The following is a 52,824-nucleotide window of genomic DNA, read 5'->3' as shown; positions in this document are numbered from 1 at the left end:
AAAGCTCCGGTGGTCGAAGAGGTCGCCGAACCGCAGCCCGAGGTCGAGGCCGAGACGCCGGCGCCCGCGAAGCCGGCCCCGACCGGTGGCGGGCTCGCGATGAAGGGCCCGGCCAAGGCACCCGGTGGCGGCGGACTCGGCATGAAGGGCGCCGCCAAGGCACCCGGCGCCAAGGCGGAGTCCCCTGCCGGCGAAGCCGAATCGACTCCCGAGGCACCGGCCGCACCGGTCAAGGGCCTCGCGATGAAAGGCCCCGGCAAGAAGCCCGGCGGGCTCGGCATGAAGGGCGCCGCCAAGGCTCCCGGAGCCAAGGCGACTCCTGCCCCGGCCGCTGAATCCGCTCCCGCGGCAGAGTCCGCGGCCGAGGCACCGGCACCCAAGCCGGTCAAGGGCTTGGGGATGAAGGGCGCGGCTAAGGCTCCCGGCGCCAAAGCGCCTGGCGCGAAGGCCCCGGCAGCGCCCGCCGAGAGCAGCGCTGCCCCGGAAACCGCGGCCGCCGAAACGGTTTCGGAACCCACGGAGACCAAGCCGTCGATTCCGGCCAAGGGATTGGCCATGAAGTCCGGGTTCAAGCGTCCTGTGGCGAAGGCACCGGGCGGCTCCGCACCGGCGGCTCCGGCCGAGCCCGCACCGGCCGAGGAGCCTGTCGCGGATGCCACCCCGGCAGCGGACTCGACTGCGGCAGAGTCGGTTTCGGAGCCGGATCAGCCCGCGAACGGCAACGGTGCCACCGAAGCGACTCCCCCGGCAGCCAAGCCAGGCGGTCTCGGCTTCAAGTCCGGCGCGAAGGCTCCTGGCCGCAAGGGCTGAATCAGATAGTTATCCAGCTCGACCCGGATCCGCGCGATGGATCCGGGTCGAGCTGTTTTCCGACACCACGATCGCATTGATCGAGTAACCACCACCCTCGATGACCTGATTACCGATCATGATGGTGTTGCGCACAATCCATCATTCTGTTGACGCGCCGGCGGATTCCGCCGGGCGCCAACTCGCTTTCCACATTCAGCAAAATTCTCGGCCGACGAGTGGGGAGGCACTGGGGACTGCCTTGCGCATAGCGCAATAGCCACCAGTTCCCTTACGCCACTGCCGATCCCGGCTACGAATAGCCGAAAAGCGCGACACGCCCGCCGTGCGGATACCTCGACGTCTTGCCCCGGTTCCAGTCAGCGCCCTATCGTTTTTGGCACATTAAGAGCTCGAAATGTTTTCTCTGACATGACGTTTGATTACTGATCAGTATGCCGGCCTCTGCTGCTCAGGCTATTAGGAGCGCAATGATCAACAAACGAAAGCTGACGGTACTCGGGGCGGCCGTAGGGATTGCCCCTTTCCTGGCGATTCTGTTCCCGGCCGGTCTGGCGAACGCGCACGGTTACGTTTCCTCGCCGCCGAGCAGGCAGGCGCAATGTGCGGCAGGCACGGTGTCCTGCGGCCCGATCAAGTACGAGCCGCAAAGCGTCGAGGGGCCCAAGGGCTTACGCACCTGCAATGGCAATCTTTCCCAATTCGCCGATCTCAACGACGACAGCAAGCCGTGGAAAGTGTCGACGGTCGGCCAGTCCGCCACCTTCACCTGGACGAACACCGCCCGGCACAGCACTTCCAATTGGGAGTACTACATCGGCAACACTCGAGTCGGTCTCGTACCGGGCAATAACCAGCAGCCCGGCCAAACAGTCACGCACACGGTGAATTTCGGCAATATCAGCGGCCGCCAGAAACTCCTGGCCATCTGGAACATCGCCGATACCGCCAACGCCTTCTACGCCTGCGTCGACCTGAACATCGGCGGCACACCCCCCACCACCACCCCCACACCGACCACCACCCCACCCACCACAACAACAGCACCCCCGACAACCACAACGCCGCCCACCACCACCCCACCCGGCTCCCGCCCCTGGACCGCGGGCACCAGCTACGCGGCAGGCAACGAGGTGACCTACGACGGCTCCCGCTACCTCTGCCGCCAATCCCACACCGCAGCCCCAGGCTGGGAACCCCCGAACACCCCCGCCCTGTGGCAAAAGATCTGAGCCACCCCCACGTCCCGGACCTCGACCCATCGTCGAGGCCCGGGACGTGGGAACTAGGGCCGGGTCAGGGCGGCGTAGCGGGTCAGGTGGTGGTCGCTGGTGCCGAATTCTTGGTCGATGGCGGTGAGGCGTTTGAAGTAGTGGCCGATGGCCAGTTCTTCGGTCATGCCCATGGCGCCGTGTAGTTGGACGGCGTTCTGGCCGATGAAGCGGGCGGCGCGGGTGATGGTGACCTTGGCGGCGGAGACGGCGCGGGCTCGGGTCGAGGCGTCGGCTTCCAGGGAGTAGATAGCGAGGTAGACGGCGGCGATGGCTTGTTCGAGTTCCATGTACATGTCGACCATGCGGTGTTGCAGAACTTGGAAGCTGCCAATGGGCTGGCCGAATTGCTTGCGCTGCTTGACGTATTCGAGGGTGTCGGCGAGCACCTTGCGCATGCAGCCGACGGCCTCGGCGGCGACGGCGGCGATCGCCTCGTCGACGGTGGGTTCGATGGCGACCCAGGCGGTTCCTTCGACGCCGAGCAGCGCGTCGGCGGGCACGGCGAAGCCGATGAAGACGATGTCGCTGGCAACGCGGTCATCGATGGTCCGATAGGAGTGCACCTCGACGCCGGCAGGCGGGCTGTCCGCGTCGAAGTCGGTGCAGAACAAAGAGATACCGTGTTCGTCACGGCGGCCGCCTGCGGTGCGTGCGGTGATCAACAGGTGGGTCGCCAGTGGCGCGCTGGTCACGACGGTCTTGGTGCCGTCGAGGAGCCACGAATCACCTTCGCGCCGTGCGGTAGTCGACACATCGTGCAGCGTCTGGCCCGAAGTCGGTTCCAGCGCGGCGAAAGCGGTGCGCACCTCGCCGGACACGATCTGCCGCAACAGCGCATCGGCCCGCTCACCACCGGACCTGTTCAGCAGTCCGGCACCGATGACGACGGTGTCTACGAACGGCTCGACCACGAGTGCCCGCCCGAGTTCCTCGGCGATCACCATCAATTCGATCGGCCCACCGCCCATCCCGTCGACCCGCTCGGGCAGGGTCGCACCGAGAATGCCCAGTTCGTCGGCGAATCCGCGCCAGACCGCGGGCTGCCAGCCCGCACCGACCTTCGCCGCGGTGCGGCTCTTCGCCAATTCGTATCGGGCGCCGAGGAATCCGGCGATCGCGGTGCGGAGCAGTACCTGCTCGTCGGTAAGGGTGAAGTCCATCAGAGCCCCAATGCTGCTTTGGCGAGGATGTTTCGCTGAATCTCGTTGCTGCCCGCGTAGATCGAGCCCGCACGGTCGTTGAAGTAGCGCAGCGGCGCGACGGCTTGCCACGCCGCACCACTGCGGTAGTCGTCGGCCGGCGGGGTGAACTCCGCTATCGGCCCACCCGGTTTCGCGGCATGCGGCTGATACACGCGCCCGCGTGGACCGGCGGCCACCAAGGCGAGTTCGGTCAGCTTCTGACTCAGCTCGGTAGCCAAAATCTTCAGCATCGACGAAGCCGGTCCCGGGTTCTGCCCCTGCGACATCGCTGAAATCGTGCGGTACTCCAGGATTTCGAGCACCTCGGTGCGAATCCGCGCCTCCGCGAGCCGCGCCGCGAATCCCGGATCGTCGATCAGCGCATTGCCGTCCGGCCCAGGCTGTTGCGCCGCATCGGCGGCGATCTCCTGCGCCATCGCCTGCAGGTACGGGGCCATCGCGCCGCCGCGCTCGTGCACGAGCAGGTACTTCGCGACGGTCCACCCGTCATCGATCTGCCCGAGCACGTTGCTCTTCGGCACTCGGACGTTGTCGAAGAAGACCTGGTTCTGCACCTGCTCACCCGAGGTCATCACCAACGGCCGAATCTCGATGCCCGGTATGTTCATATCGATCAGCAGGAACGTGATGCCCTGCTGCTTCTTCCCGGCTCGCGACGTGCGCACCAGACAGAAGATCCAATTCGCCTCGGTCGCATGGGTTGTCCAGATCTTGCTGCCGGTGCACACCAGGTCGTCGCCGTCCTCGACGGCCGCCATCGTCAGCGACGCCAGATCGGATCCGGCCTCCGGCTCCGAATACCCTTGGCAGAAGAAGACTTCCCCGGTCAGGATCCGCGGCAGATAGAACGCCCGCTGCTCCGCCGTCCCATACGCGATGATCGCGTGCGCCACCATCTTGATCCCCATCGGGGACAACGCGGGCGCCCCCGCCAGCGTGGACTCCCGATTGAAAATGTAGTGCTGCGTCAAACTCCAGTCGCACCCGCCGAACTCCACCGGCCAAGCAGGCGCAGCCCACCCCCGCTCATGCAGAATCCGCTGCCACGCCATGCTCGCCTCGTGGTCCGGATACACACTCGTGGCCAGCCGCCCCGCCCGCCGCAACTCCGGCGTCAGCTTCGCCTCGAGAAACTCCCGCACCTCATCCCGAAACGCCAAATCCAACGCTGACCAGTCGTAATCCATCTGCCCTCCCAGAGGGTGCGCACCATTGCTCGCCGTCGACCTGCGGGCCGAAACGCGCCGAGAACCTATGTATCGCTCGCCACTGTAGCAAACTGATGTCGCCCGCCAGCACTTACGGTGACAATGGACGTACGATCGTTTCTTAAAACACGCTGAACTGCATATATTTACAGATATAGTCTCTTGAGGGACTATATCTGCATGGCCGACATGACTGCCGCCGAAGCCGCCGAAGCACTTGGCGTGACCCCCCGCCAAGTAGCGCGGTTGACAGCGGAGGGCCGAATCCAGAGCGCGCGACGAGTCGGACGAACGCTGGTGCTCGACGCCGAGTCGGTGCGCCGGTTGGCCCAGCAGCGGCGGCGCCGCGGGCGGCCGTGGACTGAACGCATCGCTTGGGCGACGCTGATGATCCTTTCGGGCTCAGATGTCGCCTGGATCACCCCGCCCGAGCGTGTACGCCTCACGCATCGCCTTCGTAAGGCGGAAGCCGACGACCTTGCCTATCTCACGAGTCAACGCGCACAGGTCCAGCGATTCCGCTGTCACCCATCCGCACTCGATGAACTCTCCTCGCACATCGTGCGATCAGGAACGTCCGCCCTCACCGAGGCCGACCTGCGACGGCTAGGTTTGACCAGAGCCGCGGACCGACTCGACGGCTACATTCCGTCCGATGCACTCGGTCCCATCATCGATGGTTTCGGCCTGTCCGCAGATCTGACAGGCAACGTCATACTTCGAACGGTCGCCACCGAGGACGCGTTTGCCGACGGACAGACTCCACGCGCGGCCATCGCTCTGGACTTGGCCGAATCGTTGGATACACGAGACCACGCGGCAGGGCTGCGAGACCTGACAACTCTTCTCGGAGATTTGAGCCATCGTGAGCGATAGACACGACCGCACGCTGTGGCAAATTCCCACTACCGCAGGCGGTTGGGGACCGCCATGGCCTCAGGTCGCCGAACTAGTCACCGTGCTGCCCGGAGATCAATGGACGTTGATCGACAGAACGTCGAGATACGCCGTCTAGGTGGGAGCCGGTAGGTGGCGGCTAGCAGGGGTTGCGCTCGCCGATCTTGACCACGGAAAGCACCGCGTCTCCCTCACCGATCGGCACTCCAGGCGCCGGAGTTTGCGCGACAACAATCCAATTCGCATCCAGCACCTGCATGCGTCCCTTCCCGGTCGCATCGGTCGACCTCGAATACCAAACTCCCCCTTCCTGGATCTTGTTCTGCGCGGCCTGCAGGTTCATGCACACCACGTTCGGCATCAATGCCTGCGCGGTCGGCGCCCGTTGAACGGGCGCTGGCGGCGGCGTCGGAACCTCCTGCCGGACCGTCGTTTTAGGGATAACAGGTGATGTGACAGCGGCGGAACTCACCGGCGCCGCAACCGATGTGGTTGCGGAGGCAATCACCGCCTTACCTCTGTCGGTCTCCGCCCCGCAGCCGCTGACGGCGACCATAACCAATCCACAGATGCCCGCGATCAACATTCCCGGCGTCGATGTCCGCCTATTCCGCGTGCCCGGGCACTCTTGCGGCGGCCTTTGCGAATTCGAATGGTGCGGTCGATACGACGTCATGTCGTTCCCTGCTCCCGTAGTGAGTGAGGGGTCAACCGTACTTCCGAACACGCACGCACCGTGTCGGTCGATCACTGGACAAGACCATGTAACTGACGTGCCCCCAGGGCGTCGTCAGCACCCCTCGAAGGCGGCTTTGAGGTAGCCCGCGGATTGATAGACATAGTCGTACGCCCACCGGGCGACGGACAGTCGCGGTTTGGGGTCGACGAAGAGAAGTTCACCGTCCCAGCACTTTTCGAGGATGTAGCGGGCTCGGGAGATGTGCGGGGTGAAGGTGACGACGATGACGCGGTGCCAGCCTGCGGCGCGGGCCATGCGGGCGAGTTCGCGACCTTCGCCCCTGGTGGTGCGGGGCGAGGGGTCGAAACACAGCACCTCGAAGCTGTAGCCGCCGTGACAGATTCGGTTGATCATGGCGCTGTGTTCGTAGGGGTCGGAGAAAAGGACGCGCGGAGCCAGACCATCGTGAGCCATGTGCAGGGCCAATTGTTCACGGCCGTCGTGGGCTCCGCCGAGTACGAGGATGGCGTCGGCGGGCACCGGGGTGTCGGTGCGCGGGCGGACGTAGACGGGCCACAGCGACGACACGGCCACGGCGACGACAGCGACCAGAATCAGCCAGGTCCAGGCCCATCGGCGACGTCGCATCCGACCGATGCTAGCCGGATCCGCGCAGGTCAGGGCATCCAGCCCGATATATGTCGCCACATGTACACCTACCGTTGCCGCGACCCTTGCCTCGGTGACGCGGTGCGGCCACCGGCAGGGCTTATCAATCGATCATGCGATGCACAGTCTTCGGAACCGGGTACCTCGGGGCCACGCACGCAGCGTGCATGGCCGAACTCGGACATGACGTCATCGGGGTGGATGTCGACCCAGGCAAGGTCGCGAAGCTGTCCGATGGTGTGGTGCCGTTCTACGAACCGGGCCTGGAGGACGTGCTGCGGCGCAACCTCGACGCAGGCAGGCTGCGATTCACCACCTCCTATGCCGAAGCGGCGGCCCACGCCGACGTGCATTTCCTCGGCGTCGGCACGCCGCAGAAGAAGGGCGAGTACGCCGCGGACCTGAAATACGTGCACGCCGTGGTCGATACGCTGGCACCGATGCTGGAGCGGCCGTCGGTGATCATCGGCAAGTCGACGGTGCCGGTCGGCACGGCCTCGGCGCTCGGCGTCAGGGCCCGCGCGCTCACCTCGACCGACGTCGAAGTGGCCTGGAACCCGGAGTTCCTGCGCGAGGGCTTCGCGGTGAAGGACACGCTGCGCCCGGATCGTCTTGTGCTCGGGGTGGATCGGGAACGCTCCGGCGCGGGCTGGGTGCAGGACATGGTGCGCGAGATCTACGCGGACCTGATCGCCGCCGAGGTGCCGTTCCTGCTGACCGATTTGGCCACCGCGGAATTGGTCAAAGTTTCGGCGAATGCCTTTCTGGCAACAAAGATTTCGTTTATCAACGCGGTATCGGAGGTCTGCGAGGCGACCGGCGCGGACGTAACGATGCTTGCCGACGCGCTCGGCTACGACGCCCGCATCGGCCGCCGATTCCTCAATGCCGGACTGGGTTTCGGCGGCGGCTGTCTGCCGAAGGATATTCGGGCCTTCATGGCGCGCTCCGGTGAACTCGGCGCCGATCACGCGGTGGCATTCCTGCGTGAGGTCGACAACATCAACATGCGCCGCCGCACCAAGGTGGTGGACATGGCGGCGCGCGCCTGCGGCGGTTCGCTGCTCGGCGCGAATGTCGCGGTGCTCGGCGCGGCGTTCAAACCGGAATCCGACGATGTTCGCGATTCGCCCGCGCTGAATGTGGCCGGAATGATCCAACTGCACGGCGCCGTGGTCACCGTGTATGACCCTAAGGCGCTGGAGAATTCACGCCGAGTGTTCCCGACGCTGAACTACGCGACCTCGGTGGCGGAGGCCTGTGAGCGAGCCGACGTTGTGTTGGTGCTCACCGAATGGGACGAGTTCACGGCGCTGCGACCGGAGGATCTGAATCGGGTAGTTCGGACAAAGTCGATCATCGACGGGCGGAATTGTCTCAATCGTGCCAACTGGCGAGCGGCCGGATGGGTGTACGCGGGACTCGGCACACCGTAGAGTTGCGTCGCGAAGGCAGGGTCTATGGCCGGACGAATAGTCCTGCCGTATGCACAGGCGCTCGTCGACGGTATGGTCCGGGGAGCGGGCCTTCGCGCTGGCTCGCATGTCGTGAAGTGTGAACGAGATGGGCAGCTGATGAGTTCGGTATTGGGAGTTTCGGTGGGGGCCGGCGCTGTCCGTATGGCGCGTCCGCACACCGCGAACCCCCACGGGCACGTCGAGGCGCACTCGTTCGATCTGCAAACCATTCCGGTCGGCGAGCAGACGGTCGAGGAATTGGCCGCCGAGGCGATCGGCGTCACGCTCGAGACCACACCGGACATCACCGCTACCGCCATCGCCTACCGCAGCGAGCAGCACGCGCGCGCGGTCCGCGCGGCCATGGCGCGCCAGCAGCTCACCAATTACGAGCTCGTCCCCGAGGTCGTCGCCTCGCTCGAATTCGCCCAATCCACCGGCGACATCCGGGGCATCTCCTCGCTGGTCGTCTACGACCTCGGCAGCTCAGGGCTCACCGTGAGCGTGGTCGACACCCAGTCGCGCGAGGTGCGCTACAGCGAGCGCACCAGCGATATCAGCGGCGACTATCTCGACTCGCTCATCCGCGAACAGCAGATCGCCTCCGGCCGGATCGCGCATCCGCCGGACGCCGCCGGTCTGGCCACGCTGGACGGGCTCTGTCGCGAGGCCAAGGAACAACTGTCCACGAACACCGCGGTCGCGCTGCCCAGCGAGCAGGGGCTGGTGTTACTGGCGCAGGAGAACTTCGAGTCGCTGATCATGCTGGCGATCGAATCGTCGGCGCGGATGGCGCGCGACGTGATCACCCGCTCCGATCGTCCGGTGCACGGCGTGCTCGCCATCGGCGGTTGCGCCCGGATTCCGCTGGTGGCCAGGGTGCTCGAACGCTGGATGGGCGTTCCGGTGATCGTGCCGGAGAGCCCGGAGACGGTGGTCGCCCGCGGTGCCGCATTGCTGGCCAGGCCGGTGCTGCCGGAGCCCGTGGTGGTCCCCGCCGCGGCGGCCCTGGATCCTGAGCTGTCCCCGGCGTGGTTATCGGCCCCGCCCAAGCGCCGCAAGCGCGAGATCAGCGGCGCGGTGCTCACCGTCAGCGCGCTCGCGGTGGTGGCCGCGATCGGCCTCGGCCTCGGCTACGGCCCGCAAGTGCTGCAACGTGATTCACACAGCGAGGGCTCGCCCTCCGCGCCGACCACCACCTCACCGCGTACCACCAACCTCGCGCCGCAGATCGCGGTCGCGCCCGCCACCCCGACCGAGTCGGCCGCGGAATCGGTCGCCGCGCCCCCGCCGCGCCGCCAGACCACCACCGAACCACCACCCCCGGCCCCCGGCCCGAACACCATCGTCGTGCCCGGCTTGCCACCCATCGTGGTCCCCACCATCCCCCCCGAAGTCTTCCCCTTCCCCCCACCGCGCTGACCCGCCAACAGCCACACTCTTTCCCGGGATCCGCACTCGCTCTGCGGCCCTAGAGCGGGGCGGACCCCGAGAGTGGGTGCGGCTGTTCGGCGGGCGAAATCAGTTGCGCGCGTGACGGGGTCGGCGTGGGGGCTCGGTGTGGTCGCGCCTGCCGAAGGGTTTGGCGAGTACGACCGCGATGGCCGTGGTCAGCGGGACCGAGAGCGCTAGCGCGATGCCACCGACGGATGAACGCGCGATCTCGATGGCCACCGCGTCGCCGGTCAGCACGTCGCGAATCGATCGGCCCGCGACGCTGAACAACATCAGCAAGGGCAGCGCGCCGCCGGCGTAGGCGAGCACCAAGGTGTAGACGGTACTGGCGATGTGGTCGCGCCCGACTCGCATGGCCGCCGTGAAAACCTCACGGCGGGTGGCCGACTCGTCGATCGCCGCCAGCTCGAACGCGGCCGACGCCTGCGTGATGGTGACGTCGTTGAGCACGCCGAGCGAGCCGATGATGAATCCGGCGAGCAGCAGGCCGGTGATGCTGACGTGCTCGATATAGGTGGCGACGTTGGTGTTCTGTTCCTCGGAGAGCCCGGTGAGATGCGTCATCTCGATGGCAGCCCAGGACAGCCCCGCCGCGACGAGCATCGAGGTCAGCGTGCCGAGCAGCGCCGAGCTGGTGCGCAGGTTCACCCCGTGCGCGAGATACAGCACGGCATACAGGATCAGCGCGCCGGCGACCAAGGCGACCGGGATCGCGGGTTTGCCGTCCAACAGCGCGGGCAGCAGGAACATCACCAGCACCGCGAACGCGAACACCAGCCCGATCAGCGCGCGCAGTCCGCGCCAGCGCGCCACCACCACGACCACCACCACGAACACCGCGACGATCAGCAGCAGCGGCATGCCGCGCGAGTAATCCTCGAACGAATACATCGGGGTGCCGCTCGGATCGGCCTGGCGCACCACCCGGATCTTGTCGCCGGCGTGCAGGTCGGGTTGTCCTGGGCCAGGCGGGAGTTCGAACAGCGTCTTGTTGCCCTTGTGCGGTCCGGACTCGATGTCGACCAGGCTGCGCTGACAGGTGTAGGGGCTGTTGCGCGGCACGTCCGGCTTCTCCACGAACACCTTGCCGTTCGACGCGCTGCCGCACGGTCCGACGTCCTGCATGACCACCGTGCCCGCCTCGGTCTGCACCGCGCCGCCGCCCGCGTTCTGCATCGGCAGCGGAATGTCGATGTGCTGATTGCTCGGCCATAGCAGGACGGCGCCGAGTAGCACGGCGGCGCCGATGACGGTGAGCAACCCGACGACGACGCGGGCGGCGTTGTCACCGATCGCGATCGGACCGGAGTGGTCGTGGTGATGGTGATGCTCGGTCATGACTGCGCGGGGCTCCTACCCTGTCCTTGGTATGAGCTGGGTTGTCCCAGCGGGCAGGAACGGCTGTTCAGCCGGAGTCGGCTGCCCGCAGCCGAGCTTAAAGGATTTCATTTTCAAAAGCGGCGCGGCGACCGGGAAAGATCGGGCCGAAGTCGGCGCGATGGCCGGGAGGGGGTTCGGAGGGGGCGGCGGAGAGCAGGGGGATGTCTCCGCCGCCCACAGGTCGGCGGCCCAGGGGGTAGGCGGCCGAACCCGAGACCGGGTTAACCCAGGGGGGTAGGCAACCCGGTCGGGCACTCGAAAGTGCCAAGTCCTACTGTACACAAAAGTACTTCTAATGCGCTAGCCAGTCTCCAAACTTCGCATATATCCGTACATTCGGTCTGTTTATGAGCTAGAAGCGGGGCGACTCGGCGGCCCGGATCCGGCCGCGCAACCTACTGGCGATAGCTCGACAGAAAGTTGCCGAACCGCTCGATGGCCACCGCGAGGTCCCTGGCCCACGGCAGCGTGACGATCCGCAGGTGATCATGCTCGGGCCAGTTGAAGCCGGTGCCCTGCACCATCAGGATCTTCTCCTGCAGCAGCAGATCCAGGATCAGCTTCGAATCGTCATGAATCTCATGGACATTCGGGTCCAGCCTGGGGAACGCGTAGAGCGCGCCTTTGGGCTTCACGCAGGACACGCCGGGAATCATGTTCAGCCGCTCCCACGCGACGTCACGCTGCTCAAGCAGTCGCCCGCCGGGCAGGATCAGATCCTCGATGCTCTGATGACCGCCGAGCGCGACCTGAATCGCGTGCTGCGCAGGCACATTCGGGCACAGCCTGGACGAGGCGAGCAGATCGATGCCCTCCAGCAGCCCGGCTGCGTGCTCCTTCGGGCCGGTGATGGCGAGCCACCCCGCGCGGTAGCCAGCGACCCGATACGCCTTGGACAGGCCATTGAAGGTGAGGCACAGCAGATCTGGCGCAACCGAGGCCAGCGAAATGTGCTTGGCATCGTCGTAGAGGATCTTGTCGTAGATCTCGTCGGCGAGCAGCAGCAGCTGATGCTTGCGCGCTATATCGGCAAGTTGCTGAAGAATTTCCGCAGAATATACGGCGCCGGTCGGATTATTCGGATTGATCACCAAAAGAGCCTTCGTCTTATCGGTGATCTTCGATTCGATATCGGCGATGTCGGGCTGCCAGCCGCTGGACTCGTCACACAGATAGTGCACCGGCGTGCCGCCGGCCAGACTGGTCATCGCGGTCCACAGCGGGTAGTCCGGCGCGGGGATCAGCACCTCGTCGCCGTTGTCGAGCAGCGCCTGCATGGTGATGGTGATCAGCTCGGAGACGCCGTTGCCCAGATAGACGCTGTCCACGTCCAGTTCCGGGAAGCCCGGCACCAGCTCGTAGCGGGTGACGATCGCGCGCCGGGCGGACAGGATGCCCTTGGATTCGGAGTAGCCCTGGGCATATGGCAGCGCCGCGATGATGTCGCGCATGATCACATCGGGGGCCTCGAACCCGAACGGGGCCGGGTTGCCGATATTGAGCTTGAGGATCCGATGACCCTCGGCCTCCAGCCGTGCCGCCTGCGCGTGTACGGGTCCACGAATCTCGTAGACGACGTTCTGCAGCTTCGTGGACTGCTCCAGAACACGCGGCGGGCGATGCGGTAGATGACTTGGGCTCACCCGTCCTATGGTGCCATCTGTCGCAACCGGATAAAGCCCCGCTTGTGCGCGTCCGCCGTCGAATCCGGCAATGTGATGTGGACCTCAGGACGCGGGGTTGCCAGGCGGTATCCCTTTCGCTGCCGTCGCGCCGCAGAATTCCTCGATGCGCTCGTCCAGGAAGCGCGCCTCGACCGCGTCCCGGAAGTCCGGGCCCGCGATCCGCCTGCGCACCCCGGTCAGCCGCTCCTCCAGCTGCGCGATGCGCTTGTCCTCGGCGAGCCCGAGCACCGGCCGCAACGCCTCGGCGGCACCGTCGAGGCTGCCGTTGATCAGGTGCGCGGCGGCGCAGTCGACCCGGGCCAGCGACTCGGCGCCATAGGAACGCTGCTCCGACGGCCCGCTCGCGTACAACTCGATGGCCCGCTGGGTGGCGGCCAGCGCGGGCTCGGCCTGGCCGAGATGGATATAGGTCGCGCCCGCGTAGTACTGGGCCTTCGCGTCGTTGAACCCGAACACGCCGCCCACGTCGTCGTGCAGCGTGTCGGTCTCGGGCACCTCACGCGCGTCGTCGGCGGCCCGGATGCAGCGGTCGGTGTCGGACGGGCTGCCGAGCCGCGACCAGATCCGCGCCTCGATATTGAACAGCCGCACCTTCGCCGTCGCCGACTCCGCGTACTGATGCCCGCTCTGCGCGAGCAGCACGCCGCGCCGCGGCCGCTCCGCTTTGTACTCGATGAGCGCGTGCATGCCGCGGATCCAGGCGCGTAACCCGTTGTGCCCGCACAGTTCGGCATAGGCCCACGACGCTCTGGCCTGTTCGCCCGCCGCGTCGAAATAGCCGAGATCGGTACTCGCGTTGGCCAGCAGACCCGACAGGGTGCCGGCCAGCAGGTACAGGTGGCTGGTGTCGACAGGTCGCTGATGGCCCTCTAGCAGTCGATATACCCGGCGCCGCACCCGCAACATCTCGACCATCATCGGCACCGGAGGAACACGCACATAGTCGTTCGCGATGCGTGTGACATCGGCATCGAGCTGTTCCAAGGTGGTCGCACCCACATTCGTGCTCTCCGCCTGGCCGGCGTGCTCGCTGGCCTCATGGGCAGCCGCCATGATCAGATCCCTCTCCGAAATCGCTGCTAACGCATCGCCTCTCATCGCACCGGCGTCTATGAGAGCCAAAAGGTCCGCGTCGCTCGAATATTGGACGCGCGCCGAGTCATCGGCGGGCGCGTCGATTCCAGGCGGGGTCGGTCGGTCGGCCATCGATTGATCGATCATTGCCGCAAACCGTGCCCGCACAACGTCGTCCGACCTGGCCAGGGAGGTATCGAGAGCGGCTTGATTGATCGGACGTGGATGGACCCGGACGCCGCCGGCCTCCCACTTCGACACCAGGCGTTCGTGTACCCCGAGGTGGGCCGCGAACTGCCGGATGCTCATGCGCTTGGCATCGCGAAGGGCACGGGCCTCTTTACCTGACCATTGCCGGACCACGATGTCATCCCTTCCGAACGAACTCTTTCCCAGGGTACGAGGGGTTTGTGAGCACGGCCACATACGAAACAGAGCTGGTATCAGAAGAATCCGAAACGCCGGCTGGTGACAGAGGCAGCGGAAGGGCAGCAGAAGGCGGGCGTGCGGGCAATACCGCATCTGGGGCGTGACCGGGACCCTTGAGAGCGGGAGGCAAGGAGTTCGCCGTGAATGTGGAGAAACTCAGGACTGTTGACGATTGGGTGGCGTTCTATCGGCACGAGTTCGGACTACCGGTGACCGAGCGTGGCGGCTTCGTCATGCTGCCGATCACCGGCCGCGTTTGCGTTGTCCACTTGCCTACCGCTCGTGCCGAAAAGGTGCGTGCCGCACTGGATCAGCAGGGGACCAGGGGGCCCATGCTGGCCAGGCAGATCCGGTGGAGCTTTCTCGCCGAACCGGACAGCAGGCCGGGAACGCAGGTATTGGAGGTGCTCAATCGTCTCGATATCGGCATACCTGCCATCGGCAGTGCCGTGATGTTGCCGACCGGCCTCGGACGGTGGACCCGGGAAGGGTGCTTCTGGGTATCCCCGCCGAGACGCGGCGACACGCTGCCACCGCTATCCGTCATCATCACGACGGCGCTGGCGGTGGGAGCGGGCGGCGGGGACTGATCACGCGCCGCGATCGGTTCCCGTTGCCGCCCGGCGCCGGACCGGGCCGAGTCCGCCCCTTTTTTGGCAGTCGACGGGGCGGACTCGGACCGGGCTTTCGGTGGCACGAGACATGACCACGCAATCACGGCGCCTGCAGGCCGAACGCCGCGCAGGCACCGAGGCGAAGCTGATCGACGCGACGATTCAGTGCGTCGTCGAGATCGGTTACCACCGCATGTCGGTGCGGGAGATCTGTCAGCGCGCCGGGGTGTCGCACGGTGGGCTGTTCGGTCGATTCGACACGTTGTTCGACCTGATCGCGGCGGCCGCCGTGGAGGCGGGGCGACGGTTGGCTACCCAGTTCGTGGCCGAGGTCGCCGAACTGCCGGACCGTGCCGACCTCGGCGCGATACTCGAGGTCTTGCGCGACAGTGCGCGGCGGCCGACGAACGCGGTGTGGATCGAACTGAACGTCGCGGCGCGCACCGATCCCGCGCTGGCCGCGCACATGGCCGTCGCTCGCGCCGAATACCGTGCCACCATCGTGGAACACACCGTCACCCTGCCGGTGGCGGCCGGGGTTCCGGCCGAGGCCTTGCGCACGGTGGGAACGATCGCGCTGCAATACTTCGACGCCAGCGCCATCACCGATGCCGCGTTCCCGACGCCCGATCAGGACAGCGCCCAGTTGGCGGCGTTCGCCACCATGGTGCGGGCCTACCTCGACTCGGTCCGGACCGAGTGAGCGGCCTTTACTGTGGGTACATGGTCAGTGATCGGCTGAGCGACCTACGCGGGACATATCAGGTGCACGCGCACCAGATCGTGCCCGCGTCGGCTACCGCCTTCGCGGGCCTCGACGTGGTGCGCTGCTTCGGCTTCGATGTGGTACAGCCTAATCCGGTGCGGCGCAGGAAGATTCCGGGCGGCACCGTCAAGATCGTGTTCGCGCTGGAGGGGACCTTCGAGGGACGCAGTCTCGACCCCACCGCCCTGGTGATCGGTTTGCACGATCGGGCGGGGACCGCAGGGCATGCCGGGCGGATGCGCAGTGTTCAGGTGCAACTCGATCCGTTGACCGCGCGCCGCTTGCTCGGCGTACCGATGGACGAATTACGCAATGGCGCGGTCGAACTCGCCGAGTTCCATGGCCGGTCGGTGTCGCGATTGGCCGAACGCCTCGCCGAAACACCCACCTGGCCCGAACGATTCGACCTGGTGGCCGACTACTTCCGCGCGCGGTCCACCGAGCTGGACGAAGACCGCGCGATCACGCATGCGGTCCGGGAATTGCGGCGATCGAAGGGAATCCGGCCCGTCGCCACCCTCGCCGCGGAAAGCGGTTGGAGCCCAAGGCATTTCCGACGACGATTCGCCCAGCAGGTCGGACTGCCACCGAAGGACTACGGTTCGCTGCTCCGCTTCTCGGCCGCACTCACCGCGTTGACGAGCGACCCCCGGTACGACATGAGCCGTCTCGCCGCCGATTTCGGCTACTACGACCAATCCCACCTCATCCGGGACTTCCAGCGCTTCGCGGGATCACCGCCGGGGCGCCTGCTCGGCTGAGCATGTCCTATTCGTCCAATACCGCGGCGAATGGCGGTACGTAGCGTTCCACGGACCTCGACCGCGAAGGAACGTCCATGATGTCCGCTGCACCGATTACCGTGCGGGTGGCCGCCCTCGGCATCGCCATTCACGCCATCAACCATGTTCTCGTCCTGGTGTTCTCGCCGTTCAGCTGGAACGTCGGCACCGTATTCCATCTCATCCACGCGCCGCTCTACGCCGCCCTGGTGTGGCCGGTATTGCTCGGCAAGAACTGGGCGCGGATCCTCATCACCTTTTTGCTCGGTGGTCAGTTCCTTGGGCGGTTCGTCGTGTGGGTGCTGTTTCCCAGTGCGGGCGCGCATCTGGCGCTGATCGGCGGTTGGGCCCTATCGGTGGCGGTGCTCACGCTGCTGTGGGTGCCGGGATCGACTCGTCGGTACTATCGGCGGACGCGCACGCACCCGGCGCCTGAGTCGGCGTCGGTCGCGAAAGTGACCGAGTGACAGTCACTTCCGCCAGCTTTCCGCGCTATCGCGATTTCGCGGCGTCCAGCGCGTCGGTGGGCAGCGGGAAGTTCAGGTAGGACTTCGAGGGCGTCGGCCCGCGCTGCCCCTGATACTTCGAGCCGGTGGCGGCGCTGCCGTACGGATGCTCGGCCGGGCTGGTCAGCCGGAGCAGGCACAGCTGACCGATCTTCATGCCGGGCCACAGGGTGATCGGCAGATTGGCCACGTTCGAGAGCTCGAGGGTGATGTGGCCACTGAAGCCGGGATCGATGAAGCCCGCGGTCGAGTGCGTCAACAGGCCCAGCCTGCCGAGGCTCGACTTGCCCTCCAGCCGACCCGCCAGATCGTCCGGCAACGTGCACACCTCGAGGGTGGAGCCGAGCACGAACTCGCCGGGGTGCAGCACGAACGGCTCGCCCGCGGCGGGCTCGACCAGGCTGGTCAGCTCGTCCTGGCGTTGCGCCGGATCGATGTGGGTGTAGCGGGAGTTGTCGAACACCCGGAACATCCCGTCCAACCGCACGTCGATACTCGACGGCTGGATCAGGCTCTCCAGGAGCGGCTCGACGCCGAGACGCCCAGCGGCGATCTCCGCACGGATGTCACGATCGGAAAGCAGCACGCCGAGCAGCGTAGCGCCTGCTCGTCCGTGCTCGGCAGTCGCACAGCGCCAGGCGGCCTCGCGCATGCGCGCTCGCAAGCGCTCCAGCCGGTCGTGGGTGGCTTTCGCCGCGCGGCGACACAGCGAGGCCGATATTCTCGCATTCGTTCGGGCGCTGCGGCCCGCCACCGAAGGGATGTGCGCATGACCGAGGCTTCGTTGTTCGACCTGACCGGGCACGTGTCCGTCGTCACCGGCGGAAATTCCGGCATCGGCCTCGGATTCGCCCGCGGACTCGCCCGGGCCGGTGCCGACGTGTGCGTCGTCGGGCGCAACGCCGAACGCAATGCCGACGCCGCCGACATCCTGCGCGCCTACGGCGGTCGGGTGCTGGCGCTGTCCTGCGACGTCGCGGACGAACAGCAGGTGATCGACACCATCGCCAGGACCGCCGGCGAGCTCGGCCGCATCGATTCGTGCTTCGTCAACGCCGGTGTGCCTGCCGGTATCTCGACGTTCCTGGAGACCGATCTGGCCGAGTTCCGCCGGGTCACCTCGATCAATCTCGACGCCGCGTTCGTCACGCTGCGCGAGGCCGCGAAGGTGATGGTGGCCCAGGGCGATGGCGGCAGCCTGGTCGGAACCGCCAGCCTCGCTGCCCGCCAAGGTGTTCCGCGCGGACAGTCCTACGCGGCCAGCAAGGCCGGGCTGATCGCGATCATGAACTCCATCGCGGTCGAGCTCGGCAAGCACGGCATCCGCGCCAATTCCGTGCTGCCCGGGTGGGTCGAAACACCCATGACCGACGGTGTTTTCGCGTGGGATCGGTTCCGCGACCGGGTGCAGCCGCGTATCCCCGCCAAGCGCTGGGGGCGGCCGACCGATTTCGAGGCGGTCGCGGTGTATCTGGCGAGCTCCGCCAGCTCGTATCACACCGGCGACACCCTGCTCATCGATGGCGGCTACAGCATGTTCTGATCGCTCCTCAGCCAATCCTCAGCGTCGGGATGGGATCGTGGGATGGTGACCACGAATCCCTTACCGGGCCGGAGCTGGAACCTGGTCCGCGCACTCGCCGTGTCAGCGGCGATCTTGGCCGTTGTCGTCGTCGGATTGACGAGCAACGTGCTCGGAAAGAACGGGCTCACCGCAATCGACTCCCCGGTCTCGGACTGGGCCATCGCGCACCGCAACGGCACGCTGACACCCCTCGCGAAAACAGCCAGCAACCTTGGTGGCACCGTCGCGATGACCATCCTGGCCACGCTGGCCGTAGTCGCCTTCGGCATGCGCGGCTACCGGCGGGAGGCCGCATTGATCGCCGCCACCGGCCTCGGCGCCTGGGCGCTGGTGGACGGTGGCAAAAACCTCATCGCCAGGCCACGCCCGCCCATCCACGATCACCTCGTCGTCAAAACCAACTACGCCTATCCCTCCGGCCACAGCCTCGGCTCGATCGCCGTGATCGGCATCCTCGCGGTCCTGCTGATCCCCCGCATCCATCGCCCGATCACCCGCTGGATCGCGGCCATCGCCGCCACCCTGTTCGTTGCCGCTGTTGGCCTTTCGCGCATCTACCTCGGCGTCCACTGGCCCACCGATGTGCTCGGTGGCTGGTCGCTCGGCGCGCTCTGGGTGATCGTGTGTTTCGGGGCTTATCGATACTTCGACCAACGACGGGACCTCGCGGTAGCGCGTGAATAACGTTCGCGTCGGCTGGATCTCGCGGCCCACCGGATGCCTGCGGCGGCTCGAACTGTTGGATACCGGGCTTGTCGAATAATGTCTTGGCGTCGAGGGGTTTCGTACATCGACGTGCCCCAGCTGGTCTGGTTGAGGAGGCGTTCCCGTGGTGGACGGATTGGTCGAGCGTGGGTTCGAGGCGGTTCGCGACGCGTTCGCGCAGGCGCAGGCCAGTGACGAGGGGGCCGCGCAGCTGTGCGTCTATCGAGATGGCCGGGTTGTCGTCGATCTGTGGGCCGGGCAGGACCCGGAATCCGGTATGGCGTGGGACGGGGAATCGCTGTCGGTGCTGATGTCGGTGTCGAAAGGGGTGACCGCGACCTGTGTGCACATGCTGGTCGAACGGGGACAACTCGAGCTGTCGGCGCCGGTCCGCGAGTACTGGCCGGAGTTCGCGGCGGGCGGCAAAGCCGACATCACCGTCGCCGAACTGCTCGCACACCGAGCGGGGCTGCCCGGCTTCGACCCGGCCGCAGGCATCGGGGCGCAGGAGCTGACGGACTGGTCGCTGTGCACCTCCACCCTCGCGTCGATGACTCCCCTGTGGCAGCCGGGAACCGCGTTCTACTACCACTCGATCACCTGGGGATATCTGGCCGGCGAGCTGATCAGGCGGGTCACCGGTAAGAGCGTCGGCGACTTCCTGGCCGCCGAAATCGCCGGACCGCTCGGGTTGAGCCTGTGGATCGGGCTGCCGGAAAACGAGGAGCACCGCGTCGTTCCGCAGTTCAGCCGCAAGGAGCAGCCGACGGCCGCACAAGTGGCGGCGGTACTTGGCAACATGGGGATCGATGGCGACGCACCGTTGATCAAGACGCTCCTCGCCACCGTGGAAACCCGTGAAGCTGGGATCGCGCTGCTCAATACCCGCGAGGGACACGCGGCCGAAGTACCCGCGGGCAATGCGATCGGCAATGCCCGCTCGCTGGCACGGATGTACGCCGCGACAATCGGCGAGGTCGACGGCATCCGCCTGCTGTCCCCCGCCACTGTGGACCAAGCACGTCAACCGCAAACCGACCAACTGCGCGGCCCAGCCCCCTTGGACATCCTCCCCGTGACCCACCGCTTCGCCAACGGCTACGAGATCCCCGGCCCCGCTCATGCCATGCTCGGCGAAGGATCGTTCGGCCACAACGGCACCGGCGGCCGAATCAGCTTCGCCCACCCCGAATCCGGCCTCGCCGTCGGCTACACCTGCACCAACATGATCTGGGACGCGGTAGCAGGCCCCGACCCCCGCTGGTTGCCCTGGATCGCGGAGCTCGAGAAGACCCTCGACTAACTCACATCCTCATGCACGCGTCATGGCGTGCGATGAAATCACATCCCAGGTGAAACTGCCCTCATCCAGGTCAACGTCGACCGCCAGGAAGTGGAGGGTGTCGACGATCAGTGCGGCGGGGGTTCGGATGGTCGACAGCGATTGTTCGAGGGGAGCGGAGTCGCGGTCGGCGGTGCCGTAGCCGAGCGATACGTGTGGCATCGGCGGCGGGGCAGGCAGCGCGCGTTCCGCTCCGAAGACCTGTGTGGCCGCATCGCGGGTCGCGGTGTAGAGCTGTTTCCACTGCGCGTCCTCGGGGGCGGCTACGCCGACGCCGTAGTCGTGCAGCCATGGTCCCTGCATCGGGATCGCGAACGCGGCAGTGCTCGCGGCGACGGCCGCCAGCGCAGCCGCGTACCGATCGAGCGCCTCGTCGTCAACCTCTTTGCGCCACCATGGAATTCGAGTGACGGTCGCGTGCTGCCAGCGCGGTTGCACAGCGGCACAACCCTCGAACCCCGCGACGGCATCCACCGCGGGCTGTACCGACGCGATGAACTCGGCGTCCGGGAGCACGTAGACGTGCAGCGAACCGTGCAGCCGCGGCCAGTCGAGGTGTGGTGAATCGAAGAAGTTCCGCACGCGCTGATCCTATGGGCACGGACGACGTGACCGCATCAATCGATCATCACGAGGGCAGCCGACAGGCGGTTCGCCGGTGCGGGTGGCCGCCTCAGTAAGGACCGGCCGGTGGATTTGTTATGGCAGCGAACCCAGCTCGCGCGCAATGCAATCCGCCGCGACGTGATCGCCTCGGGTGCGTAGTTGGGTAATTCGTTCGCGGACGGCATCGACGCCGTACGTCGCAACGATCTCGTTGATGCCGTGCCGCGACACCGAATAGACGGCGCTACCCGCGATCTGCTCCCGCGACGCGTGCTGCCCTAGATGCTGGTACATACCGAGAACCTCCCATTACAGCCGAAAGCTTCATCCACACAACAGAATTGGCTTCCGGCGCGGGAGTCGCTCACCAGCCGGGTACTAACGACAGCTTAACACCCGGCAATCGCGGCGAACGCGTCGAAATAGGATGCTTGCCGAACTAGGCTGCCCGGTCATGGACCTACCGAGACTGTGGGTTGGCATCGACCTCATCAGCACCCGGCTGCACAGCGAGATCGTTGTTCATTCGGCCGGCGGTCAGCGGGTGGGTCGCCGGCTCCGCCGCGTCGCGCGCAAGCTCGGATACGACCACAGCGGGGAAGCCTTGTTTCGCGGTGTCGTCGCGGACGTCATGAACGGACCTCAGCTCGACCATGCACGCGCCGAAGCCGGGATCGAATGCCGGACACACTGGATCACCGCCGCCGACGGCACCGCGGTCGCACTGCTCGTGTGGCTGGCACCGCCGCCGGTGACACCGCGCCCGGTATACAACAGCTGGATTATGGACCTCCGCAGGCTCGCCACCGCTCCCGACGGCGACGACCTGGAGCTCTACGGCGTCAAACGCACCGTGGGCGAGTACAAACCGATCATGGGGGTGTTCCGCAACTTGAACCCCGACGACGCACCCGCATGGACCGCCTTGATTCACAACGCGGGACACCAGCGTGAGGGCGTCACCATCGACGCGGCGTGGTCGATCCGACCGGACAACAACTGGGTGCACTTCTGGTCGTCGACAACGAATCTCGGCGCACCGCAGCCGGGACGCGCCGTCTACGGGCTCACCGTGCAACTGCCCCATCGTGATCTCGACACCCGGCTCGGCACCCTCGTCCGGTACACCGACGCCAGCCTGATCATGGTCGACGTGCGTACCCGCTGCGTCGTGGCCGGCTCCGGAGATCTCGCCGACGCGCTCCTCACCGACGAACCACGCCTGGCGCGCGTACTCACCCAGATCGACCTGGACCGCCTTGTCGTAGCGCCCGCCAATGGCGTTGTCGAGCAGACGATTTCGATCGAAGGTTCACTGTTTCAGGCCGCGCTGTTCGCGATGCCCGCCGGTTCTCTTCGGCCCGGCTCGCTGTTCGCGATCCTGCTCAGCCCGGCGTCGGACCGGGCACGATGACCCGTCAGTGCGCTTCGGCAGTGTCCGCCTCCGGCGCGCGACGCGGGCCGCGCGCCGTCCACACCGCGGCCGAGCCACGCGTGCCGACCTGCACCGACTCGAACGCGCGCTCGAGCGCGGCAACCAGTCCCGGCAGGTCATCTGCTTCGTTGTGGAAGACGCCGGTACGCAGGAACCGGCGCATCGTGGCACGGCTCAGCGCCGTATGCGGGACACCGCCGGCCAGGACGGTCGCTCCGAAGAACACGCCGTCATCGGCCATGACATCGGCAATGTGACCGAAAGCCTTGCCTTTGCTGTCCAACCCGCCCGGCACGCAATGCATAACCCAGGTTGCCGAGACGGACCTGAACCGGCGGCGGTCGACCGGCAACGGCTGCAACACGCTCCCGACCCGGGCCACCGGGTCGATACCGCGTCGGCGCAACCGCCTGCTCGTCTCATCGAGCGAATGCGGATTCAAATCGACCAGGGTGACCGTTGGCTGGGCCGTCGGATAGGTGGTGTGACACAAATGCCACCCGGTACCGGTGCCGATGTCCAGGTGATCGCCGGACATGTTGGCGTCGTACAGGGCCAGCGTGTCGCGGATGGGGCAGCGCCAAATGAAACGACAGTTGAACCAGACCCAAAGGTCATAGATGGCCAGGACTTTCGATGAGTACAGCGCCGCCCCGGCGCGCTCAGCCTGACTGATACCAGCCGTTGCATCCATTCCAGACTCCCTTGCCTACCAGGCAGGGCACTCCGAAAACGGATACCCACCAAGGCATCTGCACCCCGGTCGGGAATCGCTCACCGACCCGCTATCTGCCGACAACCCTACCGCTTCGGCCGTCATCCCGTCTGCGAGTGGATCTTCGGCGTCGATAGCGCCGCTTCCGAGATCGGAGTGAAAAATCGCGCTATAGTATTGGCGGACAACCGATTTAGTCTCCTCGGGAGAGACGAGGTCAGCATCGTGTCAGGAGACAGCCACGAGGGACGGGCGGTCAGCGCGAAAGCGCTCGCACTCCATCACGTCTCGATCAACGTGAGCGACCTCGATCGCGCCCTGCGCTTCTATGTCGACGTGCTGGGCCTGACCCAGCGCACCGACCGCCCCCACGACCTCGGGATCGAGGGTGCCTGGCTGGATGTCGGCGACCGGCAGCTGCACCTCATCGTGCAACCCGACATCCCGCCCGCATTGGGCCAGCATTTCGCCCTTCTCGTCGACCAGCTCGACATCGCGGTGCCCGCGTTGCGATCGCAGGGACTGACTGTGTCCGATCCCGCTCAGATAGGTCAGGGCCGCCAGTCGTTCATGTCCGATCCCGACGGGAACGTCGTCGAGCTGCACCAAGCGTCTCGGACAGGAGCGTAACGACCGTCACCGCCACCCGCCGCGAAGCCTCGTTCAGGCAGGTCAGAGACATCTACCTGGACTTTTCCCGCCCGCTGACGGACTCTGCTAAAGTCTCGGAAGCACCTTTACCGGTCTGCCGATGTAGTTCAATGGTAGAACTTCTGCTTCCCAAGCAGACAGCGCGGGTTCGATTCCCGTCATCGGCTCTCAGTAGCGAAAGCCCTGGCCAGCCACCTGGTGCAGGGCTTTTTCTTTGCCATGATCGCAGTACCGCAGGGGGAGCCGGGGTGGCTCGGTGGAGGGATGTGCGGGTGGGCGGGGTGCGGCGACTATCTGGGGATGTTGTTTCGTCGCACTGTTTTGGTTGTGGGGTTGGCCGCCGGGGTGTTGGTCGGATGCTCGTCTGAGGGCGCGCCGAATGGCTCGATGAGTTGGCGGCCCTGCCCGGAGAAGGCCGAGTTCGATTGTGGCACAGTCACTGTGCCGGTCGATTGGGGTCGACCGGAAGGCGAGAAGATCGAGGTCGCGGTGGTGCGGGATCGGGCTGACGAGCCTTCGAAGAAGGTGGGGACGGTGGTTTCATTGCCTGGCGGGCCGGGGTCGTCGGGGGTGGATGACATCATCAAGGGGGGAAAGTTCTCCGCGGAGCTGCGGGAGCGGTTCGATATCGTCAGCCTTGATCCGCGCGGGGTGAAGCGGAGTCATCCGGTGCGGTGTGATGCTGGGCTGGTGACGCGGCGGCCGAACCTGGTGCCGGATCTGGGTGGGCGGATCGACGAAGTGCAGTCGTATGCAAAGGATCTCGCGGCGAGCTGCCGGGAGTACACCGGGACGCTGATGGATCATCTCGATGCGGCGAGCGTCGCGCGGGATGTCGAGGCCGTGCGGGTGGCGCTCGGCGTGGACCAGATCAGTACCTACAGCAGGTCTTATGGGACGATGCCCGCGCAGGCGTACGCGGAGCTGTTCCCGAAACGCTTGCGCGCCATGCTGTTGGACAGCGTGGACGATCACAGCCTGGATGGCCGGGCCTTCCTGGCCAGCGAAGCACGGGCGGGCAAGGACACTGTCAACGAGTTCGCGGCGTGGTGTGCGCGGGAGGCGCAATGCGCGGTGCACGGCACGGATCTCGACCGGCTCTTCGGCGACTTGTATGCCAAGGCCGCACGCGGCGAGCTGCGCGACCTCGCCGACGCGACCGAGCCGATCGGACCGTTCGACCTGAACGCGCAGATCGTGCAACGGCTCTTCCGACCCGAATGGTCGCGACTGGCAACGGATCTGCGGACATGGGCCGACCAGCCCGCCGACAGCCCGCTGTCGCCCGCCGCCCCGCGGCGACAGGGCACACCGGCACCGATGCCGGAGATCATTGTCTGCTCCGACTGGCGTTTCGACATCACGGGCCAGGATCAGTGGACGCGACTGTGGCGCGAACAGAACGACAACTCCGCACCGCTGCGCGCCCACTTCGCTTGGGGCGCGGGCGCTATGTGCTCGGGCTGGCCGATCGCACCGCAGAACCCGGCGCACCGCCCACAGATCGTGGACGGGCCACCGGTGCTCATCATGAACTCACTGCACGACCCGGCGACACCGCACGAGTGGGCACTGGGCGTCGCGAAGAACACGCCCCGCGCCACCCTGCTGACCTACCAGGGCTGGGGGCATGGTGTCTACGACCGGTCCGCCTGCACGACCACCGCCGCCGACCAGTACCTGATCAACCTCACCGTCCCCCAAAGCAGCTGCCCGGCAGCCTGATTGGTTAGTCGACGGCCAACCGCCACAGGGAGGTGACTTCCGCGGCACGGGCGACATGCAGCGGGTCGGTGGCGTCCTGCGCGCGCGGGTGGCGCGGGGCGGTGTCGGCTTTATCGATGACGCGCAGCCCAGCCGAGTCGACGAGGGCTAGCAGGTCGTCACGGGTGCGCAGGCCGAGGTGTTCGGCAAGGTCGGACAAGATGAGCCAGCCCTCGCCATCGGGCTCGAGGTGGTCGGCGAGACCGGCGAGGAAGCCACGGAGCATGGCACTGTCCCGGTCGTACACGCCGTGCTCGATCGCGGAGGTCGGGCGGGCAGGCAGCCACGGCGGGTTGCAGACGATGAGGTCGGCGCGACCCTCCGGAAAGAGGGCCGGTCCGACGATATCGACGGACGTGGTGAGGTCGAGCCGCTCGATGTTCTCGCGGGCGCAGGCCAGGGCGCGCGGGCTGTCGTCGGTGCCGACGAGGTGGCCGACACCGCGACGGGCCAGCACCGCGGCCAGCACTCCGGTGCCGGTGCCGAGGTCGAAGGCGGTGCGGTGCGCGGTCGGCAGCGGCGTGCGCGCGACCAGATCGACGTATTCGCCGCGAATCGGGGAGAAAACGCCGTAGTGCGGGTAAATGCTGGCGTCCAGCGACGCTATCCGCACGCCCTTCTCCCGCCACTGGGCCGCACCGAGCACGCCGAGCAGCTCGGTCAAAGCGATGAGCATGGGCCCGCGCGACGGCCCGTACACGTCGGCACAGGCCTTGCGCACATCGGGCGCGCGGCGCAACGCGAGCGCGTGATCGTCCTCGAGCTGGACGAGCAGCTTGCCGAGCACCCGCGCGCGATGGTTGCGCGCCCTGCGCTGCAGCCGGAACGACTCGGCCGGACTATCGCCTGGTCCAGGGGCTTTCCGGTCGACGCGGCGGCTCATCGCCTGCAGCAACTGGCGGGCATTGTGATAATCGCCGCGCCACAGCAGTGCGGTGCCCTCGCAGGCCAGGCGGTACGCCGTCTCGGCGGTCATCCGGTCGTCGGCCACCACGATCCGGGTCGGCGCGGGTGTCGCGCTCTCGGAATGCCAGGGCGCGGATCGGACGGTATCGGCTTCGGTCCAGGTCATCGTGGACATCGGTCACCGAGAACCATGCCCACTGTCATGACCGACCCTTCCGAATAGACGCATCGCAGTTTCCCACACGGGCCGCAGAACGCCACGACCAGGGCTGATCGGGTCACTCGAGCCCGCTGGTCTGCTCACGATCGGTCAACTGGCGATCGTGCTGCGCTCCTCGTGCAATCGACGGAATCGACTGCCATGGAAGACCAGTGGATCGACGTCGGTGCGCGTGGCGATGCGGTGGATCCGCAGAATGACCACCGCGTGGTCACCCGCGGGCACGTGCGCCTCCGGCACGCCCTCGATCCAGGCGGAAGCGCCGTCGATGAAGACCGCTTCACCGGTGCCACGGTGCAGTGTTTGCCCGCGGAACCGGTCGCCGTTGCGCGCGCCGAGCGTGCGGGCGGCTTCTTGCTGATCGGTGCCGAGCAGGCTCAGGCCGAGATGGCCGGCGGCGGCGAGTTTGGGCCAGGTCGCGGAGGAATTCTGCACGCAGAACGACACCAACGGCGGATCCAGTGAAACCGGCACGAAGGTGCTCACCGCGAGCCCGTGTGGGGTGCCGTCGATTTCGGCGCACACCGCGACCACACCGCTGGGAAAATTGGCGAAGGCGCTGCGCAGCCCGCCGCCGTCCGCGGGAAACTCGAAGAGCTCATGCATGATTGGTCACCGCCGCGGTATCGACCAGCGCCTGCACGACGGAACGCCAGCGGACGCTGTATCTGTCGATCGCGCCGTCGTCGTGGAAAGTCCGGTCCGACAGATACAGGCCGGGCAGCGCCGTGGTGGCACCGAGCTCGACGAGCACCGGCTTGAGCAACAGATCGGGTGCCAGCGCGTGCACGGGACCAGCACCGAGCATCACCGGAACACCGAGGACGCCCGCGAGACCTGTCCCGCCGTCGAACTGTTCGAGGAACAGCTTCAGCAGCCCGGTATAGGTGGCCTTGAAGGTGGGGCTCGCGAAAACGACGAGCTCGGACTCGGATACGGTGCGCACCGCCGCCGCCACGGCCGGATCACCCCAGCCGAGCAGGGCGGCACCGAAATCGACCAGGTCGATCACGGTGGGCTCCACCTCGGGACGCAGCCCCTTCGCGACCAGCGTGGCCGCCGCCAAAGTGCGGGAGGCGGGCTTCGGATTGCCTACTACGACCGTCACTGTCACTTTTGTATCCTTTTCGATCACATGCTGTTTCGACCGGACGACCGGTCAGATCACCCCGTGCAGCGGTGGCGCGGTGCCGTGCAACAGCGCACGGCCGAGGTGCTGGTACTTCCATCGGATCGGGTCGTGCAGGGTATGCGTGCGCGCGTTGCGCCAGAAGTGATGAAGATTGAGATCGGCTGCGGCACTGCGTGTTCCACCCACCTCGAACAGCGCACTCGACACCTCGTTGGCCGCGCGATCGGCAAGCACCTTCGCGGTGGCTACCGCCAGCGATGCCCGACCGGCGGCATTGTCTTGTTCGCTATCAACTGTGCCACGCGAGGCGAATCCGGCAAGCCCCCCGACGGGGGGTTCCGAAGTACCCTGCCGTCGTGCTCCGGTGGCCGCGTCGACGGCGACGCCCGCCGCGGCGAGGGTTGCCTCGGCCGCGGTGACCGTGACGGACAGTTCGCCGAAACGTTGAATCAACAGCGGGTCGTCGATGGCGTTCGAGACACCGGACTCGAACCACGGGCGGCTCGTGGTGCGCACGAATTCCGTCGCGGCGGCCAGTGCGCCGCGCGCGATCCCGGCATCGATGGCCACATGCAGCAGTTGCGCGAACGCGCCGTAGCCGGTGGGTGCCTGCACGGCGGCGGAGCGACGGATCAGCTGGTCCCGCTCGACCAGCACGTCCTCGAAGGTGACGGTGCCGCTGCCGGTGGTGCGCTGGCCGACGCCGTTCCAGTCATCGATGATCCGCACACCCGAGGTATCGACGGGTAGGTAGGCGATGTACTCCCCAGGCTCCAGACCGGTGTGCCCCGCGGGGTCGTCGAGCCTGGTCAGCACGGCCAGCAGATTCGCGAACAGCGAACCGGTGCAATAGAACTTGCGCCCGTCGATGCGGAATCGCGGCCCGGCGGGCCGGAGGGTGGTGGAGATGTCGGCGATGGTGGCGCCGCCGCGCTCGGACTGGGCGTTGGCGATCCGCGCACCGTCGAGCACCTGCGCGAAGTAGCGCTGCCGCTGGCCCGCGGTGCCTGCCAGCCGCACCAGATTCACGTACACGAAGTGGCTGTGCGGTATCTGCGCGATATTCGGATCGGCGGCCGCGAGGGTGCGCACCACCTCGGCCACGGCGCTCGGCGGCAGGTCGGCTCCGCCGTACTCGGCGGGCACGGTGCTGGCGAGCAGCCCGCTGGCCGCGAGCCGCTCCACCTCCTGATGCGGCAGGATCCGGCCGCGATCCCGCGCGGCCGCCCCCTGGGCGAAATCGGCCGCGAGCTGTTCGGCGACCGAAAAGGCATGCGCGGCCGACGTTATTCGGTCGGCCGCTACCTCGGCGGCGAGAGCGACGGCCCCGGATTGTGACCACTCAGGGGACCGGGAGCGCCGCCCATCGGACACCGTCATCAGCCGACCGCCGCGACCGGCCGTCGCGCGGCTTCCAGTTCCCGAACCAGCGGAAGCACTTTCGCGCCGAAGTATTCGATCTCCTCCTGAAAGTGCAGGAAACCACCCAGGATCAGGTCCACGCCGAGGTCGCGGTAGGCGACGATGCGCTCGGCCACCTGCTCCGGCGTGCCGATCAGTTGGGTGCGGAAACCGTCGTTGTACTGCACCAGATCCTCGAACGACGAGTCGGCCCACATGCCCCTGCGGTCCTTGGTGGACGCACCGGCCTGCTGCACCGCGTCCCGAAATCCTTCCACCGCAGGCTTGTTCGCCTTCTCGATGATCTCGCGCAGGGTGTCGCGCGCCTCCTTCTCGGTGTCGCGGGCGATGATGAAGCCGTTCAGGCCGAACTTCACCTCGCGACTGTTGGCCCTGGCGACCTCGCGCAGGTCGTCGAGTTGTTCGGTGACGCCGTCGAAGTCCTTGCCGTTGGAGAAGTACCAGTCGGCGTAGCGGCCACCATTGCGACGCGCCGCGGTCGAGTTACCGCCTTGGAACAGTTCGGGATTCGGGCGCTCGGGAGTGTTCAGTGGCTTCGGCTTGAGCGTGAAGTCACGGATCCGGTAGAAGTCGCCGCCGTAGTTCACCTCGTCCTCGGTCCAGATCTTGCGGATCACCTCGAGGAATTCGGCACTGCGCCGGTACCTTTCGTCGTGCTCCAGCCACGGCTCGCCCAGCGCGGTGAATTCGCCAGCGAACCAACCGGATACGACGTTGATGGCGAAGCGGCCGTTCGAGAGGTGATCGGCGGTGGCGCCGAACTTCGCCAGCACCGCCGGGTGCCAGAGGCCAGGGTGAATGGCCGCGATCACCTTCAGCCGTTCGGTCGCGCCGAGCAGCGCGAGACTGAAGGAGGTCGACTCGTGCTGGAACTCGGCGCCGTACGACGCGGTGTAGCGAACCTGCGACAACGCGTACTCGAAGCCGTTGTTCTCGGCGGTCTGCGCCAGTTTCTTGTTGTACTCGAAATCCCAGCCGGTGCGCTGTTCGATCTCGCTGGTGACCAATCCCCCGCTGACATTGGGCACCCAGTAGGCGAAGGTGATCTCATCGGCGATCTGCTCCGTGGTCATAGCGTTGCTCCATGGGGTCGGGGGTAGCCGTCGATCTCCTCCCACTCCAGCACCGCGATCCGAGCGGCACGAGGGTTTGAATCTGTGCGATCGGATCGCGGTGCGGGCGGTGTTGGGGTCTCAGGCGTTGGTGAGGGTGTTCGCGAAGGTCGATCGAACGAACTTTCCGGCGGGCGCGAAGCGACCGAGCAGCGCCTCCGCGTCTTCGCCGGTGACACGGGTAATGAAGGCGTTGGCCGCCGCCACCGAGTCGACCGCGAGGAACGGCTGCGGGTGGTGCAGCAGGCCGACCAGGGCGGCGGCGAACTTCGGGTCGACGCTCGCCGCGGCGAAGAGCGTATTGCCGATGTCGGCCAACTCCGGATCGCCGAGGAACAGCCGGGTGACCTTGCTGGCGGCATCGCCACGCACCGCGAGGAAGCCCGCGTACTGCTCGTCGAACCAGGCCTTGTCGAACGCACCGTCGTGCACCGCGGCGGCCGCGACGAGCCGCTGGGCCTGGATGAGCCCGCTCTGCGCGCCCTGGCCCGCGATCGGGTCGTACGCGGCGGAGGTGTCACCGAGCGAGGCCACCACGTGCCCGCCCGCGGTGTGCCCGACGGCGGACCGGACCACCGGCCGCACCGCGCCCTTCAACCAGGAATGCGGGTCATCGGCGATCACCTCGGTGGCCAGCACCTCGGGCAGATCCCAATCGATGAAGTCCCGGTACAGATCCTGCACGATCCGGTGCGCGGACTCGGCGGAATCCGCTGCGGCGAACCGGGTTTCCCATTCGCTGCCCGGCCGGGCCCAGCCGAGGAAGGCCCAGCTCGGGCCCGCGTCCTTGTGCAGGTAAGGCCCCCACCATGCCTCACCCTGCTCGGCAAGGATGGAGAAGCCGCTGTGTCCGCCACCCGCCGGGCTGCGGTGCGCGAAAACGTCCTTGTCGTAACCGATTCCGGTCACCGTGACGGTGAGCAGCGAGCGCTGCGGTGCGTCATAGGGGGTGCGCGTCTGATCGATCGCGAACAGGTCGGACAGTCCGCCGCGGCCGGTGGCGACCAGCGTGAGGGCGTTGGCCGCGGCGATCGTGTCGAGGGTTTCCGGGGTCACCTGCTCGACGATGAAACGGCCGCCGCGTTCCTGGAAGGCGGTCAGTCGTTCGTCGGCCTTCAGGCGGGTGTCGACGGCGACGCCGACGTAACCGTCGAAATGGCCGTCGAATTGGATCAATTCGGCGCGATCCGGTCCGGCGATGCGGACGCTGAGTCCGGTGTGCCGCGGTGCCCGCGCGGTGTAGGTGTCCAGTCCGAGCGCGGACTCGGCCTGCTGGGTGATGCCGAATTCGAGCGCGGTGCCGGTGGCGGGAACGTCGTCGCGCAGCGCACGCTGATCGCGGTCGCTGTAGAGCGTGACGTCGAATCCGGCGTCGAGTAAGCCGAGTGCCGCAGTGACGCCGGTTTGGCCGGCACCGATTACCGCGGCCGAACGGGTGGAACGGGGAACGGAATTCTGCGTTGTCATGCTCGGATCATCCGGGGTGTGACACGGCCCTCGTGAGTGTTGCGATCAGCGAGAATCAATGAGCAGACGGGAGTTTTCGCTGGCGTACCATTCGGGCCATGTCGTTCACCGTTGCCGAGCTGACCGGAGACCGGGCCGAGCAGTACCAGCAGCTCGCCGCGCAGGCGCAGGCGCTGGTGGCGGGCGAGCCGGACCGCGTCGCCAACGCCGCCAATCTCGCGTCGCTGGTATTCCACGCGCTGCCCGAACTGAATTGGGTCGGGTTCTATTTCTACGACGGAAACGAGCTCGTCGTCGGACCCTTCCAAGGCAAGCCCGCGTGCGTCCGCATCCCTATCGGGAAGGGTGTGTGCGGCACGGCGGCACAGACCGGGGAAACTCAGCTGGTGCCCGATGTGCACGCGTTTCCCGGCCATATCGCGTGCGACGCCGAAACACGCTCCGAGGTCGTTATTCCGTTGGTGCACAATGGCGCGCTCATCGGGGTGTTCGATCTCGATAGCCCGAAACCGGACCGATTCGATGAAATCGACAAGGACGGGCTGGAATCCATCGCCAAGGCTTTCCTCGATGCCCTCCGGGCTTAACGGCCGGTCTACGGCGCGGCGATGACGGCTCCTGGACGCGAGACCTCGTCGGGTAGCGCGGTGGAGCCGGGTGCGCCCACGCGGTAACGCGCACCGCGATGCTCGTCGGGTAACCGATCGCCTGCCTCGAACAGTTTGTCGCGTAGCGTGCCGGGGACGTAGTCGGTGGCGTAGGCGCCGCGTTCGGTCAGGGCCGGAACAACGTGCTGCACAACGTCTTCGAACGAACCCGGGGTGATCGCGTAGGCCAGGTTTAGGCCGTCGAGATCGGTGTCGGCGACCCATTCCTGGAGCAGGTCCGCGACGGTGGCACCGGATCCGACGAACACCGGACCCATGCCGCCGATACCCGCCCAGCGGCCGATGTCGCGCACCGTCCACTCGCGGCCGTCGTCGTCGAACTCCTGGAAGGCGGCGACGGCGGACTGGATGGCATTGCTCTGCACCTGCCCGATCGGATCGTCCAGGTCATAACCGGACAGGTCGATGCCCATCCAGCCGGACATGAAGACGAGGCCGCCCTCGATGCTGGCGTAGGACAGGTACTCCTCATGTTTCCGCTGTGCCGCCTCGTCGGTGGCGTCGGTGATGATGGTCGCCAGCGCGTAGATCCGGGCCGAGTACGGATCGCGACCCGCGTCCCGCAGCGCCGCGCGGATTCGGGAAACGGTCTGGGCGAGCAGCCGTTTCGATGGTGCGGCAATGAAGATGGCCTCGGCATTCTCCGCGGCGAAGCGAACGCCGCGGGTCGAGGCGCCCGCCTGGTAGATGACCGGCGTGCGCTGCGGTGACGGCTCCGAGAGGTGGATGCCGGGCACCGTGAAGTGCTTACCCTGGTGGCCGATGTGGTGCACCTTCGTCGGGTCGACGTAGACGCCCGACGCGGCGTCGCGGACCACCGCGTCGTCCTCCCACGAGCCTTCCCACAGCTTGTACAGGACCTCCAAGTATTCGTCTGCCTGGTTGTAGCGCTCGTCGTGGTCGAGCTGGTCGTCGGCGCCGAAGTTCCGTGCCGCCGAAGGTAAGTAGCCGGTGACGACGTTCCAGCCGATGCGGCCATTGGTCAGGTGGTCGAGGGTGGAGAGCCTGCGCGCGAACGGGAAGGGATGCTCGAACCCGGTGCCGGTGGTGATGCCGAACCCGAGGTGCTCGGTGACCGCGGCCATCGCCGAGACCAGCAGCAGCGGATCGGCGACCGGGATCTGCGCGCCCTGCCGCAGTGCGGCGACATCGGTACCGCCGTAGACGTCGTAGGTGCCGAGCACGTCGGCGATGAAGATACCGTCGAATCGCCCCTGCTCCAATAGTTTTGCCAGGTCGGTCCAGTAGCTGAGTTCCTTGTACCGGTGCGACTGATCGTCCGGATGCCGCCACAGTCCCGGCGATTGGTGGGCGACGCAGTTCATGTCGAAGGCGTTGAAGCGAATTCGGCGGGTCATTGCGCCACCTCCGTCGCGGGCTTGCGTTCGCCCGCGCTCCAGGCGAACGGCAGGTCGGCACCGTTGAGCAGGTGATCGCCGATCGCCCTTGCCTTTTGGACGGCCGGGTTGTGTACCGAGATGGTGCGTGCGTTGCGCCAGTGCCGGTCCAGCCGTTGGCGTTCCGAAACCACCGACGCGCCACCGACTTCGAAGAGCAGCGTGGTGGCGGGCAATACCAGATCGATCACCGCGAGCTGCGCCTGTGCGGCGGCAAGTTCGGCTGCCACCAAAGACTTTTCGTCGTTGGCGCCACCGGCGAGTACCTCATCGAGGACATCGGCGACGGCGAGCACGGTAGACCTGGCGGCGAACGCGGCCGCCGACAGGCGCCCGATCACCTGCTGCACCAGCGGATCCTGCCGCGGCACGCCCGCCGTGGAATGCGAGTAGCTGCGCGTGCGTCCCGCCACCCACTCCCGTGCGTCCAGCTCGGCGCGCTGTGCGATGCCGGCGAGCACGGAGAGCTGGACCAATTGGAGATACGAGGTCGCGTAGGTCGGGCCGGGTGCGCCGTAGCCGGGGCCGAGGATTCGCTCGTCGGACACTACGACGTCGGTGAATTCCGTGGTGCCGCTGGCGGTCAGCCGCTGCCCGAAGCCGTCCCAGTCGTCGTGCTGGCGCACGCCTTCGGCATTCGCGTCGACGAGCACGCCAACGCGCTCACCGTCGCGATCGGCCGCGACGAGGATGTAGTCGGCGTACAGGGAGCCGGTGCTGTAGTACTTCACACCGTTGAGCAGCCAGCGGTCGCCGTGCTCGGCCAGCCGCGTCCGGTAGCGGTCGACCGCACCCACCCCCGGTTCGGTGATCGCATTGCCGACCAGCGTGCTCGTCGCCGTCCGCAGCCACTGCTCGCGACTCGGCCCCGGCTCGGCAAGCAGCTGGTCCTCGACGAACGAGAAGTGCACGCGCAGCGCCTGCGGCAGGTTCGACTCGGCCGCCGCCAGCTCGATCAGCAGCCGGAACAGCTGCCGCACCGAGACGCCGTAGCCGCCGAACTCGACCGGCACCCGCAGCGCGCCGAACTTCGCCTCGCGCAGCCATCCCACCTCCTCGAACGGCAGGCGACGATCGACTTCCCGCGCCACCGCCCCCTGCGCGATGCGCTCGAAGATCGGTCCGAAGACCGCATCCAGTTCGGAATCTGTGGCGGATTTGGCCTCGAGGGATGTCATCACCCCACGATGGCGCAGCACCGTGCTCGGCTCACGGGTTGCGCGCACCGCGATCGAAATGGTGGCCCGGTGCAGCAGGTGGCCGACGGCGCCCGCCGGATCACGACCGAGGATCGCCCCTGTCGTAGCCCGGCGCGGTCAGTGCGGGGCGGTGATGCATTCGGTGGCGATGCGGGCGCTCGCGGTGCGGGCCTTCTCCGCGTCGTCCTTGCTCATGCCGAGGGTTTCCTGGTCGGCGGCCTTGGAGTCGTACTCGTTACTCACCATCACGCGCAGGCCGTCCTGCGAGATGCCCTGGTCGACAAAGAGTTTCGCGGCGCAGTCGGCGAGTTGCTGGCTCTTGAGACCCTTGTCCTGCAGGGACTTGGCGAGGTCCGCCTGCGTCACGGTCGGCGCTGCCGCCGCTTTGTCGTTGCCGCATGCCGCGAGCACCGGCAGCGCGATGAGCGCCGCGGCGATCAGGGAGATCCGCACCTGAATCCCTATCTGTCGAATGGAACACCGTCGAATGGACGCTGTGGGACGTCGGCCACGATGGTACCGATCAGGTCGGAAACCTTCGCGCGGTCCGCACGGAGCGCTTGCGAGTCGCGAATGCGCGAGGCCGCGTTTTCACAAATCCATCGCGGCGCGCAGCGCGGTATCCAGGCGTTCCAGCGTCTCGGTTTCCATGTCATCGACGCGTTCCGCGAGCCACCCCCGGAAGATGCGGCCGATATTCCCGGCGTGCACCCAGCCGTAACGTTCCACCGGCACCGCGAGGATGTCCTGCGGATCGTCCTCGACCACCTCGGCGGCGATCAACCACGGCCTCGGCGACTCGTTGATGCCGTCACTGCTGATGAGCACGACTGTGCGGCGTCGCGGCGAACCATGCGGGTTGTAGATCCACAGTTCACCCCGCCGCACGCATCGCCTCCTCGGCGGCAGCCATCTCGGCCGCATCCGCGGCGGCCTGAGCCGTCACGTCCGGTGCCGGACCACACCCGGTGCGCACGGCTTCCCGCCGAGCGGCCTTCGATATCCATGCCGACGGCGACATGCCCGCGCGGGCCGCGGCCTGCTCGGCGAAGGACCAGGCGGCCTCGTCCAGCGAAAGGGTGACCTTACGCGTTGCCATACCATTTACCGTACCGCCTCTCCGGGTATTCAGGCCAGATTCAGGTGCCGCGGTGGCAACGTTGGCGGCCGCCGGTGCTGCGACTCGAGCGTTAGCCCGTCCCCGGCGAGTTACCCATGTGCTGGCGAAATCAGCCGGTTCGTCAGCACAAAGACCCACGCAATGGCACAACTGATGGCTGGTGACTGCTGTTACTGTGATCGCGGTGAACGCGGCGACCGAACACAGCGGCACACCGGTAACTCACCGGGTACCGGCCAGCTCGATCACCACAGCACCGCCGGTCGCCAACGCCGCTCTCGCGGCACCCGAGTCTGGCCTGAATACGCGGAGAGGCGGACAAGCGTGACTACGTTGAACCATCATCGGGTCGGCTCGGGTGAACCGCTGGTGCTGGTGCACGGCATCGGCAGCCGGTGGCAGGTGTGGGAGCCGATCATCGACACCCTCGCCAAGTCCTATGAGGTGATCGCCGTCGACCTCCCCGGCTTCGGCGATTCGGCGCCGCTGGCCGAAACGACCGTCGACACACTCACCGATGCGCTCGCCGAATTCCTTGCCGCACAAGGGATCGATCGGCCACACCTGGTGGGCAACTCGATGGGCGGGTTGATCACGCTGAATCTCGGCGCCCGCGGGCTGGCCCGTTCGGTCACCGCGTTCTCGCCGATCGCGTTCTGGGACAACGCTGGTCGCGTCTGGTGTCAGCAGTCGCTCGGCAAGTCGCGGATGCTCGCGCGCCAACTGAAACCGGCGCTGCCGACGATCCTCGGCACCGCCGCGGGCCGAACGCTGTTTCTGAGCCTGGTCTTCGGTAAGGCATGGGCCGTCAGCACGCAGGTGGCGGTGGATACCGCGAACGGTGCGGCCGACGCACCGGGATTCGAGCCCGCCCTCGCCTCGTTCGACAACGCGAAGTTGCCCGAAATCGGCGGCCTGGCCGACATTCCCGTCACCATCGCCTGGGGCAACCGCGACATCCTGCTGACCTACCGCACGCAGAGCCGCCGTGCCCGAGCGGAACTACCGGACGCCGAACACCGCACCCTGCACGGCAGCGGGCACACGCCGTTCTACGACGACCCGGCCGCGTGCGCGCAAGCGGTGCTGGACACCGTCGGCAGAAACAGCAAGTAGGTCATCGCTCCTGACGCGGCTCGGTCAGCGTGTCCGGATGCGCCGTACCCAGCAGGATGCGTACCGCATTCCGCCAGCGGTGCTGGATGATTCGGTTCCGATCCACCTCGCCGGTCAGTAGCACCCGCAGGGCGAGACCGGTCATGATCTCGATGGTGAACTCGGTGATCGTCGGCACCCGAGGGTCATCCGGGAACTCCGCGCGGAAGACGTCCCGAATGCTGGTGTGCATCAACTCGAACAGCCGATGCTCCAGCGGCAGGAACGCCGCAAGCAGTTCCGGATCGGTGCGCGCACCAACCCACATTTCCAGCGCGGCCCAGAACGACGGGCCGCTGAGCATCCGCATGGTCAATTCGACGGCGGCCTCCAGCCGATCCGCCGCCGCCGGAAGTTCCGCGAATTCCCTTGTCAGCTGGTCGAATCGGCGGGCGGCGAGATGCTCGACCGCGCCGGCGAGCAGATCCGCCTTGGTCGGAAAGTGATGCTGCAGCGTGCCACGCGGTACCCCGGCCCGCTTCTGCACCTCGAGCGTGGTGGTACCCGCGTAGCCGACCTCGATCAGGCTCTCCACCGCCGCATCCAGCAGCCGCGTGCGCATGCGCGCTCGGCGCTGCGCCTGCGTCTCCCTGACCCGTTCCCCGGCGGAAGTCAGCGTCCCCGCCATTGGGGTTCGCGCTTCTGGGCGAACGCGAGCGCGCCCTCGGCAGCATCCTTGGAAAATAAAGCGGGCAAAGCGATTTCGCCCTGTTTGGCGAACGCCTCGGTCACCGTCCAGTCCGGCGACTCGTCGATGATCCGCTTGCTCGCGGCGACCGCGAGCGGCGCGGCGGCGGCGATCGCGGCGGCCAGTTCCAGAGCCACCTCCAGTGCGGCGCCGGGCTCGGTGATCCGATTGACCAGGCCCAGTTGGAAGAGCCGTTCGGCGCCGATCCGTCCGCCGGTGAGCGCGAGCTCGGCGGCGATGCTGCGCGGCAGGCGCTGGGTCAGGCGCAGCACGCCGCCGCCTGCGGCAACCAGGCCGCGCGTCACTTCCGGGATGCCGAACTGGACGTTGTTCGCGGCGACGATGAGGTCGCCGGACAACGCCAGCTCGAAGCCACCGGCCAGCGCGAAACCCTCGACCGCCGAAATCATCGGCTTCACCGGAGGTTTCGCGGCGATGCCGAGCGGCCCGCGCCGCTGCGTCATCGGCATCTCACCCTTTGACGCGGCGACGAGATCCATGCCCGCACTGAAGGTTCCGCCCGCGCCGGTGAGTACGAGCACCCTGGCGGTGTCGTCGGCCTCGAACTCGTCGATGGCGGTCTCGATGGCCTGCGCGGTCGCGAGGTTGATGGCGTTGCGGGCCCCGGGGCGATTGACGGTCAGCACGGTAATGGCGTCGCGCCGTTCGACCAGGATCAAGTCGTTCATCGGACAGTCCTCTCGGAGACCAGGGTGAGCTTGTCTGCGGCGGTGATATCGGCGCCGGCGCCGAGCGGGTCGCCGTCATCGAACGCCGCGACCGTCTCGGCGTCGGACGCCCGGATCAGTATGCGGGCACCGTTCGGCGTCAGCGCGCTGACCACGACGGCTTCGGGTTCGTCGGCGTGGTCGGGCGCGGGGCCTTTGCGATAGGCAACGGTGTACGACTCGACGGTGGCCGGTCCGGTGTAGCCGGGCGCGGCGTCGCGACGGGCGACGGGCACCGCCGCCTCGATCGAATGAAACAGCTGCGCAGGGGGTTCGGCCGAGTACACGCCGACGCCGTGCTTGGTGATGTACCAGCCGAGCGCAGTGGCGAGACCGTAAGCACCGGGTTCCTCGCGCAACAAACCGACCAATGTCGCGATCGAATGGGTGCTGTAGTTATTGCCGGGACCGCCACCGAAGGTGAGCCCGCCGGTGACCGACAACGGCCGGGCCGGATCGTCGATCGGCAACCCGAGCGCCGCGGCCGCCACCTGCACGGCGACCGGGAAGCAGGAGTACAGGTCGATGTGCGCCACCTCGTCGATGCCGATGCCGGCGGCGCCGAGGGCGGCCTGTCCGGCGGCCGCGATGGCGGGTGAGGCGGCCAGGTCCGCGCGTTCGGAAACGAACCACTCGTCGGTCGCGGTGGCACCGCCGTGCGGGAACACCCACCGGTCGCGCGGCACCCCGGCCGCGGTGGCGGCGGCCGCGCTGCACACGATCAGCCCGGCACCTTGATTCACCGAAAGATTCGCGATGAGCAGCTTGGGATACGGCGTAGACACCATCCGATTCGCGGGTGTCGGCGTGGTCAGATCGGCAGCGGTGTGCGCTGTGGGCTGCCACGCATAGGGATTGCCCGCCGCCGCGGCGGACAGCCGCGACCACAGTCCGCCGATCCGCGCGCGGTGCTCGCCCTCGCTCAGCCCGAGCCGACCACGCAGCGCGGTTTCCATCAGCGCGTAGAAGTACACCGGACCCCACAGCCCGGCCGCGGTTTCCATGTCGGAGTTGGGCGCGCGATCCGAGCCGATGAGTTCGGTCGGTCGCGCATCGTCGGGCTGCTCGGGCCACTGCAGGGTGGCACCGGTGCGGGTGGCGGTGTTCCACGCGGCCACCGCCTCGGCGCCGGTGATCAAGGCGATGTCGGACTGCCCGTCGGCGATTGCCTGGGCGACCGTGTTGAGCAGGCGTTGCGGCGCGTCGCCACCGAAACGCACCGACTGCGTCGTGCGCTTCGGGGACGCGCCGAGCTCGGCCGCGACCAGTGCACCGAGATCCGGATACGGCCTGCTCACCGGTGCCGCGGCCGCGATCAGGTCGGCGGCGCGCAGCAGCCGATCGCCGGTGCCGCTGTCGGCGCCCGCGCGGCGCAGGGATTCGGCGGCGAGTTCGACCGGGCCCGGCAGCCCCGACTCGCCGCTGCGGTGCACCACCTGCCCGGCACCGACCAGCACCGGCGTCCGTGGATCCATTCCCGCTGGCAGCATTGTTCCTCCGATGATCTTGCGGGGCGTCGACGCGCGCTAGGGCCGAGTCGACGCGGATACCGTCAGCATTGACGGTAACTCGGGTTCGATTAGAACAGAGACCGCACGACCGGGCAATGGTCACCTGCCGCCGAACTGACTCACGGGTAAGATCCGGGCATGGGCACCAACATCGCGCTGCGGTTCGACGGCGACCGCGCCTACGTCACCCTCGATCGGCCGGACAAGCACAACGGCCTCACCATCGACATGCTCGGCGACCTGATCGCCACCGCGCACACCATCGCGGGTCGCGACGACGTGCGCGCGGTCATCCTGTCCGGCAACGGACCGAGCTTCAGCAGTGGCCTGGACATCGCCAAGGCGACCGGCGACCCGCTGTCCATCGTGCGCAGCTTCGTTCCGCTGCCGTGGCGCGGCACCAACAGATTCCAGGAAGCGTGCTGGGCGTGGCGAAGGCTGCGGGTTCCGGTGATCGCCGCGGTGCACGGCCGCTGCTACGGCGGTGGGCTACAGCTCGCCCTGGCCGCCGACTTCCGCTTCGCCACACCGGACTCCGAATTCTCGGTGATGGAGGCCAAGCACGGCCTGGTGCCCGACATGACCGGCGCGGCCACCCTGTCCCGGCTGATCGGCGTCGACAAGGCGCTGCTGCTCGCGATGACCGCCGACACGGTCGACGCCGCCTACGCCGAGCGCATCGGCCTGGTCACCGAGGTCACCGCGGATCCGCTCGCGGCAGCGGAGAAGCTGGCCGACCGCATCGCGACCCGCTCGCCGCATGCCGTCGCCGGTGTCAAACGACTGTTCGACAAGGCGTGGGAGGCCTCGACACGCCGCACCTTCGCAGTGGAACGCGCGACGCAGCTGCCGCTGATCATTCGGCTGGCCACGACCCGGGGTAGGCCCACCAAGAGCTAGCGGTCGCCGCGCCCTTTTGCGCGACGCACCACATCTTCGACTACGGCACTGCTAGCATTTCCTAGAGATTTGCCAGCCAGTCGAATTGTGGTGCGTTGCACACCGCGAGTGGTCTGTGTCTTGCGGTAGTCCGTGCTTCGCGCTGCTCTCGGCGAGGAGACGGAGGGCGCACGGACTTTGACCAAGACGGCAGCCATCTTGCTTTCAGCGTTGACGGGCGCTTCGGCATTGTTTATCACTGCGAGTACCCCCGCCATCGCGGACCCGAACACCATCAATCCGATTCCGGTACTCAATGGCAGCAACGGCCTGCCCAACCTCGGCGGACGCACCAAGGCCGTGTTTCAGATGACCGGCATGGCCAGCCCGAACAACACGCAGGCCTACAACGTGCTCGGCACCGACCTCGGCATCATGTGGGACAACGGCAACGGCGAGTTGCTGACCGCATTCGGCGATACCGCGGGCGTCGGATTTCCGAACTTGCTGGCCGGAAGTATGTGGTCGTGGCGGTCCAATATTCTGACGCGCAGCCACACCCAGAACCCGTCTGGTGGCATCTATTTCGACAGCGTTGTGCGCGATGTTTTCGGTCAGGCGCGCGATCTGATTCCGAGCCCGAAAATTCCGTTTCTGGAAATTAGCCGCATTCCCACGGCGGGCATCTCGGTCGGCGGAGTCCAATTCATGAGCCTCATGTCCGTACGCAGCTGGGACGAGGTCGGGCAGTGGACAACCAATTATTCCGGACTCGCCGCCTCCGGCGACAACGGGGAGACCTGGGGTGAGCTGCCCGCTACCCGCCGCCCGGATGACGGTGGCAACAGCAACTTCCAGATGAACGCCTTCCTCAAGGACGGCGGTTTCGTCTACGAGTACGGCACCCCGTCCGGGCGCAACCAGCAGGCGTTCGTCGCGCGGGTTCCGGAGGCCCAGATCGCCGACCTCGGCGCGTACGAATACTGGGACGGCGGCGCGTGGAAACGCGGCGACGTCAATGCCGCGGCACCGATCATGTGGGGCGTCGGCGAACTATCCGTGATGTACAACGCCTATCTCGGCCAGTACATCTCGCTCACCACCGACCCGTTCAACTCGGTGGTGATGCGCCGCGCGTCGGCGCCGACCGGTCCGTGGAGCGATCCCGAGGTGCTGATCGACACCAGGGAACTGCCCAGCGCGTACGCACCGTCGATCTTCCCGTACCAGACCGGGCGTGATCTGTACTACCTCACGACCGTGCACAGTCAGTACAACGTGCTGCTCATGCGCACCCCGCTGTAAGGGCTTTCCAGCACCGGGTTCCGCACGATCCGGCACGGCCTTGACCTCAACATGACTTCACGTATGAGGCTTGGCCGTGTCGGATCGTCGTCGTTCAGGAGGAACCATGGAAACCGCCGCACCCGAGATCGCCACCGTGCGTGCCTGGCTCAGCGCCAATGCCCGGCCGATCGTCGATACCGATCCCGGTTACACCGGACCAGACCTCGATCTCCTGATCGAGCGACTCGGGTCCGCGACGGTGGTCGGACTCGGTGAGTCGACGCGATTCTCCCGGCAGATCTACGGCGTGCAGGAGCGGGTCTTCCGTGCACTGGTGGAGCGACATGGGTTCCGCGGGTTGGCGATTCAAGACAGCGCCCGTTCCGGCGAGCGGTGGGATCGGTACGTGCGCGACGGAGTCGGCGATCCCGAATCGGTGCTCGCCGGGTCGTGGCGGCCGTGGCGGACGACGGAAACCGTTGCGGCACTGCGGTGGATCCGCGCGTTCAACCAGGCGCATCCCGACGACCAGGTTCGGGTGTTCGGTGTCCAGCCACCCAGCGCGGAGCCTGCCGACTACGACGTGGTGCTCGATTATGTGCGCCGGGTCGCACCGGATCGGTTGGCGGCCATCGAGGCACACCTCGCGCCGATCCGGACGGCGCATCAGATGGACGAACACGTCCAGCGTCATCAGGGAATTCATCCGGGACGCCCGTTTGCCGAGCAGGCACGGGCTGCCTTCGACTTGCTCGAAAGTCTGCCGGCCACAACGGAATACGTTCAGGTCCGCACCCACGCGAAGCTCATTCTCGACTTCCATGAGAACAGCGTCGCCGGGCAGGGCGGCTTCGCCCGCGATGAGCGGCCCTCGGGTCAGCGGGTCATCGATTGGCAGCGCGATACCGGCACGAAGATCGTCTACTGGGACGGCATCGCGCACACCACGAACCTCCGATTGGGCATCGGGACAGCGGAATTCCGCGGCGTCGGCGCCTACCTGCACGACGAATTCGGCACCGGCTACGCCTCGGTCGCCCTCGGCTTCCACCACGGCGACCTCGGCATGAACACCGCACCCGACCCGCAGCCCGATCTGCTGGACGCGATGCTCGGCTCGGTCGACCTGCCCGCCTACTACGTAGACCTGCGTGACACCGCGCCGGAGGCGGTGCGCGAGTGGCGCGACGGGCCGGCCAAGGCTCGTGTCATCAGCGGCATCTACGACCCGGCCAAGGATGCCGGCGCCAATATTTCCGTGGCATCGCTGGCCGATGCCTTCGATGTGCTGGTGCACATCCGGGCAACCTCGCCGGTGCATTGGCTGCCGATCGGCGATCAATAGACTCGCGGTCATGGATGCGACCGATTGGGACGAGCGCTACGCGCACAGTGACTTGGTCTGGGGCGCACCGCCGAACAACACCGTGGTGGAGCACGTGTTCGGGCTGGAGCGACGGATACCGCTGCGGCCCGACACCCCTGGCGGCGAACCGCCCGAGCTCCCGCGCGCCCTGGACCTGGCCTGCGGCGAAGGCCGCAACGCCCTGTGGCTGGCCACCCACGGCTGGCAGGTGCACGCCGTCGACTATTCGCAGGTCGGCGTCGACAAGGGTCGTACCATCGCCACCCGGCTGTCCCGCTCGGTGCGCAGCCGGATCAGCTGGCAGTGCGCCGACGTCACCGATTTCGACGCCGCCGAGATCACCGGCCCGTTCGAGCTGATCCTGATGGTCTTCCTGCATCTGCCCGCCGACCAGCGGAGCAAGGTGGTCCGCCGGGCCGCGGAACTGCTCGCCCCCGAGGGCACCCTGCTCGTGCTCGGCCACGACACCACCAACTTCACCGACGGGCACGGCGGCCCCAAAGACCCGTCCGTCCTCTTCACCCCCGACGACATCGTCGCCGACCTCGGCGCGGCCGTCGCCGACCACCGCATTCGAATCCAGCTGGCCGAGCGTGTCTTCCGCCCCACGGAGGGCCGCGACGCCATCGACGCCCTGGTCATCGCCAATCGCCCGGAGCCGGCCTCGGACGCGGTCGAATCGGCCTCCTGAGCTCACGGCAGGAGTAATCGGAAGTACAGGGCCCAGGGAATGAACACGGCTCCCGCGAGGATCAGTAGGACGAGCCGGAGCCGGACCGCGCCGCGCACCTGATCCCGCGCCCGCCACCAGGAGATCGCGGTCGCGGCGGTCGCGAGCAGCACCGCGCAGGTACAGATCTGCAGCAGTAGCCATGGCATAGTGCGGCCGGCGACGAACGCGGTGGCCCCCGCGCCGCTGGTGGCGAAGATCCACACCAGGTAGGTCAGGGTTCCGACAACGGCGACGAACCCGGTCGCGGACAACCATCGGGCAGGCCACCTGGCCGGATTGCGACCGGATTCCGCACGCCCGATCCAGGCGGTGAGCGGGTATCCGGCGAATCCGATCAGCAACAGCGCCAGCGTGGCGTATCGCACCACAGCCGCCTCGTACCAGGACCCGCTCGACGGCGACTGGCTCGTATCCGCTTGCGCGGGAACAGGTTCGGCGCTGGACCGAGGTGCGTGTCCGGCGACGACCGACTGAACCCAGGAGGTCATCACGTCGGCATACTCAGGTCCGAGCGCGCCGAGCGCCTTACCGTCGACAACCAAACCACCGACTTTGTCGAAGCCGTCGGTGGTGGCGTGCCCGTTATGGCCCGACCCGGGCACGAAACGAATGGTGGCGTGCTGATTACCCGCGCGGTCCAGCGCCCGCTGGAACACCGCGGCACTCTCGGCGGGCGGGGCGAGGGTGTCGTGCTCGCCCCACAGCGCCAAGACCGGCAGCCGAAGCCGCTCGAGCACCGGCACCGGGTCATACCCGGCCTCCGGGAACAATCCGGTGTCGGACATCAGCAGCGCCCCCGGCTTCGCGACCGCATCGCGGAATGCGCCGGAAACCCCGTGATGGCGTAGCTGATTGCCAAGGTTCCAGGTCTGGCCGCGCAGTGGATCGAATCCGGAGCCGCCGATGGTGATCAGAAACGCGACATCCGGCGATTTCGTGGCGGCCAGCGGCGCCACCCAGCCGCCCTCGCTCAAACCCCACAGCCCGACCTGAGCCGGGTCCACGTCGACGCGACCGCGCAGCGTCGCGACACCCGCGAGCACGTCATCAGCCAGCAGGTCGAAGTCTCGTTCCATGAGCGAGTAGCCGTCGGTGCGTTTGTCGAAGGCCAGCGTGACAATGCCCGCGCGGGCGAACGCCGCCGCCTCGGGGACGTATTTGCCGCGCGGACCCGGCCCCGAGCCATGGACGAGAACGATGCCGGGCAGTCTTGCGCCGGCGGCGGCACGCGGTACGAAGACGGTGCCGTGCAGCGTCAGTCCGTGACTCTGGAACGAGACCTCTTCCTGGATCGGTTCGTCGGCGGGAACAGCGCAGGCCGGGCCGATGCTGGCGCCCAGACACGCGATCACACCGATCGCGACGAGTACCGAGCGACGAAGGGACACGCTATGGATCGCCGGCGTGCGCGTCAGCCAGGCGATCAAGGCAATCTGCATGTATTGCACGCTAAAGACGGAAACGTCGACTTACATCGGCCCGCGGGTCTAGACCCGCAGTGCTACAGACACTTTGGACCTACCGCCGCCGAGTGATGTGGTGCTGACGAGCTCCGGGCTAGACGCCGCCGAAGCTGCGGCCAACGAGACCAGGGGCGTGTCCGCAGCGTGCGACGTGGCTAACGTGGCGGGTAATCCCATCCATCACATTAGGAGCTATCCGATGAGCCGTGCCGCCCTGAAAGTCATTGTTGCCGTGGCGATCACCCTGACTGCCGGGGCGGGGGCGGCGAACGCGGCCACCGGGGGCATCCCGCTGGAGCTCGCGCCGAGCAACCAGGTGGCACCCGTCGGCGCCGAGGTAGCTCCCATCGGCGTATCGCCAGGGTCGAGCAGCGCCGCGTCCCTGGCCTGCCTCGTGCAGTCGATCTCTTACGGCGCCAAATACTGCATGAGCTGAGACCGCTAGGTACTCCACCGCCGCAACCACGGTGTGACCGTGTCGGCGATGACGTCGAACCCGGTGCGGAACGAGTGCGGTTGACCCGGGATCACCCGCACCTCCGCGGCGTCGGCGGCATCCGGGATGCCGAACGGATCGCTGCCGCCATTGATGACGACCACCTCGATGTCGCCCGCGTCCAGCAACTCCGCGCGCCGGGTCTTCTCCGGCTTCCCCGGCGGATGCAGTGGAAACGACAGCGCGATCACTCCGCGCGCCTGGACCGCGACCGCCGTGCGGCAGGCCACCCGAGCCCCGTTGCTACGCCCGCCCTGGATCAGCGGAACCTTCTTGATCCGAGCCCGCACCGCGGTCACGATCTCCAGCCACGCCTCGTCCTGCCGCACCGGCGACCCCGGCGCGCGGCGTCCGGCGACCCGATAGGGCTGTATCACCCTGGCCACCGCGCCGCCCAGGTCGAGCGCGGCATCGCGCACGGTCAGGATGTCTTTTGCCGCGACGCCGCCGCCCGAACCGTGGGTCAGCAGCAGCAGGAAGGCGGGCTTGCGCGGCCGGTCGAGCTCGATCTCGGCCGGTCCGGCACTCGTCTCGATGCGCACGGTTCACGGTAACGCGGGTCGGCGGGTCAACCCGTGACACCGCGCGCGCCGCTGTTTTTCGCGTCACATTCACGCTCGAGCCTTTGCCAGTCCATTACCGACCGGTAATATAGATCCTAAGTTACCCGCGAGTAGCATGCGGCTGATCGTTTCGAGCGACCTGCAAGCAGTCGCTACGCGGGCGGGCTTACCGGTAGAGCGACAACGGGCGGGAACGGTCAACCAACCGACCGCACCAACTCAACGGAGAGTGAGTACTGACATGGGTCACTACAAGAGCAACGTCCGCGACCTGGAGTTCAACCTCTTCGAGGTGCTGGGTCTCGGGTCCATCCTCGACAGCGGCGCCTACGGCGACCTCGACACGGACACCGTCAAGGAGATGCTCAACGAGGTGCGTCGCCTGGCCGAGGGCCCGCTCGCCGAGTCCTTCGCCGACGCCGACCGCAACCCGCCGGTCTTCGATCCGCAGACGCACACCGTCGCGATCCCCGAATCGTTCAAGAAGTCCTTCCGCGCACTGCAGGAAGGCGGCTGGGAGAAGCTCGGCATCCCCGAGGAGCTCGGCGGCCTCGGCGTGCCGCGCACCGTGCACTGGGCGATCAGCGAGCTGATCCTCGGCGCCCAGCCCGCCGCGTACATGTATGCCGCAGGCCCCGGCTTCAACACGATTTTCCACAACAACGGCACCGAAGAGCAGAAGAAGTGGGCCAAGATCGCGGTCGACCGCGACTGGGGCGCCACCATGGTGCTCACCGAGCCCGACGCGGGCTCCGACGTCGGCGCGGGCCGCACCAAGGCCGTCAAGCAGGAAGACGGCACCTGGCACATCGAGGGCGTGAAGCGCTTCATCACCTCGGCCGACGCCGACGACATGTTCGAGAACACCGTCCACCTGGTGCTGGCCCGGCCCGAGGGCGCGGGCCCCGGCACCAAGGGTCTTTCGCTGTTCTTCGTGCCGAAGTTCCACTTCAACCACGAGACCGGTGAACTCGGCGACCGCAACGGCGTCTTCGTCACCGGCGTCGAGCACAAGATGGGCCTGAAGGTCTCGGCCACCTGTGAGGTCACCTTCGGCGGCAACGGCATTCCGGCCAAGGGATGGCTCGTGGGCGAGGTGCACAACGGCATCGCGCAGATGTTCGACGTCATCGAGAACGCGCGCATGATGGTCGGCACCAAGGCCATCGCCACCCTGTCGACCGGTTACCTGAACGCGCTGGACTACGCCAAGCAGCGCGTCCAGGGTGCCGATCTGACCAAGATGACCGACAAGGCCGCGCCCCGCGTGACCATCACCCACCACCCCGATGTGCGTCGCTCGCTGGCCAGCCAGAAGGCCTACGCCGAGGGCCTGCGCGCGATCTACCTGTACACCGCCGCGCACCAGGATCCCGATATCGCCCAGCAGGTTTCGGGCGCCGATGCCGATCTCGCGGACCGGGTCAACGACCTGCTGCTGCCGATTGTCAAGGGTGTCGGCTCCGAGCGGGCCTACCAGTACCTGACCGAATCACTACAGACCCTGGGTGGCTCCGGCTTCCTGCAGGACTACCCGATCGAGCAGTACATCCGCGACGCCAAGATCGACTCGCTCTACGAGGGCACCACCGCCATCCAGGCGCAGGACTTCTTCTTCCGCAAGATCGCCCGTGACCGCGGCGTCGCGCTGGCCCACGTGGCGGGCCAGGTGCAGAAGTTCATCGAGACCGAAGCGGGCAACGGCCGCCTCAAGGGTGAGCGCAAGCTGCTCGCCACCGCGCTCGAGGACGTGCAGGGCATGGCCGCGACGCTTACCGGGCACCTGATGGGCGCCCAGGAGAACCCGTCCGAGCTGTACAAGGTCGGTCTCGGTTCGGTGCGCTTCCTGCTCGCCGTCGGCGACCTGCTCATCGGCTGGCAGCTGCTGCGTCAGGCCGAGGTCGCCATCAAGGCGCTCGACAACGGCGCCACCGGCGCCGAGGAGTCGTTCTACCAGGGCAAGGTCGCGGTCGCGCAATTCTTCGCGCGCAACATGCTGCCGGAGCTGACCGCGGTCCGCACCATCCTGTCGAACCTGGACAACGACATCATGGAGCTGGACGAAGCAGCATTCTGATACTGAGGTACTAACGACGAAACGGCCCGGATCGCTCCGGGCCGTTTCGTGTTTCAGGCGACACTCGATTCGACGAATTCGTCGACGACGACCCGGTTGCCGCCCAGTTGTTTGGCTTGATACATCGCGTCGTCGGCACGCAGGATCAGCGCGGTAGGCATCGGGGAGTCGATGCCGCCGTCGAATACCGCGACCCCGATGCTCGCGGTTACCGCGACCGAGTTCTCCGGCTCGGCGACGGCTCGGCGCACCAACTCCGCCGCGACCCGCGCGGTCTGTGCGTTCAGTTGCCCGAAGAGCACGAACTCTTCCCCACCCGTCCGCGCCACGACCATCCCTGGTCCCCGCGCGGCGCGCAACCGCTTCGCGGTCCGGATCAGCACCTCGTCGCCGCCCGCGTGACCGAACCGGTCGTTGATGTCCTTGAATCGATCGAGATCGACCGCGATCGCACAGATCGGGGAGCGGCAACCAGACTCGACCAACTTATGCAGGTACAACTCCAGACCGCGACGATTCAGCAGCGTGGTCAACGGGTCGGTGACGGCGTCCTGGCGCAACACCCAGTAACAGAACTGCATCGCAGGCAGCAGGAGAACGCCCGCGGCCATCGAGATCAGCACGATCGCGAGGCCGACCATCGGATCACCGCCCACCGCCACCATGCGGGCCGTCAGCGCCACCACCGAAAGCACCGTCCAGACCGCGTGCACCGCCAAGACCTTGGCGTTGTGCATCACCGCCAGATAGCCGCCGGTAACAACCAGCAGGATCACGCCGAGGGCGCCGTACACCCGGTTCGATTCCTGCAGGTTGGCCACCGTTATCGCGATGTCCGCGGCCGCGAAGAGGACGAGGGATTCGGTCCGGCTCGGCCACGGCAACAACCACCACCGCAGGGCCCAGAACAGCGCGAACGCGGCAACAATCCAGTCAAGTGCCTGGCCGAACCGACTCGGCGGACCGGTCTCGGAGGACAACGCCAGGATGGCGATACCCGCGAGCACCAGGCCGCCCGTGCCGACGATCACCTTCGTCCAGTGCACCGCCGCGTTGGAGTCGAGGGCGCGCGCCAGCCAGTTGTAATCGGCCGGGTCATCCCACCAAGCCTTGAGCATCACGCGACCATTGGCCACAAGCCACCACCAAGCGCAGAAGGATCAATCCGATCGCATACGCCGAGCGCGAGATTTCGCCGTCGGAATCTCACCAGCTAACTGGTCAAGTGTATGGCTCAATGCACCTCGGTGCACGTGGCCGCTATGTGGCGGAGAGCTCATTTGTGCAGTGCCATCGCTGGTCAGTCACCTTTTTGGTACCTTGACCAAGGCCGCGTGACACCGATTGTCCCCAACCTCGTTGCACACCGCCGCCCGATACGGCCGGGCCGGATCCAGCCGTCATGAACCTCCAGCAAACGGTGCATGCCCCCCAGAGGCGAGCAGGTCGTGAATACGGCAAAGCGGCCCGGATCGCTCCGGGCCGCTTCGTGAAATTCAGGACGCCCCGCCGTCCATCCCCAGCAGTACGCGGGGCTATATCTGTTCGTCGGGCTACTTGGCGGCCGCCGAGCCGCTCGACAGCGCCTTGACGATGTCCGCGATGGCCTTGCTCGAGCCCGTTCCGTTCGGATCCGGCTCACCGACGCCGATCACCGGCTGCACCGTGACACCCGGCTCCACAGTGATGGCCGGAGCCGCACCAGCGGTAGCCAACCCCGACCCGGCGACGATGACACCGGCCGCCGCGGCCAGCACGACTCCCAACACACGCATTTTGCTCATTCAGCTGTTTCCTTTACAGAATCTTCCCTGGTCGAAAACCCCATTGGTATCGACCGAGGCAGTTCTATCACGCAGATTCATAGCACAGCGACCGTTCAGTCATCGCGGATTCTGGCCATCGGTTGCTCATCGATTGCAACCTGCGGGTCGTGCAACTTTCAAAATGTAAGCTAGCGTTTAGCCAGGTGGTGACCCGATTTCTATCGGCAAACCACTTGGGGGCACGCCCGATCCCCGCTGGCAAACGCCCGATATGCGGCGTGATAGACGTTCGATATCGATCAGGTGATCCATTAAGGCGAAGGATACAGCAAATAGTTAGCACACAATCGTGTGCGGAGAAATTCATCTTCCGAATGAAACTCACACAATCAGCAATTCACTAGCTAAGTTGTGATTCATCACATACGGTACGCATGTAACATCGCTGACCGATTCACCGAATACCGCCCTGCCATACCGAACTACACATCTTCGATGAATACGTGGCCGGTTCCGCGTAAGCGTTCCACTGGCGCATTTCTTCAATCTAAAATCGCTACCGCGATCGCATCTCCGGCATACTCAATCGTCTCGCCGCTCCTGCTTGCCACTCGCGTCGGGTTCAGGTCGCTCCGCGCAAGGCTTGAACCTTGATCGAGGCAAATCCGATAATGGAATTCTTTTGGCGTCAGCCTCGTTCTTCCACCACGCCGATTCACCCCCGTACATAATATCTTTAGCCCAGAAGTCTTCTCCTTCGTGGAAAATAATATCGTCTCCGGTAAACGCCTGCCCACAAAAACGGGCATTTACCCTTTTTACCGCTTCATCCTCGGATATTCCGAAGATTTTCATCATTTCATGCACAATGGACTGAATGAACTGTCCAGCTTGCTTGTCCACTCGAAATTCGAACATGCCCATCCAATCGGCCTCTTATGTCTTAAATCGTCCATTGGAGATACGGATGGTCCGAGCCCATCACGACCACGCACTATAGATTCGGCTTGGAGAGTCGCTCAGCGTTTGCCTCATCCTTCCACCAGAGACTGCCGTGACTGTACATAATATCTTTTGCCCCAGAAATCTATCGACATGGTAGATGACGACCGCACCGGTAGTTTCTTGACCCTCGAATTCGTGGTTGATACGAGAAATTGTTTCACGATCGGAGATATCAATTATTGCCTGAACTCGTCAACCGTTCTCGGCAACGCGCCTCAGCGCGATCGAGATTTACTGAGATTCATTCTCCGCTGCCAATTCTTCGGCCTCACCGTCAGCGAACGAGAGCACGTGGCTTTTCGCGTTGGAGCCATCCAGCTGGCCGGCGAAAGCCCCGTGCGCAGCCTCGACCAGAGCGGGCGCGGCGACCGGATAGGCACCCGCCACTCGGGCCAATGCTCGAAAGGTCTCGTAGTCGAGGCCTCGGTGGTTACGGACGCCTTGGCCAGCCAGCGCACGTGCCAGCTCACCGTCGAACGCAGCTCGCAACTGCTCGTCATCAGAGCACTGACCCATCCGGCTCACTTCTGTCTCCTGGATTCAACGAGTAGTCGGTGCAACACCTTGGCGGGTTCGGATGCGTTGGCGCCGTTCATTTCTACCTCAACGAATGCTTCTGTGAGCGCTTCATCCGGGTCCAGCACCGTCGGCTCAGCTTGAAGAAACTGTATCGGCTGAGTGCGCCGGTCCAGTCACGGAACTCCGCATCCAGCCGGACCGGATCCGTGGAGTGGGGCACGTTGCGGACGAAGTACTTCTTCAACTCCCGTTCTG

Annotated in this window: 53 protein-coding genes, 1 tRNA gene and 1 pseudogene; 25 read left to right on the top strand and 30 right to left on the bottom strand. The window is 66.5% G+C overall.

All coding sequences use genetic code 11. The features are described 5' to 3' along the window. Together ACIBCN_RS42815 and ACIBCN_RS42810 are read left to right on the top strand one after the other, a co-directional pair. A pseudogene (locus ACIBCN_RS42815) lies at positions 1-810 on the top strand (Fe-S oxidoreductase); the annotation flags it as partial. A 470-nt stretch (positions 811-1,280) separates the two neighbouring features. Next, positions 1,281-2,042: a lytic polysaccharide monooxygenase gene (locus tag ACIBCN_RS42810; protein ID WP_396998400.1), complete on the top strand. Its 762-nt coding sequence runs from the start codon at positions 1,281-1,283 to the stop codon at positions 2,040-2,042. A 53-nt stretch (positions 2,043-2,095) separates the two neighbouring features. On the opposite strand, the gene ACIBCN_RS42805 is transcribed toward ACIBCN_RS42810, so the two are convergent. Further along, entirely contained in the window at positions 2,096-3,244 is a 1,149-nt protein-coding gene (locus ACIBCN_RS42805; protein WP_396998398.1) for an acyl-CoA dehydrogenase family protein, read from the bottom strand. Beyond that, the gene (locus ACIBCN_RS42800) at positions 3,244-4,473 is read right to left on the bottom strand and encodes an acyl-CoA dehydrogenase family protein (RefSeq protein WP_396998396.1); all 1,230 of its coding nucleotides are present in this window, start codon (positions 4,471-4,473) and stop codon (positions 3,244-3,246) included. The genes ACIBCN_RS42805 and ACIBCN_RS42800 overlap by 1 nt, the downstream gene beginning before the upstream one ends. Before the next feature lie 201 nt (positions 4,474-4,674). Here ACIBCN_RS42800 and ACIBCN_RS42795 point away from each other — a divergent pair, with 201 nt between their 5' ends. Beyond that, on the top strand, positions 4,675-5,370 hold the full coding sequence (locus tag ACIBCN_RS42795; protein ID WP_396998394.1) for a helix-turn-helix domain-containing protein: 696 nt from the start codon (positions 4,675-4,677) through the stop codon (positions 5,368-5,370). Between the two features lie 160 nt (positions 5,371-5,530). Here ACIBCN_RS42795 and ACIBCN_RS42790 read toward each other — a convergent pair whose 3' ends face one another. Together ACIBCN_RS42790 and ACIBCN_RS42785 are read right to left on the bottom strand one after the other, a co-directional pair. Next, positions 5,531-5,977, bottom strand: a complete 447-nt coding sequence (locus ACIBCN_RS42790; protein WP_396998392.1) for a PASTA domain-containing protein — start codon at positions 5,975-5,977, stop codon at positions 5,531-5,533. Positions 5,978-6,181: 204 nt separating this feature from the next. Continuing rightward, positions 6,182-6,718: a YdcF family protein gene (locus tag ACIBCN_RS42785; RefSeq protein ID WP_396998390.1), complete on the bottom strand. Its 537-nt coding sequence runs from the start codon at positions 6,716-6,718 to the stop codon at positions 6,182-6,184. Between the two features lie 134 nt (positions 6,719-6,852). On the opposite strand from ACIBCN_RS42785, the gene ACIBCN_RS42780 reads away from it, so the two are divergent. Beyond that, positions 6,853-8,175, top strand: a complete 1,323-nt coding sequence (locus tag ACIBCN_RS42780) for a UDP-glucose dehydrogenase family protein (RefSeq protein WP_396998388.1) — start codon at positions 6,853-6,855, stop codon at positions 8,173-8,175. 138 nt (positions 8,176-8,313) lie between these two features. Further along, positions 8,314-9,618, top strand: coding sequence for an Hsp70 family protein (locus ACIBCN_RS42775; RefSeq protein ID WP_396998386.1), 1,305 nt, complete (start codon positions 8,314-8,316; stop codon positions 9,616-9,618). 99 nt (positions 9,619-9,717) lie between these two features. Here ACIBCN_RS42775 and ACIBCN_RS42770 read toward each other — a convergent pair whose 3' ends face one another. The 3 genes from ACIBCN_RS42770 to ACIBCN_RS42760 form a co-directional block, all read right to left on the bottom strand. After that, entirely contained in the window at positions 9,718-10,989 is a 1,272-nt protein-coding gene (locus ACIBCN_RS42770) for a YibE/F family protein (RefSeq protein WP_396998384.1), read from the bottom strand. A gap of 437 nt (positions 10,990-11,426) precedes the next feature. Next, on the bottom strand, positions 11,427-12,683 hold the full coding sequence (locus ACIBCN_RS42765; RefSeq protein ID WP_396998409.1) for a pyridoxal phosphate-dependent aminotransferase: 1,257 nt from the start codon (positions 12,681-12,683) through the stop codon (positions 11,427-11,429). 75 nt (positions 12,684-12,758) lie between these two features. Then, positions 12,759-13,769: an XRE family transcriptional regulator gene (locus ACIBCN_RS42760; protein WP_396998383.1), complete on the bottom strand. Its 1,011-nt coding sequence runs from the start codon at positions 13,767-13,769 to the stop codon at positions 12,759-12,761. A gap of 590 nt (positions 13,770-14,359) precedes the next feature. On the opposite strand from ACIBCN_RS42760, the gene ACIBCN_RS42755 reads away from it, so the two are divergent. From ACIBCN_RS42755 to ACIBCN_RS42740, 4 genes are all read left to right on the top strand, one after another. Then, positions 14,360-14,809 (top strand): hypothetical protein, encoded by a 450-nt coding sequence (locus ACIBCN_RS42755; RefSeq protein WP_357384834.1) that lies wholly within the window; start codon positions 14,360-14,362, stop codon positions 14,807-14,809. Positions 14,810-14,921: 112 nt separating this feature from the next. Then, positions 14,922-15,536, top strand: coding sequence for a TetR/AcrR family transcriptional regulator (locus ACIBCN_RS42750; RefSeq protein WP_396998381.1), 615 nt, complete (start codon positions 14,922-14,924; stop codon positions 15,534-15,536). A 20-nt stretch (positions 15,537-15,556) separates the two neighbouring features. Then, the gene (locus ACIBCN_RS42745; RefSeq protein ID WP_396998379.1) at positions 15,557-16,360 is read left to right on the top strand and encodes a helix-turn-helix domain-containing protein; all 804 of its coding nucleotides are present in this window, start codon (positions 15,557-15,559) and stop codon (positions 16,358-16,360) included. Between the two features lie 77 nt (positions 16,361-16,437). After that, complete coding sequence (locus ACIBCN_RS42740) at positions 16,438-16,848, top strand: hypothetical protein (protein WP_396998377.1); 411 nt, start codon at positions 16,438-16,440, stop codon at positions 16,846-16,848. A gap of 25 nt (positions 16,849-16,873) precedes the next feature. Here the strand turns inward: ACIBCN_RS42740 and dcd are convergent, their stop codons facing one another. Next, positions 16,874-17,473, bottom strand: coding sequence for a dCTP deaminase (dcd, locus tag ACIBCN_RS42735; protein ID WP_396998375.1), 600 nt, complete (start codon positions 17,471-17,473; stop codon positions 16,874-16,876). 183 nt (positions 17,474-17,656) lie between these two features. Here dcd and ACIBCN_RS42730 point away from each other — a divergent pair, with 183 nt between their 5' ends. From ACIBCN_RS42730 to ACIBCN_RS42720, 3 genes are all read left to right on the top strand, one after another. Continuing rightward, positions 17,657-18,430, top strand: coding sequence for an SDR family NAD(P)-dependent oxidoreductase (locus ACIBCN_RS42730; RefSeq protein ID WP_396998373.1), 774 nt, complete (start codon positions 17,657-17,659; stop codon positions 18,428-18,430). Positions 18,431-18,472: 42 nt separating this feature from the next. Then, on the top strand, positions 18,473-19,156 hold the full coding sequence (locus ACIBCN_RS42725; protein ID WP_396998371.1) for a phosphatase PAP2 family protein: 684 nt from the start codon (positions 18,473-18,475) through the stop codon (positions 19,154-19,156). A 145-nt stretch (positions 19,157-19,301) separates the two neighbouring features. Then, positions 19,302-20,480 carry a serine hydrolase domain-containing protein gene (locus ACIBCN_RS42720; RefSeq protein WP_396998369.1) on the top strand — a complete coding sequence of 393 codons (1,179 nt, stop codon included), beginning with the start codon at positions 19,302-19,304 and terminating at the stop codon, positions 20,478-20,480. Positions 20,481-20,489: 9 nt separating this feature from the next. On the opposite strand, the gene ACIBCN_RS42715 is transcribed toward ACIBCN_RS42720, so the two are convergent. Together ACIBCN_RS42715 and ACIBCN_RS42710 are read right to left on the bottom strand one after the other, a co-directional pair. After that, positions 20,490-21,101 (bottom strand): 2'-5' RNA ligase family protein, encoded by a 612-nt coding sequence (locus ACIBCN_RS42715; RefSeq protein ID WP_396998367.1) that lies wholly within the window; start codon positions 21,099-21,101, stop codon positions 20,490-20,492. 117 nt (positions 21,102-21,218) lie between these two features. After that, positions 21,219-21,419, bottom strand: a complete 201-nt coding sequence (locus ACIBCN_RS42710; RefSeq protein WP_396998365.1) for a hypothetical protein — start codon at positions 21,417-21,419, stop codon at positions 21,219-21,221. Positions 21,420-21,579: 160 nt separating this feature from the next. Between ACIBCN_RS42710 and ACIBCN_RS42705 the strand changes: the two genes are divergently transcribed. After that, positions 21,580-22,539, top strand: a complete 960-nt coding sequence (locus ACIBCN_RS42705; RefSeq protein WP_396998363.1) for a hypothetical protein — start codon at positions 21,580-21,582, stop codon at positions 22,537-22,539. A gap of 4 nt (positions 22,540-22,543) precedes the next feature. Here the strand turns inward: ACIBCN_RS42705 and ACIBCN_RS42700 are convergent, their stop codons facing one another. After that, positions 22,544-23,254: a class I SAM-dependent methyltransferase gene (locus ACIBCN_RS42700; protein WP_396998362.1), complete on the bottom strand. Its 711-nt coding sequence runs from the start codon at positions 23,252-23,254 to the stop codon at positions 22,544-22,546. A 246-nt stretch (positions 23,255-23,500) separates the two neighbouring features. On the opposite strand from ACIBCN_RS42700, the gene ACIBCN_RS42695 reads away from it, so the two are divergent. From ACIBCN_RS42695 to ACIBCN_RS42685, 3 genes are all read left to right on the top strand, one after another. Further along, positions 23,501-23,905: a VOC family protein gene (locus ACIBCN_RS42695; RefSeq protein WP_396998361.1), complete on the top strand. Its 405-nt coding sequence runs from the start codon at positions 23,501-23,503 to the stop codon at positions 23,903-23,905. A 117-nt stretch (positions 23,906-24,022) separates the two neighbouring features. After that, positions 24,023-24,093 (top strand) — tRNA-Gly (locus ACIBCN_RS42690). A 220-nt stretch (positions 24,094-24,313) separates the two neighbouring features. Further along, a complete protein-coding gene (locus ACIBCN_RS42685; RefSeq protein WP_396998360.1) occupies positions 24,314-25,651 on the top strand; it encodes an alpha/beta hydrolase in 1,338 nt (445 codons plus the stop codon). A 4-nt stretch (positions 25,652-25,655) separates the two neighbouring features. On the opposite strand, the gene ACIBCN_RS42680 is transcribed toward ACIBCN_RS42685, so the two are convergent. From ACIBCN_RS42680 to ACIBCN_RS42655, 6 genes are all read right to left on the bottom strand, one after another. Next, a complete protein-coding gene (locus tag ACIBCN_RS42680) occupies positions 25,656-26,771 on the bottom strand; it encodes a methyltransferase (RefSeq protein WP_396998359.1) in 1,116 nt (371 codons plus the stop codon). 135 nt (positions 26,772-26,906) lie between these two features. After that, positions 26,907-27,422, bottom strand: coding sequence for a flavin reductase family protein (locus tag ACIBCN_RS42675; RefSeq protein WP_396998358.1), 516 nt, complete (start codon positions 27,420-27,422; stop codon positions 26,907-26,909). After that, a complete protein-coding gene (locus ACIBCN_RS42670; protein WP_396998356.1) occupies positions 27,415-27,930 on the bottom strand; it encodes an NADPH-dependent FMN reductase in 516 nt (171 codons plus the stop codon). The genes ACIBCN_RS42675 and ACIBCN_RS42670 overlap by 8 nt, the downstream gene beginning before the upstream one ends. Before the next feature lie 45 nt (positions 27,931-27,975). After that, positions 27,976-29,328 carry an acyl-CoA dehydrogenase family protein gene (locus ACIBCN_RS42665; protein ID WP_396998354.1) on the bottom strand — a complete coding sequence of 451 codons (1,353 nt, stop codon included), beginning with the start codon at positions 29,326-29,328 and terminating at the stop codon, positions 27,976-27,978. Continuing rightward, positions 29,328-30,443 carry a dimethylsulfone monooxygenase SfnG gene (gene sfnG, locus ACIBCN_RS42660; RefSeq protein WP_396998353.1) on the bottom strand — a complete coding sequence of 372 codons (1,116 nt, stop codon included), beginning with the start codon at positions 30,441-30,443 and terminating at the stop codon, positions 29,328-29,330. Before sfnG ends, ACIBCN_RS42665 begins: the two co-directional genes overlap by 1 nt. 120 nt (positions 30,444-30,563) lie before the next feature. Further along, entirely contained in the window at positions 30,564-31,949 is a 1,386-nt protein-coding gene (locus ACIBCN_RS42655; protein WP_396998351.1) for a styrene monooxygenase/indole monooxygenase family protein, read from the bottom strand. Between the two features lie 98 nt (positions 31,950-32,047). On the opposite strand from ACIBCN_RS42655, the gene ACIBCN_RS42650 reads away from it, so the two are divergent. After that, positions 32,048-32,536 (top strand): GAF domain-containing protein, encoded by a 489-nt coding sequence (locus ACIBCN_RS42650; RefSeq protein WP_396998349.1) that lies wholly within the window; start codon positions 32,048-32,050, stop codon positions 32,534-32,536. An 8-nt stretch (positions 32,537-32,544) separates the two neighbouring features. Here ACIBCN_RS42650 and ACIBCN_RS42645 read toward each other — a convergent pair whose 3' ends face one another. The 5 genes from ACIBCN_RS42645 to ACIBCN_RS42625 all read right to left on the bottom strand — a co-directional run bounded on the left by ACIBCN_RS42645 (position 32,545) and on the right by ACIBCN_RS42625 (position 36,312). Next, positions 32,545-33,975 carry an LLM class flavin-dependent oxidoreductase gene (locus tag ACIBCN_RS42645; protein WP_396998347.1) on the bottom strand — a complete coding sequence of 477 codons (1,431 nt, stop codon included), beginning with the start codon at positions 33,973-33,975 and terminating at the stop codon, positions 32,545-32,547. Next, complete coding sequence (locus tag ACIBCN_RS42640) at positions 33,972-35,192, bottom strand: acyl-CoA dehydrogenase family protein (protein WP_396998346.1); 1,221 nt, start codon at positions 35,190-35,192, stop codon at positions 33,972-33,974. Before ACIBCN_RS42640 ends, ACIBCN_RS42645 begins: the two co-directional genes overlap by 4 nt. A 138-nt stretch (positions 35,193-35,330) precedes the next feature. Beyond that, positions 35,331-35,666, bottom strand: a complete 336-nt coding sequence (locus ACIBCN_RS42635; protein WP_396998344.1) for a hypothetical protein — start codon at positions 35,664-35,666, stop codon at positions 35,331-35,333. A 138-nt stretch (positions 35,667-35,804) separates the two neighbouring features. Next, the gene (locus tag ACIBCN_RS42630) at positions 35,805-36,101 is read right to left on the bottom strand and encodes a hypothetical protein (protein ID WP_396998343.1); all 297 of its coding nucleotides are present in this window, start codon (positions 36,099-36,101) and stop codon (positions 35,805-35,807) included. Further along, positions 36,088-36,312, bottom strand: a complete 225-nt coding sequence (locus tag ACIBCN_RS42625) for a hypothetical protein (RefSeq protein ID WP_135233911.1) — start codon at positions 36,310-36,312, stop codon at positions 36,088-36,090. The genes ACIBCN_RS42630 and ACIBCN_RS42625 overlap by 14 nt, the downstream gene beginning before the upstream one ends. Positions 36,313-36,657: 345 nt before the next feature. Between ACIBCN_RS42625 and ACIBCN_RS42620 the strand changes: the two genes are divergently transcribed. Beyond that, positions 36,658-37,449, top strand: a complete 792-nt coding sequence (locus ACIBCN_RS42620; protein ID WP_396998341.1) for an alpha/beta fold hydrolase — start codon at positions 36,658-36,660, stop codon at positions 37,447-37,449. Position 37,450: 1 nt separating this feature from the next. Here ACIBCN_RS42620 and ACIBCN_RS42615 read toward each other — a convergent pair whose 3' ends face one another. Genes ACIBCN_RS42615 through ACIBCN_RS42605 form a run of 3 tightly spaced genes read right to left on the bottom strand, consistent with a single transcriptional unit; the run spans position 37,451 to position 40,394 of the window. Beyond that, positions 37,451-38,050, bottom strand: a complete 600-nt coding sequence (locus ACIBCN_RS42615; protein ID WP_396998339.1) for a TetR/AcrR family transcriptional regulator — start codon at positions 38,048-38,050, stop codon at positions 37,451-37,453. Between the two features lie 50 nt (positions 38,051-38,100). Further along, positions 38,101-38,865: a crotonase/enoyl-CoA hydratase family protein gene (locus ACIBCN_RS42610; protein WP_396998338.1), complete on the bottom strand. Its 765-nt coding sequence runs from the start codon at positions 38,863-38,865 to the stop codon at positions 38,101-38,103. After that, positions 38,862-40,394, bottom strand: coding sequence for an acetyl-CoA acetyltransferase (locus ACIBCN_RS42605; protein WP_396998336.1), 1,533 nt, complete (start codon positions 40,392-40,394; stop codon positions 38,862-38,864). Before ACIBCN_RS42605 ends, ACIBCN_RS42610 begins: the two co-directional genes overlap by 4 nt. Before the next feature lie 159 nt (positions 40,395-40,553). Between ACIBCN_RS42605 and ACIBCN_RS42600 the strand changes: the two genes are divergently transcribed. The 4 genes from ACIBCN_RS42600 (at position 40,554) to ACIBCN_RS42585 (ending at position 44,638) form a co-directional block, all read left to right on the top strand. Then, positions 40,554-41,315, top strand: coding sequence for a crotonase/enoyl-CoA hydratase family protein (locus ACIBCN_RS42600; RefSeq protein ID WP_396998335.1), 762 nt, complete (start codon positions 40,554-40,556; stop codon positions 41,313-41,315). 177 nt (positions 41,316-41,492) lie between these two features. Then, a complete protein-coding gene (locus tag ACIBCN_RS42595) occupies positions 41,493-42,599 on the top strand; it encodes a DUF4185 domain-containing protein (RefSeq protein ID WP_396998334.1) in 1,107 nt (368 codons plus the stop codon). A gap of 106 nt (positions 42,600-42,705) precedes the next feature. Continuing rightward, positions 42,706-43,926 carry an erythromycin esterase family protein gene (locus ACIBCN_RS42590; RefSeq protein WP_396998332.1) on the top strand — a complete coding sequence of 407 codons (1,221 nt, stop codon included), beginning with the start codon at positions 42,706-42,708 and terminating at the stop codon, positions 43,924-43,926. Between the two features lie 10 nt (positions 43,927-43,936). Continuing rightward, positions 43,937-44,638, top strand: coding sequence for a class I SAM-dependent methyltransferase (locus ACIBCN_RS42585; protein ID WP_396998330.1), 702 nt, complete (start codon positions 43,937-43,939; stop codon positions 44,636-44,638). A 2-nt stretch (positions 44,639-44,640) separates the two neighbouring features. Here ACIBCN_RS42585 and ACIBCN_RS42580 read toward each other — a convergent pair whose 3' ends face one another. Further along, positions 44,641-46,119: an alpha/beta hydrolase family protein gene (locus ACIBCN_RS42580; RefSeq protein WP_396998328.1), complete on the bottom strand. Its 1,479-nt coding sequence runs from the start codon at positions 46,117-46,119 to the stop codon at positions 44,641-44,643. Positions 46,120-46,342: 223 nt separating this feature from the next. Between ACIBCN_RS42580 and ACIBCN_RS42575 the strand changes: the two genes are divergently transcribed. Further along, positions 46,343-46,579 (top strand): hypothetical protein, encoded by a 237-nt coding sequence (locus ACIBCN_RS42575; RefSeq protein ID WP_396998326.1) that lies wholly within the window; start codon positions 46,343-46,345, stop codon positions 46,577-46,579. 5 nt (positions 46,580-46,584) lie between these two features. On the opposite strand, the gene ACIBCN_RS42570 is transcribed toward ACIBCN_RS42575, so the two are convergent. Further along, complete coding sequence (locus ACIBCN_RS42570) at positions 46,585-47,181, bottom strand: alpha/beta family hydrolase (RefSeq protein ID WP_396998324.1); 597 nt, start codon at positions 47,179-47,181, stop codon at positions 46,585-46,587. A gap of 262 nt (positions 47,182-47,443) precedes the next feature. Here ACIBCN_RS42570 and ACIBCN_RS42565 point away from each other — a divergent pair, with 262 nt between their 5' ends. Next, positions 47,444-49,279, top strand: a complete 1,836-nt coding sequence (locus tag ACIBCN_RS42565; protein WP_396998408.1) for an acyl-CoA dehydrogenase — start codon at positions 47,444-47,446, stop codon at positions 49,277-49,279. A 53-nt stretch (positions 49,280-49,332) separates the two neighbouring features. Here ACIBCN_RS42565 and ACIBCN_RS42560 read toward each other — a convergent pair whose 3' ends face one another. From ACIBCN_RS42560 to ACIBCN_RS42550, 3 genes are all read right to left on the bottom strand, one after another. Further along, complete coding sequence (locus ACIBCN_RS42560; RefSeq protein ID WP_396998322.1) at positions 49,333-50,397, bottom strand: GGDEF domain-containing protein; 1,065 nt, start codon at positions 50,395-50,397, stop codon at positions 49,333-49,335. Positions 50,398-50,832: 435 nt separating this feature from the next. After that, the gene (locus ACIBCN_RS42555) at positions 50,833-51,063 is read right to left on the bottom strand and encodes a hypothetical protein (RefSeq protein ID WP_396998321.1); all 231 of its coding nucleotides are present in this window, start codon (positions 51,061-51,063) and stop codon (positions 50,833-50,835) included. 564 nt (positions 51,064-51,627) lie between these two features. Then, positions 51,628-51,969 carry a hypothetical protein gene (locus ACIBCN_RS42550; protein WP_396998320.1) on the bottom strand — a complete coding sequence of 114 codons (342 nt, stop codon included), beginning with the start codon at positions 51,967-51,969 and terminating at the stop codon, positions 51,628-51,630. Between the two features lie 171 nt (positions 51,970-52,140). On the opposite strand from ACIBCN_RS42550, the gene ACIBCN_RS42545 reads away from it, so the two are divergent. Beyond that, the gene (locus ACIBCN_RS42545; protein ID WP_396998318.1) at positions 52,141-52,710 is read left to right on the top strand and encodes a hypothetical protein; all 570 of its coding nucleotides are present in this window, start codon (positions 52,141-52,143) and stop codon (positions 52,708-52,710) included. Positions 52,711-52,824: the final 114 nt, after the last annotated feature.

Origin of the sequence: Nocardia sp. NPDC051052 (genome assembly GCF_044456045.1) — a bacterium.
In the GTDB taxonomy this organism is placed as follows: Bacteria; Actinomycetota; Actinomycetes; order Mycobacteriales; family Mycobacteriaceae; genus Nocardia.
The sequence above is the reverse complement of the archived record's forward strand: the minus strand, read 5'-3'. Positions and strand labels throughout refer to the sequence as shown.

Excerpts from the sequence above, each read along its gene's own strand:
- ACIBCN_RS42810 (WP_396998400.1), top strand. The coding sequence starts at position 1,281 with ATGATCAACAAACGAAAGCTGACGGTACTCGGGGCGGCCGTAGGGATT.
- ACIBCN_RS42805 (WP_396998398.1), bottom strand. The coding sequence starts at position 3,244 with ATGGACTTCACCCTTACCGACGAGCAGGTACTGCTCCGCACCGCGATC.
- ACIBCN_RS42800 (WP_396998396.1), bottom strand. The coding sequence starts at position 4,473 with ATGGATTACGACTGGTCAGCGTTGGATTTGGCGTTTCGGGATGAGGTG.
- ACIBCN_RS42795 (WP_396998394.1), top strand. The coding sequence starts at position 4,675 with ATGGCCGACATGACTGCCGCCGAAGCCGCCGAAGCACTTGGCGTGACC.
- ACIBCN_RS42790 (WP_396998392.1), bottom strand. The coding sequence starts at position 5,977 with ATGTTGATCGCGGGCATCTGTGGATTGGTTATGGTCGCCGTCAGCGGC.
- ACIBCN_RS42785 (WP_396998390.1), bottom strand. The coding sequence starts at position 6,718 with ATGCGACGTCGCCGATGGGCCTGGACCTGGCTGATTCTGGTCGCTGTC.
- ACIBCN_RS42780 (WP_396998388.1), top strand. The coding sequence starts at position 6,853 with ATGCGATGCACAGTCTTCGGAACCGGGTACCTCGGGGCCACGCACGCA.
- ACIBCN_RS42775 (WP_396998386.1), top strand. The coding sequence starts at position 8,314 with ATGAGTTCGGTATTGGGAGTTTCGGTGGGGGCCGGCGCTGTCCGTATG.
- ACIBCN_RS42770 (WP_396998384.1), bottom strand. The coding sequence starts at position 10,989 with ATGACCGAGCATCACCATCACCACGACCACTCCGGTCCGATCGCGATC.
- ACIBCN_RS42760 (WP_396998383.1), bottom strand. The coding sequence starts at position 13,769 with ATGGCGGCTGCCCATGAGGCCAGCGAGCACGCCGGCCAGGCGGAGAGC.
- ACIBCN_RS42750 (WP_396998381.1), top strand. The coding sequence starts at position 14,922 with ATGACCACGCAATCACGGCGCCTGCAGGCCGAACGCCGCGCAGGCACC.
- ACIBCN_RS42745 (WP_396998379.1), top strand. The coding sequence starts at position 15,557 with ATGGTCAGTGATCGGCTGAGCGACCTACGCGGGACATATCAGGTGCAC.
- ACIBCN_RS42740 (WP_396998377.1), top strand. The coding sequence starts at position 16,438 with ATGATGTCCGCTGCACCGATTACCGTGCGGGTGGCCGCCCTCGGCATC.
- ACIBCN_RS42730 (WP_396998373.1), top strand. The coding sequence starts at position 17,657 with ATGACCGAGGCTTCGTTGTTCGACCTGACCGGGCACGTGTCCGTCGTC.
- ACIBCN_RS42725 (WP_396998371.1), top strand. The coding sequence starts at position 18,473 with ATGGTGACCACGAATCCCTTACCGGGCCGGAGCTGGAACCTGGTCCGC.
- ACIBCN_RS42710 (WP_396998365.1), bottom strand. The coding sequence starts at position 21,419 with ATGTACCAGCATCTAGGGCAGCACGCGTCGCGGGAGCAGATCGCGGGT.
- ACIBCN_RS42705 (WP_396998363.1), top strand. The coding sequence starts at position 21,580 with ATGGACCTACCGAGACTGTGGGTTGGCATCGACCTCATCAGCACCCGG.
- ACIBCN_RS42700 (WP_396998362.1), bottom strand. The coding sequence starts at position 23,254 with ATGGATGCAACGGCTGGTATCAGTCAGGCTGAGCGCGCCGGGGCGGCG.
- ACIBCN_RS42685 (WP_396998360.1), top strand. The coding sequence starts at position 24,314 with ATGAGTTGGCGGCCCTGCCCGGAGAAGGCCGAGTTCGATTGTGGCACA.
- ACIBCN_RS42680 (WP_396998359.1), bottom strand. The coding sequence starts at position 26,771 with ATGTCCACGATGACCTGGACCGAAGCCGATACCGTCCGATCCGCGCCC.
- ACIBCN_RS42675 (WP_396998358.1), bottom strand. The coding sequence starts at position 27,422 with ATGCATGAGCTCTTCGAGTTTCCCGCGGACGGCGGCGGGCTGCGCAGC.
- ACIBCN_RS42665 (WP_396998354.1), bottom strand. The coding sequence starts at position 29,328 with ATGACGGTGTCCGATGGGCGGCGCTCCCGGTCCCCTGAGTGGTCACAA.
- sfnG (WP_396998353.1), bottom strand. The coding sequence starts at position 30,443 with ATGACCACGGAGCAGATCGCCGATGAGATCACCTTCGCCTACTGGGTG.
- ACIBCN_RS42655 (WP_396998351.1), bottom strand. The coding sequence starts at position 31,949 with ATGACAACGCAGAATTCCGTTCCCCGTTCCACCCGTTCGGCCGCGGTA.
- ACIBCN_RS42650 (WP_396998349.1), top strand. The coding sequence starts at position 32,048 with ATGTCGTTCACCGTTGCCGAGCTGACCGGAGACCGGGCCGAGCAGTAC.
- ACIBCN_RS42645 (WP_396998347.1), bottom strand. The coding sequence starts at position 33,975 with ATGACCCGCCGAATTCGCTTCAACGCCTTCGACATGAACTGCGTCGCC.
- ACIBCN_RS42640 (WP_396998346.1), bottom strand. The coding sequence starts at position 35,192 with ATGACATCCCTCGAGGCCAAATCCGCCACAGATTCCGAACTGGATGCG.
- ACIBCN_RS42625 (WP_135233911.1), bottom strand. The coding sequence starts at position 36,312 with ATGGCAACGCGTAAGGTCACCCTTTCGCTGGACGAGGCCGCCTGGTCC.
- ACIBCN_RS42615 (WP_396998339.1), bottom strand. The coding sequence starts at position 38,050 with ATGCGCACGCGGCTGCTGGATGCGGCGGTGGAGAGCCTGATCGAGGTC.
- ACIBCN_RS42610 (WP_396998338.1), bottom strand. The coding sequence starts at position 38,865 with ATGAACGACTTGATCCTGGTCGAACGGCGCGACGCCATTACCGTGCTG.
- ACIBCN_RS42605 (WP_396998336.1), bottom strand. The coding sequence starts at position 40,394 with ATGCTGCCAGCGGGAATGGATCCACGGACGCCGGTGCTGGTCGGTGCC.
- ACIBCN_RS42600 (WP_396998335.1), top strand. The coding sequence starts at position 40,554 with ATGGGCACCAACATCGCGCTGCGGTTCGACGGCGACCGCGCCTACGTC.
- ACIBCN_RS42590 (WP_396998332.1), top strand. The coding sequence starts at position 42,706 with ATGGAAACCGCCGCACCCGAGATCGCCACCGTGCGTGCCTGGCTCAGC.
- ACIBCN_RS42585 (WP_396998330.1), top strand. The coding sequence starts at position 43,937 with ATGGATGCGACCGATTGGGACGAGCGCTACGCGCACAGTGACTTGGTC.
- ACIBCN_RS42580 (WP_396998328.1), bottom strand. The coding sequence starts at position 46,119 with ATGCAGATTGCCTTGATCGCCTGGCTGACGCGCACGCCGGCGATCCAT.
- ACIBCN_RS42575 (WP_396998326.1), top strand. The coding sequence starts at position 46,343 with ATGAGCCGTGCCGCCCTGAAAGTCATTGTTGCCGTGGCGATCACCCTG.
- ACIBCN_RS42565 (WP_396998408.1), top strand. The coding sequence starts at position 47,444 with ATGGGTCACTACAAGAGCAACGTCCGCGACCTGGAGTTCAACCTCTTC.
- ACIBCN_RS42560 (WP_396998322.1), bottom strand. The coding sequence starts at position 50,397 with ATGCTCAAGGCTTGGTGGGATGACCCGGCCGATTACAACTGGCTGGCG.
- ACIBCN_RS42555 (WP_396998321.1), bottom strand. The coding sequence starts at position 51,063 with ATGAGCAAAATGCGTGTGTTGGGAGTCGTGCTGGCCGCGGCGGCCGGT.
- ACIBCN_RS42550 (WP_396998320.1), bottom strand. The coding sequence starts at position 51,969 with ATGGGCATGTTCGAATTTCGAGTGGACAAGCAAGCTGGACAGTTCATT.
- ACIBCN_RS42545 (WP_396998318.1), top strand. The coding sequence starts at position 52,141 with ATGGTAGATGACGACCGCACCGGTAGTTTCTTGACCCTCGAATTCGTG.